45 protein-coding genes and 11 pseudogenes (1 of these 56 cut by a window edge) are annotated in these 57,671 nt (G+C 60.4%); all 56 read right to left on the bottom strand.

The genetic code is table 11. The features are described from left to right. Positions 1–28: 28 nt before the first annotated feature. Positions 29–1,975 (bottom strand): DNA translocase FtsK, encoded by a 1,947-nt coding sequence (locus tag OMP38_RS24295; protein WP_277567356.1) that lies wholly within the window; start codon positions 1,973–1,975, stop codon positions 29–31. Continuing rightward, positions 1,905–2,249, bottom strand: coding sequence for a hypothetical protein (locus OMP38_RS36670; protein WP_277567355.1), 345 nt, complete (start codon positions 2,247–2,249; stop codon positions 1,905–1,907). The genes OMP38_RS24295 and OMP38_RS36670 overlap by 71 nt, the downstream gene beginning before the upstream one ends. Before the next feature lie 405 nt (positions 2,250–2,654). Beyond that, on the bottom strand, positions 2,655–3,059 hold the full coding sequence (locus OMP38_RS24285) for a YlzJ-like family protein (RefSeq protein WP_277567641.1): 405 nt from the start codon (positions 3,057–3,059) through the stop codon (positions 2,655–2,657). 14 nt (positions 3,060–3,073) lie between these two features. After that, positions 3,074–3,827, bottom strand: a pseudogene (locus tag OMP38_RS24280) (ClpP family protease). Between the two features lie 243 nt (positions 3,828–4,070). Then, complete coding sequence (locus OMP38_RS24275) at positions 4,071–5,750, bottom strand: ribonuclease J (RefSeq protein WP_090115774.1); 1,680 nt, start codon at positions 5,748–5,750, stop codon at positions 4,071–4,073. A 235-nt stretch (positions 5,751–5,985) separates the two neighbouring features. Continuing rightward, positions 5,986–6,861, bottom strand: a complete 876-nt coding sequence (gene dapA / locus OMP38_RS24270) for a 4-hydroxy-tetrahydrodipicolinate synthase (protein ID WP_277567354.1) — start codon at positions 6,859–6,861, stop codon at positions 5,986–5,988. 56 nt (positions 6,862–6,917) lie between these two features. Next, a pseudogene (gene dapG, locus OMP38_RS24265) lies at positions 6,918–8,136 on the bottom strand (aspartate kinase). Positions 8,137–8,267: 131 nt separating this feature from the next. Continuing rightward, positions 8,268–9,308 carry an aspartate-semialdehyde dehydrogenase gene (locus OMP38_RS24260; RefSeq protein ID WP_277567353.1) on the bottom strand — a complete coding sequence of 347 codons (1,041 nt, stop codon included), beginning with the start codon at positions 9,306–9,308 and terminating at the stop codon, positions 8,268–8,270. A 49-nt stretch (positions 9,309–9,357) separates the two neighbouring features. Beyond that, positions 9,358–9,954, bottom strand: a complete 597-nt coding sequence (locus OMP38_RS24255) for a dipicolinate synthase subunit B (RefSeq protein WP_277567640.1) — start codon at positions 9,952–9,954, stop codon at positions 9,358–9,360. A gap of 6 nt (positions 9,955–9,960) precedes the next feature. Next, a pseudogene (gene dpsA, locus OMP38_RS24250) lies at positions 9,961–10,849 on the bottom strand (dipicolinate synthase subunit DpsA); the annotation flags it as partial. Positions 10,850–11,244: 395 nt separating this feature from the next. Beyond that, positions 11,245–11,688, bottom strand: a complete 444-nt coding sequence (gene dut, locus OMP38_RS24245) for a dUTP diphosphatase (RefSeq protein WP_277567352.1) — start codon at positions 11,686–11,688, stop codon at positions 11,245–11,247. Beyond that, on the bottom strand, positions 11,670–12,932 hold the full coding sequence (locus tag OMP38_RS24240; RefSeq protein ID WP_277567351.1) for a M16 family metallopeptidase: 1,263 nt from the start codon (positions 12,930–12,932) through the stop codon (positions 11,670–11,672). Before OMP38_RS24240 ends, dut begins: the two co-directional genes overlap by 19 nt. Before the next feature lie 92 nt (positions 12,933–13,024). Further along, positions 13,025–14,080 (bottom strand): polysaccharide deacetylase family protein, encoded by a 1,056-nt coding sequence (locus OMP38_RS24235; protein ID WP_277567350.1) that lies wholly within the window; start codon positions 14,078–14,080, stop codon positions 13,025–13,027. Between the two features lie 201 nt (positions 14,081–14,281). Beyond that, a complete protein-coding gene (gene pnp / locus OMP38_RS24230) occupies positions 14,282–16,387 on the bottom strand; it encodes a polyribonucleotide nucleotidyltransferase (RefSeq protein WP_277567639.1) in 2,106 nt (701 codons plus the stop codon). Between the two features lie 168 nt (positions 16,388–16,555). Then, the gene (rpsO, locus tag OMP38_RS24225) at positions 16,556–16,825 is read right to left on the bottom strand and encodes a 30S ribosomal protein S15 (RefSeq protein WP_090115765.1); all 270 of its coding nucleotides are present in this window, start codon (positions 16,823–16,825) and stop codon (positions 16,556–16,558) included. Between the two features lie 171 nt (positions 16,826–16,996). Beyond that, positions 16,997–17,971 (bottom strand): bifunctional riboflavin kinase/FAD synthetase, encoded by a 975-nt coding sequence (locus OMP38_RS24220; protein WP_277567349.1) that lies wholly within the window; start codon positions 17,969–17,971, stop codon positions 16,997–16,999. A 57-nt stretch (positions 17,972–18,028) separates the two neighbouring features. After that, a pseudogene (gene truB, locus OMP38_RS24215) lies at positions 18,029–18,962 on the bottom strand (tRNA pseudouridine(55) synthase TruB). Further along, complete coding sequence (locus OMP38_RS24210; RefSeq protein WP_277567348.1) at positions 18,940–19,944, bottom strand: DHH family phosphoesterase; 1,005 nt, start codon at positions 19,942–19,944, stop codon at positions 18,940–18,942. The pseudogene truB and the gene OMP38_RS24210 overlap by 23 nt, the downstream one beginning before the upstream one ends. Further along, positions 19,941–20,297 carry a 30S ribosome-binding factor RbfA gene (rbfA, locus tag OMP38_RS24205; RefSeq protein WP_090115762.1) on the bottom strand — a complete coding sequence of 119 codons (357 nt, stop codon included), beginning with the start codon at positions 20,295–20,297 and terminating at the stop codon, positions 19,941–19,943. Before rbfA ends, OMP38_RS24210 begins: the two co-directional genes overlap by 4 nt. A 34-nt stretch (positions 20,298–20,331) precedes the next feature. Beyond that, positions 20,332–23,406 (bottom strand): translation initiation factor IF-2, encoded by a 3,075-nt coding sequence (infB, locus tag OMP38_RS24200; RefSeq protein ID WP_277567347.1) that lies wholly within the window; start codon positions 23,404–23,406, stop codon positions 20,332–20,334. Then, positions 23,399–23,731 carry a L7Ae/L30e/S12e/Gadd45 family ribosomal protein gene (locus OMP38_RS24195; RefSeq protein ID WP_277567346.1) on the bottom strand — a complete coding sequence of 111 codons (333 nt, stop codon included), beginning with the start codon at positions 23,729–23,731 and terminating at the stop codon, positions 23,399–23,401. The genes infB and OMP38_RS24195 overlap by 8 nt, the downstream gene beginning before the upstream one ends. After that, positions 23,715–24,036, bottom strand: a pseudogene (gene rnpM, locus OMP38_RS24190) (RNase P modulator RnpM). The gene OMP38_RS24195 and the pseudogene rnpM overlap by 17 nt, the downstream one beginning before the upstream one ends. A gap of 48 nt (positions 24,037–24,084) precedes the next feature. Next, positions 24,085–25,182 carry a transcription termination factor NusA gene (nusA, locus tag OMP38_RS24185; protein ID WP_277567345.1) on the bottom strand — a complete coding sequence of 366 codons (1,098 nt, stop codon included), beginning with the start codon at positions 25,180–25,182 and terminating at the stop codon, positions 24,085–24,087. 26 nt (positions 25,183–25,208) lie between these two features. Then, positions 25,209–25,671, bottom strand: a pseudogene (gene rimP, locus OMP38_RS24180) (ribosome maturation factor RimP). 226 nt (positions 25,672–25,897) lie between these two features. Next, complete coding sequence (locus OMP38_RS24175) at positions 25,898–30,214, bottom strand: PolC-type DNA polymerase III (RefSeq protein WP_277567344.1); 4,317 nt, start codon at positions 30,212–30,214, stop codon at positions 25,898–25,900. A 190-nt stretch (positions 30,215–30,404) separates the two neighbouring features. Then, the gene (locus OMP38_RS24170) at positions 30,405–30,869 is read right to left on the bottom strand and encodes a Gfo/Idh/MocA family oxidoreductase (RefSeq protein ID WP_277567343.1); all 465 of its coding nucleotides are present in this window, start codon (positions 30,867–30,869) and stop codon (positions 30,405–30,407) included. Continuing rightward, entirely contained in the window at positions 30,832–32,538 is a 1,707-nt protein-coding gene (locus tag OMP38_RS24165) for a M20 metallopeptidase family protein (protein ID WP_338130630.1), read from the bottom strand. Before OMP38_RS24165 ends, OMP38_RS24170 begins: the two co-directional genes overlap by 38 nt. Continuing rightward, the gene (gene sdaAA, locus OMP38_RS24160; RefSeq protein ID WP_277567342.1) at positions 32,535–33,422 is read right to left on the bottom strand and encodes an L-serine ammonia-lyase, iron-sulfur-dependent, subunit alpha; all 888 of its coding nucleotides are present in this window, start codon (positions 33,420–33,422) and stop codon (positions 32,535–32,537) included. The genes OMP38_RS24165 and sdaAA overlap by 4 nt, the downstream gene beginning before the upstream one ends. After that, positions 33,419–34,102, bottom strand: a complete 684-nt coding sequence (sdaAB, locus tag OMP38_RS24155; protein ID WP_277567341.1) for an L-serine ammonia-lyase, iron-sulfur-dependent subunit beta — start codon at positions 34,100–34,102, stop codon at positions 33,419–33,421. The genes sdaAA and sdaAB overlap by 4 nt, the downstream gene beginning before the upstream one ends. A 36-nt stretch (positions 34,103–34,138) precedes the next feature. Then, entirely contained in the window at positions 34,139–35,209 is a 1,071-nt protein-coding gene (locus tag OMP38_RS24150) for a dihydrodipicolinate synthase family protein (protein ID WP_277567340.1), read from the bottom strand. Continuing rightward, on the bottom strand, positions 35,209–36,225 hold the full coding sequence (locus tag OMP38_RS24145) for an NAD-dependent epimerase/dehydratase family protein (RefSeq protein ID WP_277567339.1): 1,017 nt from the start codon (positions 36,223–36,225) through the stop codon (positions 35,209–35,211). Before OMP38_RS24145 ends, OMP38_RS24150 begins: the two co-directional genes overlap by 1 nt. Before the next feature lie 127 nt (positions 36,226–36,352). Continuing rightward, the gene (locus OMP38_RS35060) at positions 36,353–36,694 is read right to left on the bottom strand and encodes a hypothetical protein (RefSeq protein ID WP_338130629.1); all 342 of its coding nucleotides are present in this window, start codon (positions 36,692–36,694) and stop codon (positions 36,353–36,355) included. A gap of 151 nt (positions 36,695–36,845) precedes the next feature. Continuing rightward, on the bottom strand, positions 36,846–37,676 hold the full coding sequence (locus tag OMP38_RS35055; RefSeq protein ID WP_338130628.1) for a hypothetical protein: 831 nt from the start codon (positions 37,674–37,676) through the stop codon (positions 36,846–36,848). Between the two features lie 73 nt (positions 37,677–37,749). Next, positions 37,750–39,199, bottom strand: a pseudogene (gene proS, locus OMP38_RS24135) (proline--tRNA ligase). Between the two features lie 29 nt (positions 39,200–39,228). Continuing rightward, on the bottom strand, positions 39,229–40,491 hold the full coding sequence (gene rseP, locus OMP38_RS24130) for an RIP metalloprotease RseP (RefSeq protein ID WP_277567338.1): 1,263 nt from the start codon (positions 40,489–40,491) through the stop codon (positions 39,229–39,231). A gap of 98 nt (positions 40,492–40,589) precedes the next feature. Then, positions 40,590–41,738, bottom strand: coding sequence for a 1-deoxy-D-xylulose-5-phosphate reductoisomerase (locus OMP38_RS24125; protein ID WP_277567337.1), 1,149 nt, complete (start codon positions 41,736–41,738; stop codon positions 40,590–40,592). Between the two features lie 32 nt (positions 41,739–41,770). Further along, positions 41,771–42,557, bottom strand: a pseudogene (locus OMP38_RS24120) (phosphatidate cytidylyltransferase). Positions 42,558–42,561: 4 nt separating this feature from the next. Further along, entirely contained in the window at positions 42,562–43,365 is an 804-nt protein-coding gene (locus OMP38_RS24115) for an isoprenyl transferase (RefSeq protein ID WP_277567336.1), read from the bottom strand. Positions 43,366–43,500: 135 nt separating this feature from the next. Next, entirely contained in the window at positions 43,501–44,055 is a 555-nt protein-coding gene (gene frr / locus OMP38_RS24110) for a ribosome recycling factor (protein WP_090117355.1), read from the bottom strand. Beyond that, positions 44,056–44,784: a UMP kinase gene (gene pyrH / locus OMP38_RS24105; RefSeq protein WP_217595948.1), complete on the bottom strand. Its 729-nt coding sequence runs from the start codon at positions 44,782–44,784 to the stop codon at positions 44,056–44,058. 115 nt (positions 44,785–44,899) lie between these two features. Beyond that, positions 44,900–45,550 (bottom strand): translation elongation factor Ts, encoded by a 651-nt coding sequence (tsf, locus tag OMP38_RS24100; protein WP_090117357.1) that lies wholly within the window; start codon positions 45,548–45,550, stop codon positions 44,900–44,902. 140 nt (positions 45,551–45,690) lie between these two features. Then, on the bottom strand, positions 45,691–46,389 hold the full coding sequence (gene rpsB, locus OMP38_RS24095) for a 30S ribosomal protein S2 (RefSeq protein WP_090117358.1): 699 nt from the start codon (positions 46,387–46,389) through the stop codon (positions 45,691–45,693). A gap of 211 nt (positions 46,390–46,600) precedes the next feature. Beyond that, complete coding sequence (locus OMP38_RS24090) at positions 46,601–47,179, bottom strand: hypothetical protein (protein ID WP_277567335.1); 579 nt, start codon at positions 47,177–47,179, stop codon at positions 46,601–46,603. Next, on the bottom strand, positions 47,176–47,886 hold the full coding sequence (locus OMP38_RS24085) for a hypothetical protein (RefSeq protein ID WP_277567334.1): 711 nt from the start codon (positions 47,884–47,886) through the stop codon (positions 47,176–47,178). Before OMP38_RS24085 ends, OMP38_RS24090 begins: the two co-directional genes overlap by 4 nt. Positions 47,887–47,913: 27 nt before the next feature. After that, positions 47,914–48,237 (bottom strand): hypothetical protein, encoded by a 324-nt coding sequence (locus tag OMP38_RS24080; protein WP_090117361.1) that lies wholly within the window; start codon positions 48,235–48,237, stop codon positions 47,914–47,916. A 21-nt stretch (positions 48,238–48,258) separates the two neighbouring features. Beyond that, positions 48,259–49,672 (bottom strand): annotated as a pseudogene (locus OMP38_RS24075) (DUF342 domain-containing protein). Positions 49,673–49,694: 22 nt separating this feature from the next. Further along, positions 49,695–50,482 (bottom strand): annotated as a pseudogene (locus OMP38_RS24065) (FliA/WhiG family RNA polymerase sigma factor). 16 nt (positions 50,483–50,498) lie between these two features. Then, the gene (locus OMP38_RS24060; protein WP_277567331.1) at positions 50,499–50,915 is read right to left on the bottom strand and encodes a hypothetical protein; all 417 of its coding nucleotides are present in this window, start codon (positions 50,913–50,915) and stop codon (positions 50,499–50,501) included. A 1-nt stretch (position 50,916) separates the two neighbouring features. Next, positions 50,917–51,411, bottom strand: coding sequence for a chemotaxis protein CheD (locus OMP38_RS24055; RefSeq protein ID WP_277567330.1), 495 nt, complete (start codon positions 51,409–51,411; stop codon positions 50,917–50,919). Further along, complete coding sequence (locus tag OMP38_RS24050; RefSeq protein ID WP_277567329.1) at positions 51,411–52,028, bottom strand: chemotaxis protein CheC; 618 nt, start codon at positions 52,026–52,028, stop codon at positions 51,411–51,413. Before OMP38_RS24050 ends, OMP38_RS24055 begins: the two co-directional genes overlap by 1 nt. 4 nt (positions 52,029–52,032) lie before the next feature. Next, entirely contained in the window at positions 52,033–52,494 is a 462-nt protein-coding gene (locus tag OMP38_RS24045) for a chemotaxis protein CheW (RefSeq protein ID WP_277567328.1), read from the bottom strand. Positions 52,495–52,521: 27 nt separating this feature from the next. Beyond that, a pseudogene (locus tag OMP38_RS24040) lies at positions 52,522–54,607 on the bottom strand (chemotaxis protein CheW). 31 nt (positions 54,608–54,638) lie between these two features. Further along, positions 54,639–55,862: a CheB methylesterase domain-containing protein gene (locus OMP38_RS24035; protein WP_277567327.1), complete on the bottom strand. Its 1,224-nt coding sequence runs from the start codon at positions 55,860–55,862 to the stop codon at positions 54,639–54,641. Positions 55,863–55,879: 17 nt separating this feature from the next. Further along, complete coding sequence (locus OMP38_RS24030; protein ID WP_277567326.1) at positions 55,880–56,215, bottom strand: response regulator; 336 nt, start codon at positions 56,213–56,215, stop codon at positions 55,880–55,882. 134 nt (positions 56,216–56,349) lie between these two features. After that, complete coding sequence (locus tag OMP38_RS24025; protein WP_338130627.1) at positions 56,350–57,120, bottom strand: MinD/ParA family protein; 771 nt, start codon at positions 57,118–57,120, stop codon at positions 56,350–56,352. After that, positions 57,113–57,671: the 3' portion of a flagellar biosynthesis protein FlhF gene (locus OMP38_RS24020; protein ID WP_277567325.1), read on the bottom strand. Its footprint extends 1,034 nt past the window's final position; 559 of the gene's 1,593 nt are visible here — the last part of the coding sequence; its start codon lies beyond the right edge, outside the window — the gene reads right to left on this strand; the stop codon is at positions 57,113–57,115. Before OMP38_RS24020 ends, OMP38_RS24025 begins: the two co-directional genes overlap by 8 nt.

The raw sequence follows: 57,671 nt of genomic DNA, 5'->3' as shown, positions 1-57,671 counted from the left end.
AATACGAAAAAAACGCCCTCCCGACGCGTCAGGAGGAGCGCTGTTGAAATTGTTCGAGCGTGACGAGCACTTCTCTGGGCTTGCTGCCCTCGTAAGGACCGACGACGCCTCTCGCCTCCATCGAGTCGATCAGGCGCGCCGCCCGCGTGTAGCCGATGCGCATGCGGCGCTGCAGCAGCGACACCGATGCCTGCTTGGCCTCGAGCACGATGCCGACCGCCTGATCGAACAGCTCGTCGAGCTGTTCGTTGTCCGCCACATCGTCCGATTCCTCGATCTCCGGCACGAGCTCCTCGTTGTACTCCGCTTCGGCTTGGCCGCGGGAATAAGCGACGACGGCTTCGACCTCGTTGTCCGACAGGAACGCGCCTTGCACGCGAATCGGCTTGGAAGCGCCCATCGGCAGGAACAGCATGTCTCCCCGACCGAGCAGCTTTTCCGCCCCGACCATGTCGAGAATCGTACGGGAGTCCACTTGCGAAGATACGCCGAATGCGATCCGGCTCGGGATGTTCGCCTTGATGACGCCGGTGATGACGTCGACCGAAGGACGCTGCGTCGCGATGATCAGATGGATGCCGGCCGCTCGCGCCATCTGCGCGAGACGGCAGATCGCGTCCTCGACGTCGCCGGCCGCCACCATCATCAGGTCCGCAAGCTCGTCTACGATGACGACGATATACGGCAGTACGCCGTCGGGGTTGTCCCCGCTCAGCATCAGGTTGTTGTAGCCTTCGATATTTCTCGTGCCGGACTTGGAAAATTTCTCGTAGCGCTTTTCCATCTCGACGACGATCTTCTTCAGCGCGAGCGATGCGCGCCGCGGATCCGTCACGACCGGCGCGAGCAGATGCGGGATGCCGTTGTAGACGTTAAGCTCGACCATTTTGGGGTCGATCATCAGAAACTTCACTTCGTCAGGCTTCGCCTTATATAACAAGCTGGTAATGATCCCGTTGATGCACACCGACTTGCCTGATCCCGTCGCGCCCGCCACGAGCATATGGGGCATGCGGGCGAGGTTGCCGACGATCGGCTGACCGGAGATGTCTCTGCCGAAGGCGATCGTCAGCTTGCTCGGCGCCTCCTGAAAGGTCGGCGTCTCCAGCACTTCGCGCAGCGTCACGACGCTGACCTCGTTGTTCGGCACCTCGATGCCGATGGCAGACTTGCCGGGGATCGGCGCTTCCATCCGGATATCCTTCGCGGCTAACGCCAAGGCAATATCGTCCGTCAGGCTGACGATTCGGCTGACCTTGACGCCGACGTCGGGCTGCAGCTCGTAGCGCGTGACCGCGGGGCCTCTCGCCACGTCGAGCACCTTCGCGCGTACGCCGAAGCTCTCGAGCGTCGCCTCCAGCTTGCGAGCCACTTCCCGCCCGCCGTCGCCTGCGCCGCCTTTGCCTCCGCCTTGGGGCTTGCCGAGCAGGTGGATCGGCGGCATCCGGTACACCCGTTTGGGCTTGACCGGCGCCGTCGCCGCCGTCGCTGCAGCACCGTCCGCGACGGCGGCGACCGCTGCTCCTGTCGCGGCTGCCTGCGCAGGAGTGGCTACGCCGTCAGGCATGTCCGGTAATTCAACTGCTCCATGTTCAGCATCGGCGCCAGCCGGACCGTCCAGCTCCAACTCGGATTGGGTCCATGCCGCCTCGTCCGCTTCTTCGAAGGAAGGCACTTGATCGGCGAAATCATGGAAACGCGGACCCGGATCGGGCTGAGCGGGCGCCGGTTCCCAGGCGTCGTCGGGCTCTATGTAAGGCGCTTGAACAACCGGCTCCTCGACCGGAACGAATGCCGGCTCCGCTTCCTTCTTCTTGCTTTTGCCGCGTCCCTCGGGCCGAGCCGCAATGTTGACAGCGGGCGAGGACGGATAAAGCGCGGGTTCGCCGTCCATATCGTCGGGTTCAGCCGACTCCGTGCCAACGGGCTTGCCGTGAAAAAGCTGGAAGAAGTAGGGTTTTTTTCGCGTCGGCATTGCTTGTAACCGGCTCCTCCTGAAAATCGTCGTCGCCGATCGTAGCCATCGCCGCAGCGACCTGGCCTTTTTTCGACCTGGACTTGACCGGCACCGCCTTGGCTTTTGCGAGCTTGCGGCCGCCGGACAGGCGCTGCGCGAGCAACGGCAGCAGGCGCTTGCCGAACGTGCGGATGCCCTTCATCATATCTACGTAGGAACGATTCGTCAGCAGCATGAAGGCGATGACGAACTCGACGATTAAGACGAACTTCGCGCCGTAATAGCCGAACAACCAATAAAAAAATCGAATATTGCATCGCCCCGAGCAGCCCGCCGCCGATATCTTTTCCGGTAATCCGGGCTTCGTTTTCGATCGGCGCGTTCCACAGTTGCTCGTAAAGCTGATGCGTCGTCTGGCTGAAGATCGCCGAGGGGCGAATCGCTTCAAGCGGGCCGAGCCTCGAATCGACGAAGCTCATGGAGCTCAGCAGCGTCAAGCCGCAGCAGACCATGACGAATCCGCTCCGGCGGATCGTCCAGCCGCGCGGCCAGGCTCTGCGGATCATCACGTGAAGTCCGAGCCAGATGCCCGCGATCGGCAGCAAAAAATAAAACTTGCCGAGCAAATATCCGAACAGCTTGGAAAGCGAACGTCCGCCCGCCGCTTCGCCGTACATCGCGATGACGGATATCGTAATCAGCAAAATGCCGTAAATCTCGTATTTGAGGCTTGCGCCCAGCGTATCTTTTTTTCGTTTGCGCTTGGCCAACTCCGCCACCTCCGGTCACCCATTATACCATAGTTTACCGAAGCGTAGCATGAGCCGAACATCGGCCGTTCGGCGGTCTGAAGTCCCCGTTCCCCGTCCTCGATCGCCGGCGTTCCCGCTGCCGCATTCGACGGGGCCGCGCCGAAGTAAATGAGCTTGCCCGGCTCGAATGCCGGAAGCAGGTAAGCGTTCAGCGGCGCGGCGACGAGACGCACGAGCTTCCCCACGCCAGGGGCGACCGGCGTCAAAAGCATGCGCAGCGCGCCATATTCCACCTCGATCATCGGCTCTTGTCCGTCGCTCCACCCCTCGAGCACCAGTTCCAGCGGCATTGGCGTATACAGCGTCATTGCACCTCGCCTCCTTGAGGCGCGGCAAACGCCAGCTTGCGCTCCGCGATCCGCCGGTTGAGCTCGCGCAGCGCCTCGCCGATCCCCCCCGATCGCGTCGATCAAGCCGAACGACACGGCGTCCGGACCGACGACCGTCGTGCCGATATCGCGGGCGAGCTCGCCGGTTTTAAACATCAGTTCTTTAAACTTCGCTTCCCCTACTCGGCTGTGCCTGGTGACGAAGCGGACGACTCGCTCCTGCATTTTGTCCAAATATTCGAACGTCTGCGGAACGCCGATGACGAGGCCGTTCATCCGGATCGGGTGAATCGTCATCGTCGCGCTTTCCGCGATCAACGTATAATCGGCCGCGACGGCGATCGGCACGCCGATCGAGTGGCCGCCGCCCAATACGACCGCCACCTTCGGCTTCGACAGCGACGAGATCATCTCTGCGATCGCAAGACCCGCCTCGACGTCGCCCCCGACCGTGTTCAACACGATCAGCAAGCCTTCGACCTTCGGGCTCTGCTCGGCGGCAACCAGCTGCGGGATGACATGTTCGTACTTGGTGGTTTTATTTTGCGGAGGCAGCATCATATGGCCTTCGACTTGTCCGATGATCGTAAGGCAAAACACGTTCGACTCCGCCTGCGGCAAACTCGTCGTGCCGAGCTGGACGATATTTTCCGCGGCCATCGAGCCTTTGCGCGCTTCGTCGGGCGTCGCGGGCTGCTCCGATACGCGAGGCGCTTCGTTGTTCGTCAAGTTGCCACTTCCTTCCCGAATCCTCCATTGCCGCCACGCTGCGCGAGGCGCAGGCGACGGCGGTCCGACATAGTATGAACGCTAAGACGCACATTATGCGATTCGCGGCTACCAGCCGAACGTCCCTTACGCTGGACTTGCACGATGAATAAATTCGAAGTTAACGCCAAAAAAGGCCGCCTGCCCGGACATGCCCGGGGAAGCGGCCTTTGGTTTGAGTGTAGGGGTTGCTTGGGGTTTCGTTTATACTTCCATGATGATCGGCAGGATCATCGGTCTTCTTCTCGTTTGCTCGTACAGGAAGCGCCCGAGCGCGTCCTTCACGTTCGTCTTCAGCGAAGCCCACTCGTTGACGTTGTCGCTCATCAACTTGTGCAGCGTGCCCGTCACGATCCGGTTCGCCTCTTCAAGCAAGCCTTCGGATTCGCGCACGTAGACGAAGCCGCGGGAAATGATGTCCGGTCCCGACAGAATCGTGCCGTCCTGCTTGGACAGCGTCACGACTACGACCAGTATGCCGTCTTGGGAAAGCAGCTTGCGATCGCGAAGCACGATGTTACCGACGTCGCCAACGCCGAGTCCGTCGATTAGAACGTTGCCGGAAGGGATCTTGCCTGCCTTGCGCGCGGTACCGTTCTGGAATTCGACGACGTCGCCGATGTCGCACAGGAAGATGTTCTCCCGTTCGATGCCGACCGACTCGCCGAGCAGAGCATGATGGCGAAGCATCCGGTATTCGCCGTGAATCGGAATAAAGTACTGCGGACGAATCAGGTTGAGCATGAGCTTCAGCTCTTCCTGGCTGCCGTGACCGGAAACGTGTACGCCCGATACGGAGCCGGGCCCGTAAATGACGTGCGCACCCAAACGCATGAGCTCGTCGACCGTACGGCCGACATATTTCTCGTTGCCAGGAATCGGCGTCGCCGAGATAATGACCGTATCGCCCGCGAGAATATCGACCTTGCGGTGCGTCGAGCGCGCCATGCGCGACAGCGCGGACATCGGCTCGCCCTGGCTGCCCGTCGACAGAATCACGACGCGGTCCGCCGGCAGCTTATTCACTTCTTCGGGCTCGATGATCATGCCCTCGGGAACGTCAAGATACCCCATCTCCGAAGCGATCGTCACGACGTTCACCATGCTGCGGCCCACGACGGCCATCTTGCGGCGCGTCTCGGCGGCTGCGTTGATGACCTGCTGGACCCGATGGACGTTCGAAGCGAACGTAGCCACGACGACGCGTTGCTTCGCCCGGCGGAAGATCTCCTCGAATTCCTTGCCGATATTGCTCTCCGACGGCGTGAATCCGGGGCGCTCCGCGTTGGTGCTGTCCGACAGCAGCGCGAGCACGCCGCGCTTGCCGATCTCGGCCATCCGCTGCAGGTCCGCGTATTGATCGTTGACCGGCGTGTGGTCGAACTTGAAGTCGCCCGTATGCACGACGACGCCTTCAGGCGTCTCGAGGCAAACGCCGACCGAGTCCGGGATGCTGTGGTTCGTGCGGAAAAAGGTCGCCTTGATCGAGCCCATCTGCACTTCCGAATCCGCGGTGATCAAGATGCGCTTCGTATCGCCGAGCAATCCCGCTTCCTTCAGCTTGTTTTCGATCAGCCCGGTCGTCAGCCGCGTAGCGTAGATCGGCACGTTCAGCTGCTTCAATACGTAAGGAAGCCCGCCGATATGGTCCTCGTGACCGTGCGTGACGAGGATGCCGCGAACCTTCTCGCGGTTTTCCAGCAGGTGGGTAATGTCCGGAATGACGACGTCGATGCCGAGCATCTCTTCTTCCGGGAATTTTAGGCCTGCGTCGACGACGACGATATCGTTCCCGTATTGAACGACATACATATTTTTCCCGATCTCGCCGACACCGCCAAGCGCGTAAATCAATAATTTGTCTGTGCTGTTTTTCTTGGACAAGTCTCAGTACCTCCTACGATAATTCGACGATCCCGATCTATGGAATTGTCAAGTTGCAAATTTTGGCCGCACCCATTCACTCCACCCCATTATACATGATGCCAAACCACTCGTACAAGTCAGGCTAACGAATACGGCCGAATACGATTAATTTCTCCATTTAACGCAAAACCGATGCCGGAGGCATCGGTCGCTTGAAACATGTATGGTATAAGACCCATCGATCGACTGACGTTCAGTTGAACAAAGCCGCGACAAAGTCCTTTTCTTCCGGGGTAGCGGGAGCGAGGGGCAGCCTCACGCCGCCGACGTTAAGCCCTTTGACGGCAAGGGCGTGCTTGACGGCGACAGGATTCGGCACGGGATGCGGGCATTGAAACAAGCCTTTGAAAACCGGAAAAAGCTTGGCGTTGAGTTGGGCCGCCTCCGCGAATCGTCCTTCGAGGAAGGTCTCGATCATTTGCTTCATCTCGGCACCGACGACATGGCTGGCCACGCTAATGATGCCATAGCCGCCGACGGCAACCGTCGGGAGCGTAATGCCGTCATCGCCGCTGTAGACGAGGAATCCTTCAGGCGCGCCTGCCACAAGTTCGGTGATTTGCTCTATGGACGCGCATTCCTTGGTCGCCACCACGTTCGGAAGCTGCGCGAGTCTAAGCGTCGTGGACGTACTCAAACTCACGACGGTGCGTCCCGGCACATTGTACAAAATAACCGGAAGCTTCGTCGATTCGGCGATGGCCTTGAAGTGAAGGTATAGGCCCTCTTGATTCGGCTTATTGTAATAAGGAGCGACGAGCAGCAAACCGTCGACGCCAGCTTCTTCGGCAAGCTTGCTCAAATGAATGGAATGCGCCGTGTCGTTGCTCCCCGTACCGGCGATGATCTTGGCGCGTCCGGCGGCGCGGCGCACCGAGAAGCGGAACAGCTCCAGCTTTTCGTCTTCCGTCAGCGTCGGCGACTCGCCCGTCGTGCCGGACACGACCAGACTATCCGACTTTTGAACCTCGATCAGCTCGTCGATCAGCCGACCGGTCGCTTCCCAATCAATTTGCAATTGCTCGTTAAAAGGCGTCACCATCGCTGTAATCAGGCGGCCGAAATCCATACCCGTGTCCTCCTTCGTCTATAAGCCGATCCCTATCGTCAATTCCGTTCTAGCTCTCATGATACCGCATGCAGGGCAAAAGCGGAATGGAGCGCGGTGAGCGCGGCCGCCATATCCTCCTCCTGCACGAGCACCCAAATCGTCGTGTTCGAGTCCGCGGACTGCAAGATCGGGATCTGCCGTTCGGCAAGCGCCTCCACGATCTTCGCCATGACGCCCGGCTCTCCGTTCATGCCGCCGCCGATGACCGACACCTTCGCGCAGCCGGTGCGTACACGCGGTTCGAAGCCCATCTCCGCGAGCAGCTTCTCCGCGAGCGGCGCGTCGAAGTCCGTCACCGTATAGAGAACGCCGGCAGGCATGACATTAATGAAGTCAACGCTGATGCCGTTCCTCGCCATCGCCCGGAACACCTCAAGCTGCGGATTAAGAGAGGCGCCTCCAGCCGAAACGGCGATTTGCGTGACGCCTTTGACATGCGCCAGCCCCGTCACCGTCCGGTCGCTCCAACCGATGTGGCCTTCCGCCGCGTTGGCATGCGTGACGAGCGTCCCCTCTCCGTCTGAAAAGGTAGAGCGGACGCGGACGGGGATGCCCGCCCTCATCGCGATCTCGACGGCTCTCGGATGAATGACCTTCGCCCCGTTATGGGCCATGTTGCAAATCTCGTCGTAGCTGACGACGGCGAGTTGACGGGCTTCGGATACGACGCGCGGATCGGCCGTCAAAATGCCGTCCACGTCCGTATAGATATCGACCACGTCCGCTTGAAGCGCGGCGCCGAGCGCGGTAGCCGAGGTATCGCTTCCGCCGCGCCCGAGCGTGGTGATCTCCCCGTCGGCCGTGGCCCCCCTGAAATCCGGTCACGATGACGATCTTGCCCTCCGCAAGACTTGCGAGGATCCGCTCGGTTTTCACCTCGACGATGCGCGCGGCGCCGAACTTGTCGTCCGTGACGATTCCCGCTTGGGCGCCCGTAAGAACGACGCTCGGCAGGTCATGGGCGCCGAGCAAGCTGCATAAAGTAGCTGCGGAGATTAACTCTCCGCAGCTCATCAGCAAGTCCTTCTCCCTTTCGGCCAAACCGGCGCCGTTCGAGCCGATCCACTCGAGCAGGGTGTCCGTCGCGTAAGGCTCGCCCAAACGCCCCATCGCGGAAACGACGACGACCAAACCGGCACCAGCCTCGTATTCGCGCCGAATATGACGGAGGACGTGCGTCCGAGCGTTAGCGTCGGACAGCGACGTCCCTCCGAATTTTTGAACCGTAACCATCGATGCATCCTTCCTCGCCTCAAAAATGTCGGAACCACGGTGTCTTGGCAGCCGCCCATGAGCGGAAGGGAATGAGACCGCATCCGTCAGACCAGCCCTCCCCGGCTTCGGGAAGGGCTGGGGCTGTCGATTTAGGCGCGTGAAGCTGCGATGTGTTCGGCGATCTGAACCGCGTTCCAGGCGGCACCTTTGAGCAGATTGTCGGATACGATCCACAGATTGAGCGCGCGCGGGTTGGACAGGTCGCGCCGGACGCGTCCGACAAACACCTCGTTTTTGCCCGCCGCGTCGGTCGCGAGCGGATAAAGCTGGCTGTCCGGATCGTCCTGCAGAACGATGCCTGGAGCGCCTGCGAGCAATGTCTTGACTTCGCCGACGTCGAAGTCTTGCTTCAGCTCGACGTAGACCGATTCGGAGTGGCCGTATACGACCGGGATCCGGACGCAAGTCGCGGTGACTTCGAGCGTCTCGTCGTCCATGATCTTTTTCGTTTCCCGGATCATCTTCATCTCTTCGAGCGTGAAGCCGTTATCCTGGAACTTGTCGATCTGCGGAATGGCGTTGAATGCGATCTGGTGCTTGACCGGCAGCGAACCTACCGGCAGAATGTCCGGCTCCGGATCGACGCCGGCGAGCACTTCCTTCGACTGACGCAGCATCTCGTCGATCGCGCGCGCGCCCGCGCCGGACACGGCTTGATACGTCGATACGATGATGCGGGAAATACCGTACCGGTCGTAAAGCGGTTTGAGCGCCGCGACCATCTGGATCGTCGAGCAGTTCGGGTTCGCGATGATGCCCTTGTGCTCCGCGACCTTGCCGATATTGACCTCAGGCACGACGAGCGGCGTCGTCGGGTCCATCCGGTAAGCGTTCGTATTGTCGATGCACACGGCTCCATGCTCCACCGCATGAGGAATAAGCGCCTTGGATACGTCGCCGCCCGCGCTGAACAGCGCGATCTCGACGTCCTTGAAGCTGTCCGGCGTCGCTTCTTCAACCGTATAGGTCCGGCCTTTGAATTCGATCTTCGTTCCGGCGGAGCGCGCCGAAGACAGAAGCTTCAGTTCCTTGATGGGGAAGTTTCGCGCTGCGAGCTGCTTCAAGATTTGTTCCCCAACGGCGCCGGTGGCTCCCACGACGGCGACGTTAAACAACGTAGGCGTAGACATGATGATGACTCTCCCCTCTAATCAAGCGAAAATCTCTATATGGATAAGATCAAGCGTATAAAAACCGTTCGATAATCATCGGCTGCAGCTGCCTGCCTTGAAGGGCGGCTTCGCACGTATCGATCGCCAGATCCATGCGGGCGACGAGCGAGTTGGGCTTCTGCTGCGGATTGTCCTGGCCGAAAGGCACGAAGAAAATGTTCTTCGCGACGAGCAGCCGGGCGATATTCGCGGCGTTCAATCCGAGGCCGTCGTTCGTGGAGATCGCCAGCACGAGCGGCCTGCCGTTGCGCATCTGGGCCTTGGCGGCCATCAGCACCGGTCCGTCCGTCATGGCGTTGGCGAGCTTGCTCGTCGTATTGCCCGTACAGGGAGCGATGATCATGACGTCGAATCGCTTGGAAGGCCCGAGCGGCTCTGCGTCCACGATCGTACTGATGATCTCGTTGCCCGTCATGCGGGTCAACTCTGACTGCCAATGCGCCGACGCCCCGAAGCGGGTGTCCGTCGTCAGTACGCTCTGGCTGACGACCGGCACGACGTTCGCCCCGGCATCTACGAAGCGCTGGATCTGAGGCATAATCTCCGGCAACGTGCAATGCGAGCCGGATAACGCGTACCCGACCGTGATTCCTTGCCAATTCATGGCGCTTCCCCCCTGTTTGTAGTCGTCCAGAATGCTCTGGCACAGACTGTTCGCGATGATGCGTCCTGCCGTCTTGGGGGCGACGATGCCGGGCAATCCGGGTGCCAATAGCGCCTTGATGCCGCGCTTCTCCGCGAACCGGAAATCGGTGCCGCCGGGCTTGGATGCAAGGTCGATAATGACCGCGCGAAGGGGGAAGTTTGGAGATCACTTGTGCTGTGACTATCATATTCGGTATCGTATTAAAAATCAAGTCAATATTCCCCGCCAGACGCGCCAAATCAGCGATGTAGAAGGGTTCGAAGCCCATCTCGTACGCCCTCGCGAATGCGTCTTCCCGACGCACGCCAGCCATCACGGACGCCCCCAGCCCCTGCAGCGTGCGGGCCATCGTCATCCCCGTTCGGCCCAGTCCGAGCACCATGCATCTCGAACCGTGAATCGTAATGTCCGTATGCTGAATCGCCATCATCAAGGCGCCTTCCGCCGTCGGAATCGAATTGTAAATGGCCACGTCGTCCCGTTCGAAGAGCTCCACGACCGTCAGCCGGTGCTTCTCTCCGAGCTTGCGCAAATGGCTCCTTGCGAGCCCGGTGTAAACCTTGCAGGTTTTCGGCAAAGCGGCCGCGTGATCGTCCGTCAACTTCAATTCTCGATCCGTGAAAATCGCCGAAATCGCACCGTCCTCTTCCGTGCCGGCCACCGGCAGCAGCAGCGCGTCGGCGCTTCTAAGCGCATCCGGCGTCCACTCCGCCTTGGTCACGCCGGAAAAAGGCGTGTCGAGACGCTCGAATCCCATCAGCGTTACCGTCGCATCCAGCTCGGTAAGCCTTCGAATGACTTCGAGCTGCCGCGCGTCGCCTCCGGCGACGATAATATGCACGCCCGTAAGCATGGCTTCTCCCTCCTTTGACCTTGGCGCCTAGCGGCTTCCTCAGCGCAGACGGCCCAGATCGATGCCTCCCGGGCGATGGCGTCGCGGCTCGGGCGGCACGCATCGCGACTTGCATAGATCATCGTATGCAGACGCCCCCCGGCAGGTGCGGAGCAAGGCGTTGCCGCAATGGGCGACAAAAAAGCGCGAAGCGGTTTTTCGCCTCGCGCCGTACGATCTTATTCAACGGCCGGCCGGCCGTCCATTGCCAACGGGCCGATCGGCCTCGTTCCTCCTTACTTCGTCACGCGACCCGGCCTCCATTCGCAACATTAGACCGCCGAGGGACGCTAACGCTTTCACAGGCCATGAAAAAACGTCTTGCAGGGCATGCATACCCTGCAAGACGTTTACGTTCAAACGCCCGTATGTCCGAAGCCGCCTGCGCCGCGTACCGTATCCGGCAGCTCGTCGGTCTCCTCGATCGCGACCTGCGGCACCCGCTGGAATACCATCTGCGCGATGCGCTCGCCGCGCTCGATCGCGAAAGGCTGCTGTCCCAAATTCACGAGCAGCACCTTCACTTCGCCGCGGTAATCCGCATCGATCGTTCCCGGCGAGTTCAGGCAGGTAATGCCGTGCTTGTAGGCCAGACCGCTGCGCGGCCTGATCTGCGCCTCGAGTTCGGCGGGCATCGCCATCGCGAAGCCCGCCGGGATCAAAGCCCGCTCGCCCGGCGCGAGCACGACCGGTTCGGCGACCGCGGCGTGCAGATCGAATCCCGCCGCCCATTCGGACATGCGGCGAGGCAGCGGAACGTCCTCATTCCCCGGCAGCCGCTTCAACTGGATTGGATACAACGAACTCCCTCCCCTATTCCCGACAACACCTTTTCTTGCGAGCCGACGAGCGCCAAAGCCGCCGGCTGACTCATAATACGGTTCATTATGTGCGCGACGTCGTCCATCGTGACGGCATCGATCCGTTCGATCATCTCGTCGAGCGACAGATGCCGTCCGAGCATCAGCTCGTTTTTGCCGAGCCGGTTCATGCGGCTGCTCGTGCTCTCGAGGCTTAAGATAAGGTTGCCCTTGAGCTGCTCCTTGCCGCGGCTCACTTCGGCTTCGCTCAGTCCTTTGGCATGCACTTCGGCGAGCATCTCCATCGTCAGATCGTATACGTCCCGCGTCTGCTTCGGCGCCGTGCCCGCGTAAACGGTGAACAGCCCGCTGTCCGCATAGCTCGTATGGTACGAATAGACCGAATAAGCCAACCCGCGTTTTTCCCGAATTTCCTGAAACAGACGCGAGCTCATGCCGCCGCCGATCGCATTGTTGAGCAGCGTCATCGCATACATCTTCGGATCGTCGATCGGACAGCCCGGGAAGGTAAGGCACAAATGGTTCTGCTCCGTCTTTTTGGCATGGAACAGCGCATCCGGCCTGAATGCGGGCGCGGACAACGTAGGCGCTTTCGAGTGAATCGCAAAATCGCCGAAGTGTTTTTCGAGCAAATTCAACACGCTCTCGTCCACATTGCCCGCGAGGCTGACGACCGTATTTTCGATCGTATACCTGCGCGACATGTAGCCTCGCAAATCGTCCGGTCCCATCGCGTGGAGGCGCTCTGCGGTTCCCAGGATCGAGTAAGCCAGCGGGTGATCGCCGAACGCCGCCGTCGAAGCCAGGTCGTGAACCGTGTCGTCCGGCGTATCGTCATACATGGCGATTTCTTCGAGGATCACGTTCTTTTCCTTCGCCAGCTCTTCTTCGGCGAGTTGGGATTCGAAGAACATGTCCGACAAAATATCCACGGCGATCGGCAAATGCTGATCGAGAACCTTGGCGTAATAGCAGGTGTACTCCTTGGCGGTGAAGGCGTTGACGTTGCCGCCGATCCCGTCGAAGCGGTCGGCGATATCCTTCGCCGAATGGCGGCGCGTGCCCTTGAACAGCATATGTTCGACGAAATGCGAGATTCCGTTGTCCGCCGTCGTCTCGTATCGGGACCCCGTCTTCACCCAAATGCCGAACGCGACCGACCTGCTGGTCGGGATATTCTCGATCATCACGCGCAAGCCGTTCTTCAGCGTGTACTTGTTCAACCGTTCTCCCCCCTTGCCATGAATGATAACATGATATCAAAAATCGACATCCCTCACAACCGAAGATGCGCCCAAAGCGACTCCATGAACAATTAATTACCCGGCGCCGCGGCATCCAACCGGCGTTCGGACAGCACCTCGGATACCGTTCCCGGTACGAGCCCCTTCGCCCTGGACTGACGGATGATTCCCTTCAGCGCTTGCTCCGTCGTCGATGTCGGATGCATGAGAATAAGCGTGCCCGGACCTACGCCGGCCGCGATCTTGGCGACGACGCCCGCAGCGGGCGGACGCTTCCAGTCCACGGTATCCAACGTCCACAGGACGGTGGTCAGACCGAGGCCGGCGGCGATCCGTACCGTTCTGGCGTCAAAATCGCCGGAGGGAGGCGCGAATAAGCGATTGTCGATATCCAGCGTCTTTTTCAGCAGCGTTTGCGTCTTTGCGATCTCTTCGAGCTGCTTGGCGTCCGTAATCGTACTCATGTTTTTGTGGGAGTACGCGTGATTGGATACCTCGTGACCGCGCCTTTTAATCTCTTCCGCCGCATCCTTGTTTTTGCTTAGCCAGCTTCCGTCGAGGAAAAACGTCGCTTTCACATGCTCTTCGTCCAACGTATTTAATATAGAAGATAAATATTCATTGCCCCATGCGACATTGATCATCAGACCGACCGCAGGCTTGGCCGAATTGCCGCGATAGACCGGCGAAGGCGGCAGATCCCGCAGCGATACTTTTGGCGCGATCTCCTTGAACACCCATGGCACCTTATCAGGCGCAGCCGATGCGGACTCGGCCGTCCAACCCGCGGCGACTGCTTTGGCATATGTCGCTTCCACGTCCACCGTTCTGCCGTTATACCCCGGTATTGCTTTCCACACGCGGTCGAGAACGGCGTCCCTCGGCGGAATCGCGCGCTTTTGCGCTTCCGCCTTCAACCACGCTTTCAGTGGTTTTCCCCCAACCGCTTGCTCTTCCGCCGCCTGCCGCCCCCTATTGCCGAGGAATCCCGTCTCCGCGTACGTCGCCTTTCCGCTCGCGGACTTGGCGGATTCCACGAAGGCGTGCAGCGGACCGTACCGCCCCGCCCCGAGCAATAGGACGAGCAGCGCCAGCATAACTGCAGATGGCCAACGCGTTTTGCTCATGGCTGATTCCCAGCCTCCCATCCGGGCGCGGACGCGCCCATCGCTTGTCTACATCCTATGCAAATAAGGCGAATAATATGAAACGGGACCGCGAGCGGAGATCACCCGACTGCGGCAAGCGATTTATAACCAAATAAAAAAAGAGACTGAAAAAACCGGTCTCTTTTGCTTGTGGTATTCGGTTGGATGGGCTGGCGGCCATTACTGGCCGCTCTGTACCTGCTCGGCCGTGAGCATCGCCTTGCGGGACAAGTTGACGCGGCCCATGTTGTCGATCTCGGTGACCTTGACCATGATCTTGTCTCCGATGGCGACGGCGTCTTCGACCTTGGCTACGCGCTCGGTCGACAGCTGGGAGATGTGAACCAGGCCGTCCTTGCCCGGCAGGATCTCGACGAATGCGCCGAACTTCTCGATGCGCTTGACCGTGCCTAGATACGTCTCGCCGACGATGGCTTCGCGGACGATGCCTTCGATGATCGAGCGCGCTTTGTCGTTGGCAGCCGCATCCGAGGAAGCGATGTAGACGGTGCCGTCCTGCTCGATATCGATCTTGACGCCGGTATCCTCGATGATTTTGTTGATGATCTTGCCGCCGGAGCCGATGACGTCGCGGATTTTGTCCGGATTGATGTGCATCGTAATGATCTTCGGCGCGTATTTGCTCAGTTCCTTGCGCGGCTCGGTCATGACTTCCATCATCTTGCCGAGGATGAACATACGGCCTTCCTTCGCCTGCTCGAGCGACTGGGTCAGGATGGAACGGTCGATGCCGTCGATCTTGATATCCATCTGGATCGCGGTGACGCCCTTCGCCGTGCCTGCCACCTTGAAGTCCATGTCGCCAAGATGGTCTTCCATTCCTTGAATGTCCGTCAGGATCGTGAAGTGATCGCCGTCCTTGATGAGACCCATCGCTACGCCCGCGACAGGCGCCTTGATCGGCACGCCTGCGTCCATCATCGCCAGCGTGCTGGCGCAGATGCTCGCCTGGGAAGTCGACCCGTTGGATTCGAGCACTTCGGAAACGAGGCGGATCGTATACGGGAACTCGGCTTCGGACGGGATAACTTTCAGCAGCGCGCGCTCGCCGAGTGCGCCATGACCGATCTCGCGGCGTCCCGGCGCGCGGAGCGGACGGGCTTCGCCGACCGAAAACGGCGGGAAGTTGTAGTGGTGCATGAAGCGCTTGGATTCTTCGAGGCCGATGCCGTCGAGAATTTGCACTTCGCCGAGCGGACCGAGCGTACAGATGCTGAGCGCTTGGGTCTGCCCGCGGGTGAAGAGGCCGGAGCCGTGCGTGCGCGGCAGCAGCGATACGTCGCCGGAGATCGGACGGATCTCTTCCGGCTTGCGGCCGTCTGGGCGTACCTTGTCGTGCGTGATCAGGCGGCGCACTTCGTTTTTGACGATGTCGTAGAGCACTTCCTTGACGTCGCCGAGCTTGCCTGGCTCGTCCGCGTAGACTGCGGAGAAATGCTCGACCGTCTCGGCGTTGATCGTGTCGATCGCTTCTTGGCGGGCATGCTTTTCTTCGATGCGGACAGCTTCGACGAGCCTCGCTTGGGCAAACGCATTGACGTCGCTCTCGACGGCGGCGTCCACGGCATGCAGCTTGACCTCCATCTTCGGCTGGCCTGCGACGGCGACGAGCTCATTAATCGTGTCCACGATCTTCTTGATCTCTTCGTGGCCGAACATGATCGCTTCGAGCACGTCGGCTTCCGGCACTTCGTCGGCTTCGGCTTCGACCATCATGATCGCGTCCTTCGTGCCTGCCACGACGACGTGCATGTCGCTTTTTTCTTCCTCGGCGACGGTCGGGTTAATGATGAACTTGCCGCCGACTCGGCCGACGATGACGCCGCCGATCGGGCCGTCGAACGGAACGTTGGAGATGGCGAGCGCCGCGGACGTGCCGATCATCGCCGCGATCTCCGGCGGGCAGTCCTGGTCCACGCTCATGACGAGGCTGACGATTTGCACGTCGTTGCGGAAGCCCTCGGGGAACAGCGGGCGGATCGGGCGGTCGGTCAAGCGGGAAGCCAGGATGGCTTTTTCGCTGGGACGGCCTTCGCGCTTGATGAAGCCTCCCGGAATTTTGCCGACGGCGTACAATTTTTCTTCATAGTTGACGGTGAGCGGGAAAAAATCCAGGTCCTTCGGTCCGGAAGAAGCCGTGACCGTAGATAAAACGACCGTATCTCCGTAGCGGACGACAACGGCGCCGTTCGCCTGCTTCGCCAGACGTCCCGTCTCCAATGATAACGGGCGGCCGCCGAGCGACATCTCTACTTGGTGTGCCAGTGCAATCCCTCCTCTAAATTAGACATATGTAAATTCGACATACGCTCTATTATTTCCTGCCGGACGATTCTTAGGCGCCGGTAACAACCCCTAAGCTTGAAAAAAGCAACCCGCCGCCCCGGGCCGATGCCCGACTGGCTAAGCAGGTTGCTTGTGTCGCGAAGCGAATTAACGGCGCAGGCCGAGCTTCTCGATCAGCGCGCTGTAACGCTTGACGTCCTTGTTCTTCAGGTATGCCAGCAGCTTGCGACGTTGGCCGACCATCTTAAGCAGGCCGCGGCGCGAGTGGTGGTCCTTTTTGTGGGACCTGAAGTGGGTCGTCAGATTGTTGATGTTTTCCGTCAGGATCGCGATTTGAACTTCCGGGGATCCGGTGTCCGAAGCGTGCGTCTTGTGCAGCTCGATCAGTTCTTGTTTGCGCTCTTGCGTCAATGCCATCCCAATCACCTCCGTGTTCGATTTGTCTAATCGCCTGTGGCCGAGCTGGCGCCGGTGAGAGCGTCCGGCCAAGCCAAGGTTCATGTGAAGCCGGCACTGCCGACAACGTTCAATAGTATAGCACAATGTCTATAATCATAGCAACAAGCGTCTCAATCCGATGCGGCTGCCTCAGCGCAAACCGAGCAAACGCAGCTCCTCGCGGGCCTGCTCGGCGTCTCTGCCGATCTGCGACTTGAGCTCGTCGAAGGAAGCGAACTTCGTCTCCGGTCGCAAAAAGCGGTGGAACCGCACGGTCAGCGTACGCCCGTACAGATCGCCTTCGAAATCGAACAGATTGGTCTCGAGCCTCGGCGCGCCGCCCGGCGCGTCGAACGTCGGTCGAACGCCGACGTTGATGACGCCGCCCAACACGCGCGCCTCATCGTCCGCGCCGCCAACGGTTACCGCGTAGACGCCATGCCGCGGAATGACGTACTGCACGGCCGGCTGCATATTGGCCGTCGGAAAGCCGAGCAAGCGGCCGCGCGCGTCGCCGTGGACGATCTCGCCCGAAATCGCGTAAGGTCGTCCGAGCAGCAAGGCTGCCGCTTCGCAATCGCCGGCCGCCAGACATGCGCGAATCCGGGTGCTGCTGATCTTGGCGTCGCCTTCGAAGACCGGCTCGACGACGCGAACCGAGATGGCGCCTTCGCTAAGTCGCCGGAGCGCTTCCGCGTCGCCTTGACCGCGGTGGCCGAACCTGAAGTCGAAACCGACGACGGCGCTTCGGACCCCCAGCGGCAGCAGCAGGCGCCTAACGAAGCTCTCCGCAGACACTTCCGCAAAGCCGTGATCGAACGCCACGACATAAGCCAACTCGACGCCCAGCTCCGCGAACAGCGCCAGCTTGTCCTCAAGCGGCGTCAGAACGGTATGGTAGCCGTCCTTGCCGAGCACGGTTCGCGGATGCGGGCTGAACGTCAGCACGGCAGGCGCGAAGCCCTGCTCTCTCGCGGACGCCACCGCCTGGCGGATCACCTCGGCGTGCCCTCTGTGCACGCCGTCGAAAAAACCGATCGCCAGCGTGATGCGGTCCCGGCAGGCGCCGGGCGGCAGCCCGCCGTCCACCGTCAACATCGTATGAGTCAAATCGTAACGTTCCACCCTGCCGTCCTCCCGCATCTTCGAAAGAGCGCGGACCGCCGTCAGGCGGTCCGTAAGTCACTCTTCCGGATGAAATACTTTGACAGCCTTGAGCCGTCGGCCCGGCATATCCGACTCGAACAGGCCCAGAAAAGCGCCGTCATCGCGATAGAGGCGCCACAAACCGGCCTGGTCGGGCACCGGGGCGAGCAGCTCGAACGGAATCGGCTTTCCCTGCCGCGCGTTCGATGCCGCCGCCGATCCGCCGGTCGCGCGCGGAAACGGAACGAGGCTGTCAGCCGGAACGAGCCGGTTTCCCAGTTCTCCGCTCTCCCGCAAGCGCGCGATCTCCTCGAGCGTCAAGCTGTCGTCTGGCGCGAGCCCCGCGCTTTCCGTCCGCTTCAGAACGGCCATCGCGGCAGGTACGCCAAGTTTGCGGCCGATATCGACACAAAGCGTGCGGATGTAAGTGCCCTTCGAGCAGCGAACCGAAAACGACGCCTCGGGCTGCGGCACGCCGGTCTTGATCTCCCCCGATCCGGATCTCGTGAATCGTCACCGGGCGCGCCGGGCGTTCGATCGTCACGCCTTCTCTCGCCAGCTCGTATAGCCGCTTGCCGTCGATCTTCAAAGCGGAAACCATCGGCGGCACCTGCATAATGTCGCCGACAAAAGAGAGAATCGTCTCCCTGATCGCGGCTTCCGTCAATTCGCCGGCGTCGCGCGTTTCCAGCACCTCGCCGGTCAAGTCCTCGGTATCGGTGGCGATGCCGAACCGGATCGTCGCCTCGTACGTCTTGGGGAGCTCCTGCAAGTACTCCACCATTCGCGTCGCCCTGCCGATGCAAATCGGCAGCACGCCGGTCACGGCCGGGTCCAGCGTGCCGGTATGGCCGATCCGCTTGACGCCGAGAATGCGCCGGGCTTTGGCCACGACGTCGTGGGACGTCCAGCCGGCGGGCTTCCATACCGCCAGCACGCCTTCGAAGCTATGCGTTTTGGCTTGCGTCATGCGATTCCAACGCCTTTCTTACGGCTGCCGTCAATTGACCGACCGCATCCTCGAGCGGCGCGGACAATTTGCAACCCGCAGCGCGCACATGACCGCCGCCGCCGAATTGCTGGGAGACGGCCGCGACGTCGACCTTCCCCGCCGATCGAAGGCTGACTTTCACCGAAGTTTCCGCGTTTTGCTTGAACAGGATGCCGACTTCGACGCCCTCGACGTTGCGAGGAAAGTTTACGATCCCTTCCAAATCCTCGTTTTTGGCCCCGGTCTCCGTCATATCCTCGGGCGTCACCCAAAGCCAGGCGATTCGCTTGTCTTCGCTGAAAGACAGACGGGACAGCGCCCGTTGAAGGACGAGCATCTGCTGCAGCGTCATCCGCTCCAGCAGCAGTTCGGCCAACATCGGGCCGTCCACGCCGAGATCGATCAGGCGCGAAGCGATCGCCAGCACGTTCGGCGTCGTATTGCTGTATCGGAATCCGCCGGTATCGGTGAGCATGCCCGTATAGATCGCCGTCGCTGCATCCTTGTCCAGCGCCGCGCCCGTACGCTCGATCAATTCGTACAAGATCTCGGCCGTCGCGGCGGCATCCGGGCGCAGCAAGTTAACGAGGCCAAAGCCGTTGTTGGTCGGATGATGATCGATGTTCAGCATCTCGAAGTTCTCGTCGAACCGCTCCGTCGCGTTGCCGACGCGGCTAAAATCCGCGCAATCGACCGCGATGACATGACGATAGGCGCGCCCGGCTTCGCCGGACGCGTTCGTCTGGATCTGGTCGCTCCCGATCAAGTAATGCAGGCGTTCGGGAACGGGGCCTTCATTGTACATGGCGTAGCTTTTGCCCAACTTGCCCAGCAGCCAGGCGACTGCCACCGTGGAGCTGATGGCGTCGCCGTCGGGCTGAACGTGCGAGACGACGAGAAAGTCGTCCCGCTTCCGGATAAAGTCGATCGCGGCGTCGAGCTGTTCTATCCAGGCGTTCATGAAGGCTGATTTCCTTTGTTGATATCGGCCAGAAGCGCTTCGATCCTGCTGCCGTACGCGATCGAGCTGTCGAACCGGAATTCGATCTCGGGCGTATGCCGCAGGCGCATGCGGTTGCCGAGCTCCGAACGAAGGAACCCTTTGGCCTTGGCCAACGCATGCAGCGTCGCCTCTTTTTGTTCGTCGCTGCCCAATATGCTTAGATATACGCGAGCCTGGGACAGATCTCCCGTCACGTCGACTCCCGTCACCGTAATAAAGCCGATGCGCGGATCCTTCAGTTCGGTCTGGATCAGCGAGCTGATCTCTTTCTTGATCTGTTCGCCGACACGGCCGACGCGGAATTTAGCCACTGTCCATCCCCCTCTTCCCTGCTTCATGCGCGGATTAACGCTCGACGGACTCCATGATGAACGCTTCGAGAACGTCGCCGATCTGAAGATCGTTGAACTTGTCGAGCGTAATGCCGCATTCATAGCCTTCCGAAACTTCCTTCGCGTCATCCTTGAACCGCTTGAGGGAATCGATCTTGCCTTCGAAGGCGACGACGCCGCTGCGCACGAGGCGCACTTCGGCGTTGCGGGCGACCTTGCCGTCCGTGACCATGCAGCCGGCGATCGTGCCGACCTTGCTGACCTTGAACGTCTCGCGGACCTCGGCGTGGCCGATGACCTTCTCCTTGAATACCGGATCGAGCATGCCCTTCATCGCCTGTTCGATCTCCTCGATCACCTTGTAGATGATGCGGTGGAGACGCAGGTCGACCTTTTCCTGCTCCGCTGCCTGCGCGGCGCGCGGCTCCGGACGAACGTTGAAGCCGATGATGATCGCGGCCGACGCGAGCGCAAGCGATACGTCCGACTCGGTAATCGCGCCGACGCCGCTGTGGATCGTTTTGACGCGCACGCCTTCGACTTCGATCTTCTCGAGGGAGCCCTTGAGCGCTTCGAGCGAGCCTTGAACGTCCGCCTTCAGGATGACGTTCAGATCCTTGATCTCGCCTTCCTTGATCTTGCTGAACAGATCTTCGAGCGTGACCTTCTGATTGGAACGCATCGATTCCTGACGCGTCTTGATCGACCGCTTGTCGGCGATCTCGCGCGCCTTGCGCTCGTCCTCGAACACCATGAACGGATCGCCCGCTTGCGGCACTTCCGTTAAGCCGGTGATCTCGACCGGCGTGGAAGGTCCGGCTTCCTTGACCCGGCGTCCGCGGTCGTTGGTCATGGCGCGGATCCGTCCGAAGCAGTCGCCCGCGACGAACGCGTCGCCGACCTTAAGCGTGCCGTTCTGAACGAGGATACGTGCGATCGGCCCCTTGCCCTTGTCGAGCTCGGCTTCGATGACCGTGCCGCGCGCGCGCTTGTCGGGATTGGCCTTGTAGTCGTTCACTTCGGACACGAGAAGGATCATCTCGAGCAAGCCGTCGAGGTTCAGGCGCTGCTTGGCGGACAGTTCGACGAAGATCGTGTCGCCGCCCCAAGCTTCTTGAACGAGACCGTATTCGGTCAGCTCCTGCTTCACCTTGTCGGGATTCGCGCCCGGCTTGTCGATCTTGTTGACCGCCACGATGATCGGCACGTTCGCCGCCTTCGCGTGGTTGATCGCTTCGACCGTCTGCGGCATGACGCCGTCGTCGGCCGCGACGACCAGAATCGTAATATCGGTAACCTGGGCGCCGCGCGCACGCATCGTCGTGAACGCTTCGTGGCCCGGCGTATCCAGGAACGTAATTTTTTTGCCGTGCACTTCGACCTGATAAGCGCCGATGTGCTGGGTGATGCCGCCGGCTTCGCCGCTCGCGACCTGCGTCTCGCGGATCGCGTCCAGCAGCGTGGTCTTGCCGTGGTCGACGTGGCCCATGATCGTAACGACAGCAGGACGGGTAATCAGATCGGCCTCTTCGTCCGTTTCCTCGATCGTCTCGAAGTTCGTGTCTTCGACCGCGATCTTGACTTCGACTTCGACGCCGAATTCGCCGGCGATGAGCAGGATGGTGTCCATGTCGAGATCCTGGTTGATCGTCGCCATGACGCCCATCATGAACAGCTTCTTGATGACCTCGGAAGCGTCCTTGTGAAGCAGCTTGGCCAGATCCCCTACGGTCATCTCGCCGCGGACGATGATCTTCTTCGGCGTGTTGTCGATCTTCTCGCGCGGAGGCAGGTTGCGGCCCTTGGCGTTCTTGCCGCCTTTGCCCTTGCGCGGCCCGCCGCGTCCGGTCTCCTCGAAGCGCCTGTTGAAGTCGTTGTCCTTGCGCTTCGCGCCGCCATCTCGGTTAAAGCCGCCGCCGCGATTGTCCCCGCCGCGGTTGTCGCTGCGCTGGCCGCCCGGACGGCTGCCGAAGCCGCCGCCTTGACCGCCGCGTCCTGCCGCTGCCGCCGGAGCCGGTGCCGGACCTCTGCCCGCGCCGCCGCCGCCGAAACCGCCGCCGCCCGCAGGACGGTTGCCTTGGTAGCCGCCGCCGCCTTGACCGCCCGCAGGACGGCTGCCTTGATAACCGCCGCCGCCTTGACCGCCCGCAGGACGATTGCCTTGATAGCCGCCGCCTTGACCGCCCGCAGGACGATTGCCTTGGTAGCCGCCGCCGCCTTGGCCGCTCGATGGACGGTTGCCTTGGTAGCCGCCGCCTTGACCGCCCGCAGGACGGTTGCCTTGGTAGCCGCCGCCGCCTTGGCCGCCCGACGGACGATTGCCTTGATAGCCGCCGCCGCCTTGGCCGCCCGATGGACGGCTGCCTTGGTAGCCGCCGCCGCCTTGGCCGCCCGATGGACGATTGCCTTGGTAACCGCCGCCGCCTTGGCCGCCCGATGGACGGTTGCCCTGATAGCCGCCGCCGCCCTGGCCGCCCGATGGACGATTGCCTTGGTAACCGCCGCCGCCTTGGCCGCCCGATGGACGGTTGCCCTGATAGCCGCCGCCGCCCTGGCCGCCGCCTTGACGGTTGCCTTGATAGCCGCCGCCTTGGCCGCTTCCTTGACTGCCGCTCTGCGGACGATCCGAGGCAGGCGCCGAAGAAGCGGTGCCGCTAGCGTTGCTAGGCTGCGAAGGCGCAGCAGCTTGCGGGGCCGGCTCCGATGCTTGCTGAGCTGCGGGAGCGGGAGCAGGCGATGGCGCCGTCGGCGCAGGTTGAGCCGGGCGGGAAGCCACAGAAGCAGCTTCCTCGGAGCGGCGCGCCGGCTGCTGGCCGCTGCCTTGACGGTTCTGCCCGCCTTGCTCGCCTGCCGGGCGGTTGCCCGCAGGCTTGTTCTGCGCCATCTTGGCCGCGGCATTCGCCTTGACGTCGCGGAAAAACTTCTCCACGGACGCGACCATGCCGTCTTCCATGACGCTCATATGGTTGTTGACCGGCTTGCCTACCCGCTCGAGAATCTTCTGCACTTCTTTGCTGCTCATATTCAGCTGCTTGGCGTATTCGTACACCCGCAGCTTATCTTTGTTATCCGATTGTTTATTACTCAATATTCTCCACCTCCGAATGTTGAACGAAGCCCTCGCGAACGAGATTCGCGAAGCCTTGGTCCGTGACGGCGAACAGCACGCGTTCGGGCTTGCCGACGGCGCCTCCCAGGTCGTACCGGGAGTAGCCCGTCATTAGCTCTACGCCATAGCTTGCGCATTTGTCCGCCACTTTCTTGCGCGTATTGTCGGAAGCGTCCCGGGCGATCACCACCAGCTTCGCTTCGCCCGCGCGGATGCTCTTGAGCACCGTCTCGTCGCCCGAGACGAGCTTGCCCGCCCGCATGGCGAGCCCCAGGCGCGACAGCGTCTTATCGTTCGTCGTCATCGCCGTTATCCAACTCCTTCGCGGCAATGAATTCGCCTTCCAGCTTTAAAAATTCTTCCTCCAGCCTGTCGTAAACCTCGGGCGGCACGGGCGCCTTCAGCGCACGCTCCAGCGCCTTCGTCTTCTTGGCCAGCTTGAAGTAGGACAGCTTGCCGCACAGATAGGCGCCCCTTCCGGGCTTTTTGCCCGTCAGATCGAGGGAGATCTCCCCCGTCGGCGACCGGACGATGCGGATGAGCTCTTTTTTTAGGCATCATTTCCTGGCTCGCGATGCATTTGCGCTGCGGTATCTTCCTCGGTCTCAAGGTTCCTCGCCTCCCATGCGGACCGTCTATATGATTGCCGCTTGAAAATTAATCGATCGTCACGCTGTCCTGGTGCATCGCGTCGCCTTCGGTCCGCGGCCGTCCGTATTCCTGCTCCGCCTGCGTCTCGCTCTTGATATCGATCTTCCACCCGGTCAGCTTCGCCGCGAGCCGCGCGTTCTGTCCCTTGATGCCGATCGCCAGCGACAGCTGGTAGTCCGGCACGATGACGCGCGCCATCTTTTCGGCCTCGAACACGATGACTTCGAGCACCTTGGACGGGCTGAGCGCGTTGGCGACGTATTCCTCGACGGAATCGGACCAGCGGACGATGTCGATCTTCTCGCCCTTAAGTTCGTTCACGATCGTCTGTACCCGCACGCCCTTCTGTCCGACGCAGGAGCCGATCGGATCGACCTCGTCCGCGCGCGAGTGGACCGCGATCTTGGAGCGGAAGCCCGCTTCGCGCGCGACCGAACGGATCTCGACCGTGCCGTCGAAAATCTCGGGCACCTCGAGCTCGAACAAGCGCTTGAGCAGTCCGGGATGCGTCCGCGAGAGGATGATCTGCGGCCCTTTGCTCGTATTCTCGACCTTCGTGATATAAGACTTCACCCGGTCGCCCTGCTTGAACTTGTCGGTCGGCATGAGCTCGGTGAGCGGCAGCGCCGCCTCGACCTTGCCTAGGTCGACGTAAAGGTTGCGCATGTCGATTCGCTGGATGATGCCGGTCACGATGTCTTGCTCTTTGTCCACGTACGCGTGGTAGATCAGGCCGCGCTCCGCCTCGCGGATGCGCTGGGTCACGACCTGCTTGGCCGTCTGCGCCGCGATCCGTCCGAAATCCCGCGGCGTCACCTCGATCTCGGCGATATCCTCGATCTGATAGTGCGGATTGATGGAACGGGCCGCGTCGATCGCGATCTCGAGGCGCGGGTCGAGCACCTCGTCGACGACGGTCTTGCGCGCGTACACTTTGATCAGGCCGGTATTGCGGTTGATATCGACGCGAACGTTTTGCGCCGTATTGAAATTGCGTTTATAGCTGGAGATAAGTGCCGCTTCGATGGCCTCGATGAGGACATCCTTGGCGATGCCTTTGTCGCGCTCGATCTCGCCTAAGGCTTCAATAAACTCCATGCTCATGGCTGCTACTCTCCTCCTCTCGCATTTTAAAAGACGATGGCCAGCCTCGCGGAAGCCACTTTATCGTAAGGAATCTCATGGCGCTTGCGTCCGACGGTCACGGTCAGCACGCTGCCGTCGAACCCGTCCAGGCTGCCTTCGAATTCCTTGGCGCCGTCCACCGGCTCATAGGTCGTAACGAATACATGTTTGCCGACAGCAGAAGCGACGTCCTCCGCTTTCTTCAGGGGACGTTCGGCGCCCGGTGAGCTCACTTCGAGGAAGTAAGCTTCGGGGATCGGGTCGGCTTCGTCGAGCTTCCCGCTTAAATATTCGGACACCCGGCCGCAGTCGTCGATATCGATGCCGCCCGCCTTGTCCACGAATACGCGCAGAAAGTAATTGCTGCCTTCCTTGACGTATTCTACATCCACCAGTTCGAAGCCGTTCTCCTCCACGAAGGGGGGCGACCAGCTGCTCGACCGCGGATTTGATCTTTGAAACGCTCAAATGACCAGACCTCCCGATTGCTTCAAATGGATATCTGCGGAATCGCACATGCAAAAGTGCCTATGCAAAACGTAAAGAGTGGGTTTCCCCACTCTTCTGCAGACAGTGATATCCACATGATTACCAGAAATAATATACCATAACCGCCAGGCCCCTTGCAATGCAATATTCAGGAAGCCCGGGGTGCGGAGGACGGCCGGCTTCATCGCATCCGAATGCGCAAGCCTTAGAACAACGCCAGCTGGTTGGATTCGGGCAAGCCGCGGAAGCAGCCCATCGTCGTCAGCAGCTCGATGATCGTCTTCGACGCCTTGGAGCGTTGCTGGAAGTCCTCGATCGACAGGAAGTCACCGTCGGCGCGCGAAGCGGCAATGTTGCGCGCCGCGTTTTCGCCGATGCCGGCGACCGCCGAGAACGGCGGGATGAGCGCGTCGCCGTCTACGATGAAGCGGGTGGCGTCGGACCGGTACAGGTCCAGCGGCTTCACCTTGAAGCCTCTCGCGGTCATTTCCAGCCCCATCTCGAGGATCGGAATCATGTTCTTTTCCTTCGGCAGCGCCTGGAACCCCTTGGCCTCGATCTCCGTCATTCCCTTCAGGATCGCGTCGTATCCTTGGCAGAACAACTCGACGTCGAAATCGGCCGCCCGAACCGAAAAGTACGTCGCATAATAATGAATCGGATAATACAGCTTGAAATAGGCGGTCCGCACGGCCGAGATGACGTAAGCGGCGGCGTGGGCCTTCGGAAACATGTACTCGATCCGCAGGCAGGAGTCGATATACCACTGCGGCACGCCGCAGCGCTTCATCTCTTCGATCCATTCGGGCGTAAGCCCCTTGCCCTTCCGCACGCTCTCCGTAATCTTGAAGGCGAGCGACGCGTCCATGCCCGCCTTGTAGATGAGAAACAGCATGATGTCGTCGCGGCAGCCGATAACGGTCTTGATCGTGCAGGTGCCGTTTTTGATGAGCTCCTGGGCATTGCCCAGCCATACGCCCGTGCCGTGCGACAGTCCCGATATTTGCAGCAAGTCGGCAAACGACGAAGGCTTCGTCTCCTCCAGCATCTGGCGAACGAACCGGGTGCCCATCTCCGGCACGCCGAAGGTGGCGACCTGGGATTTGATCTGGCTCGGCTGGATGCCGAGCGCCTCGACCGAGTTGAACAGGCTCATGACCTTCGGATCGTTCATCGGAATCGTCGTCGGATCGACGCCGGTCAAGTCCTGGAGCATCCGCATCATCGTCGGGTCGTCGTGCCCCAGAATATCGAGCTTGAGCAGGTTGGCGTCGAAGGCGTGGTAGTCGAAATGGGTCGTTTTCCACTCCGCGCTCGTATCGTCCGCCGGATACTGGACCGGCGTGATATCTTCGACTTCCATATAATCCGGTACGACGACGATGCCCCCGGGATGCTGGCCCGTGCTCCGCTTTACGCCCGTCACGCCCTGCGCAAGACGGTTCAGCTCGGCGCCGCGCCAGCTTTTGCCGTGCTCCTCCTGATACTTCTTCGCGAAGCCGAAGCCGGTCTTCTCCGCGACCGTGCCGATCGTGCCCGCCCGGAATACGCCTTTCTCCCCGAACATCTCTTTGGTGAAGTTATGCGCGTGCGGCTGGTATTCGCCGGAAAAGTTCAAGTCGATATCGGGAACCTTGTCCCCCTTGAAGCCGAGGAACGTCTCGAACGGAATGTCCTGTCCTTCGCCGCGCATCATCGTGCCGCAGTCCGGGCAGGCTTTGTCAGGCAAGTCGAACCCGCTCGGCACGCTGCCGTCGAGGAACCATTCCTGGTGCTTGCACGCGGCGTTGCGGCAAAGGTAGTGCGCGGGCAGCGGGTTGACCTCGGAAATGCCGAGGAACGTCGCGACGACGCTCGAGCCGACCGATCCCCGCGAGCCGACGAGATAGCCGTCCCGGTTGGATTTTTTGACGAGCCGCTCGGAAATCAGGTAGTTCGCCGAGAAGCCGTATTTGATGATCGGCACGAGCTCCTTTTCCAGCCGGTCGATGACCACCTGCGGCAGATCCTCGCCGTACAGGCTGCGCGCGGTCGCGTAGCACGTATTGCGGATCTCTTCGTCGGCGCCCTCGATGTTCGGCGTGAACAGCTCGTCGGGGAACAGCTTGATGTCCTCGAAGCGGTCCGCCAGTTCGTTCGTGTTGGTCACGACGACCTCGAACGCTTTGTCCTTGCCGAGAAAAGCGAAGGCGTCCAGCATCTCCGGCGTCGTCCGGAAATGCGCGTCCGGCTTGCGCTGGTCCTTCAGCGGGCTGAAGCCCGTAATGCCATGAATCGTGATGTCGCGGTACAGCTTGTCCCTCGGCTCCAGGTAATGCGCGTTGCCTGTCGCGACGACCGGCTTGCCGAGCCGTTCGCCGATGGCGACGATCTTGCGCAGCGACTGCTCGAGCTCGGCCCTGCTCCCCACGAGCCCCTTGTCCAGCAGGTGCATATAAAAATCGAGCGGCTGAATCTCGAGAATGTCGTAGAACTCGGCGACCTCGGCAGCCTCTTCCTCCGACTTGTTCAGCACCGCTTCGTAAAATTCGCCCTTTTCGCAGCCCGAGACGATAAGCAGACCTTCCCGATGCTCGATGAGCTTGCTTCGGGGAATGCAGGCGACGCGGTGGAAATAGTCCGTATGCGACAGCGAGATCAGCTTGTACAAGTTCTTTTTGCCGGTCGCGTTCAGCATGTAAATGCAGCAATGAAACGGACGCGTCGTTTTCCAGCTGTTCTCGTTCACTTCGTTGAGCCGCGCCATCCGGGTGATGCCTCGGGTCTGCGCGTCCTTGAGCAGCCCCTCGAGCACGCCGGCCAGGGCGATCGTATCGTCGATGGCGCGGTGATGGTTCTCAAGGCTGACTTTATATAGATTAGACAGCGTATTTAACCGATGGTTTTTCATCGTCGGATGCAAATACCGCGCCAACTCCAGCGTATCGAGCACGGGGTTGCCCGGCTGCGGCAGTCCGAGCTGCTTGCAGTTGTGCTGGATGAAGCCGATATCGAATCGGGCATTGTGCGCGACCAGCACGGCGTCGCCGACGAATTCGAGGAATTCGGTCAGCTTCGGCTCAAGCTCCGGCGCGCCGGCGACCATCTCGTCCGTAATGCTCGTAAGCTGCTGGATGTTGTACGGAATCGGCTCGTGCGGGTCGATGAACGTGGAGAAGCGGCCGATCTCCCGGCCTTCCTTCACTTTGACGCCCGCGAGCTCGATGATTTTGTTCGCCGTGACCGACAGGCCCGTCGTCTCGATATCGAATACGACGAACGTCTCGTCCGCGAGCACCGTGTCGCGGGCGTTCAGCACGATGTCTACCGCGTCGTTCACGACGTTGGCCTCTACGCCGTAGATCATCTTGATCCCGTTTTTCTTCGCGGCCTTAGCGGCTTCGGGGAAGCACTGCACGTTCGCATGGTCGGTGACGGCGATCGCCTTGTGCCCCCACTTGGCGGCCGTCTTGATATAAGCGTCGACCGGCGCGATCGCGTCCATCGTGCTCATGGACGTGTGCAAGTGAAACTCGACGCGCTTGTCGGTCGACTCGTCCCTGCGCGGCTTCGGTCCGTTGATCTCCTTCAAATCGCTCGGCATCATGACGAGCTCCGGCGGATTGAGGAACCGGTCGTATTCGACGCGCCCGCGCAGCTTCACCCATTTGCCGTTCGCAAGAAGGTTCAGCATTTTGACGTCTTCCTTCGTTTTGCCGAACATCTTGACGGTGAGCGAATCGGTATAGTCGGTCACATGGAATTGGTAGAGCGTATTGCCGTTGCGGAGCTCCTTGACCTCCAGGCCGAACACCGTGCCCTGCACGGTCGCTTTCTTTTCTTCCTCTTGAATGTTCTGGATCGGCACCGCGTCGTCCTTGATCTCGTAGCCATGCTGCAGCGATTGGGGCGCTTCTCCGCCGGTGTCCTCCGGCGGCGTCTCGTCGGGCATGCTCTCCATAAGCTTGCGGACGTGCAGCCGCTCTTCTTCGAGCTGCCGCTGCATGAACGCCTCGACGGCTTCCTGCTGCTTTTCGCCCACGGCCAGCTTGATCCGGCAGGCGCGGCCGAAGCGCTCCTCGAAAAACTTGGCCGCATACGTATCGACGGTCTTCTTGCGCGCCATCTCCAGGCTCGCCTCGTTCAGCATGAACAAGGTCAACAGTTCGCCTTCCGTCTCGGGCCTTGCTTTGCCCAGCCAGCCGTTGACCGATGCGAACTCGCCTTGCATCCATTCGACGAACAGCGGCCAGTAATGCAGCAGCAGTTCGCTCGTAGCGACGGCTTCACTATGGCGCAGGCACATCTGGATCTGCGCAAGATGACCGAGCTTGTCCCGTACGCGGCTGTGGAATCCGGCGTAAACGGGCGGAGGCAGCAGCGATTCCATCACGAAGTGAAACCGCCAACTGCGGCTTGCCTTGCTCACTTCTACTCTTTCTATGTAACCGTCGCGGAAATGAGCGTCGATCCAATCGCCCGGAATCTCCGCTTGCGCCAGCAGCAGTTCGAATCTTTTCCTCTGATCGGGCTTCGGCAACATAATCGGAGTCTTCATCCCTTTCAACAACAAAAGCCCCCGACTTCGCTCCCGCAAGGCGATCCTGCGGCAGGTTAAAGTCGGGAAGCTTTCTGTTCTCGTACTTGTTCTATTATTCTAACTGATAGACTTTGCGTCAGCAATAGTCAAAGAACGACAATCCGGGGACGATCAGGAACGTCTCGCGTACGCTTCAAGCGACACCGGCTCGCCCCCCCGCGTTAAGGCTAATCTCCGCGGCGTCCAGGAAGCGAACGATCGCCAGCGTCTCTTCGACGGGGACCGGCGCGATGCCCGTGTCGAAAAAAGAGGCCGCGTCGGCGATGAGCCGTGCATAATGGTCTTTGAAGTCCGGATCGAGCGCAAGCGCCATAGCTTCGTCCCCGATCCGGACTTCAGCCTCATAGATATAACCTGCCTCGGGGCGCTTGCAGATGGCCGTGCCTGTCCGGCCGTCCGCCCACTCGCCCACGATGCGGTCGAATTCGTCGCAGCGCTCGGCCCGGACGGTCAGACAGTCCGGGCCGAGAAGCGCGAACAGCATTTCCGCGAGATGAATGCCGTACCAATAATAGATCGATTGCGTAGGTTCGATCTGCAGCGGACCGCTAACGGTCGCTTCAAGTATCGGCGCCTCTCCTAACGAAGCCTGCCCCATGGCGCCTTGCACGGCATACCGAAGGGCCGATACGCTGAATATCGGCACGCCATGTTCCCGCGAAAGGACCTCGATCTCGGCGGCATCGCGTCCGGATATGGCCAGCGGCTTGTCTATAAAGACAGTCTTGCCGTATGGCGCGATGCGTGCGAACAGCTCCTTGCGCACCCTGCCGTCGATGGACAGCAGCATGAGCGCATCGCAGGATGCGGCAACCTCTTCGGGTGTGTCCGCCCGGCGAATGCCGTGCTCGGTCTCGAGCCGACCCATGATCGTTCCGACGCGCGACGCGCTGAGCGGAAAATCCGGCGACCCGCCCGGCCAAGCCATCGTGACGCGGTAACCGGGCACGTGCAGCGGGTCGTTCGGATCGTTCAGCAGCTGGGTGAACGTATTCGCATGGGAGGAGTCGGTGCCGATGAGTCCGATCGTCCGGAACTTCAAGCGTGCCGCCCCCTTCCGCATGCGCGCCCGACGACAGCGGACCTTCTGCCAGCCTTCGCGAGGCGATGACCGCGAGCAGCGCCGCTCCTAGCGGAAGGCAGGCCTCGTTCAGCTCGAAGCGGGGATGGTGCAGGCCGTATGCGCGTTCCGCGCCTTCGACCGGACCCGAGCCAAGCCAGAAGAAGCATCCGGGAACATGCTTCAAATACTCGGAAAAATCCTCGCCGGCAAGCGTCGGGGCGGCTTCGAGCCTCTTGCCTGGCCCCGCAACCGCGTCGATCGCCTCCCCGACCTTCCGGGCCGCTTCGGAATGGTTCACCAATACCTGCGTCTGGCGAATATACGTCAGGCTCGCGCGGCAGCGATATCCGTCCGCGATCCGGTTCACGATCCGTTCGATGCCTTCGGGCAAGCGCTCCCGAACTTCTGGAGCGAACGCCCGGACGGTGCCCGTCATGCGGCAGGCCGAGGGAATCACATTGTTCGCGTCTCCCGCATGGATGCTGCCGATCGTCACGACGACCGGATCGAACGGCGACGTCTCGCGAGAAACCAAGCTCTGCAGCGACATGACGATCGCGCTGGCGCAGACGATCGGATCGATGCCCTGATCGGGGATGGCGCCGTGCGCGCCCTTGCCCTCGACCAGGATCTCGATGCGGTCGACCGAGCCCATTAACGGTCCTGGCCGGACGGACGTCAAGCCGGCGGACAGCGTAGGCAGGTTGTGCAGGCCGTAAATCTCGTCGACGCCTTCCAACACCCCTTCGGCAATCATCGCTTTGGCGCCTTCGTTGATCTCTTCAGCCGACTGGAAGATGAGCCTGACCGTGCCCTTCAGCGTCGACCGCGCCTGGACCAGCAGCTCGGCCGCCCCGAGCAGCATCGCGGTGTGCGCGTCGTGCCCGCAGGCATGCATCGCGCCGGGCCGCTCGCTGGCGAACGGCAGTCCGGTCTCCTCGGCGATCGGGAGGGCGTCCATGTCGGCGCGGAGCGCGACGACAGGACCCGCGGCATCGCCGACGATATCGGCTACGACCCCGTATCCGCCGAATTCCGTACGGCACGCCAATCCGAGCGCTGTCAGCCGCTGCGCGACGAGACGCGCCGTTTCGCGTTCCTCGAAGCTGAGCTCGGGAAAACGGTGCAGTTGCCGTCTTACGGCGATCAAGTCATCCGTCAGCGGCGCCGCCGCGCCGTTCCAATCGATCGGGTTCGCGCTCATGACCGGCCGCCTTTCTTGCGAAGGTCGCTTAAGATCGCTTTGCCCGTAGGCGTCTGGGCAAGTCCGCCCTTCGCCGTCTCCCGGTGCGCCTCTGGCATGGCCGCGCCGATATCCTTCATGACGCCGATGACTTCGTCCGACGGAATGACGCTGCGCACGCCGGCCAGCGCCATATCGGCCGCCGCGAGCGCCGTCACCGCGCCGAAGCCGTTCCGTACGATGCACGGGATCTCGACGAGTCCGCCGACAGGATCGCAGATCAGGCCGAGCGAATTTTTGAGCGCGAGCCCGACCGCATGGACGGCATGCTCCGGCGTGCCGCCGCGCAGCTCCGTCAGCGCGCCTGCAGCCATGCCGACCGCCGATCCGACTTCGGCTTGACAGCCGCCCTCCGCGCCGGATATGAACGATTGATTGGCAATGACATAGCCGATGGCGCCTGCCGCGAACAACGCTTCGACCATCTTGTCGTCGCTCCAGCCGAATCGTTCCTGCGTGCTCACGAATACGCCCGGAATGATCCCGCACGATCCGGCGGTCGGCGTGGCGATGATGCGGCCCATCGAGGCGTTGACCTCGGAGACGCCGAGCGCATAGGCGAGCGCCGCGCTCGCTTCGCCGCCGAGCGCCGTCCCGCCTAGCGCCCGGTACTCCATCACCCGCTTCGCGTCACCGCCCGTAAGTCCGCTGCGCGACTTCGTCTCCTCCGTCGTGCCCTTGCGCACCGCTTCCTTCATGATCTGATAGTAGCTGGCCATCTGACCGACGACCGTTTCCTCCGTTTGATCCGATTCCCGGACCTGTTCCTCGATCATATAGCGGCCGATCGTCATATCCGCTTCCCGGCATTGCGCCGACAGCTCCGCTAGCGTGGCGAATCTCATTCTTGCCCCTCCTCCTCGTTCAGATGGATCAAGCGGACCCGCTCGACTTGCGGCAGCGCCTGCAGCTCGCGCCTCACCTCGGCAGACACCGCCTGATCCATCTCCATGACGGTGAGCGCGCGGCCGCTTCTGCTCTGGCGATCGACGTCCATCGCCCGGATATTCAGATTGGCACGCCCGACGATCAGCGCCATCGCGGCGACGGTCCCCGCCATGTCCTGATGATTGACGAGCAGCGTCGGACAGTCCGCGCCGAACTTCACGTCGAATCCGTCTACGCCGACGATCTCGACGTTGCCGCCGCCGATCGAGCAGCCGACCATCGTCAGTGCTTGTTCTCCCTTGCGCAGCTCGAATCGAACCGTATTGGGATGGCCGCCGGGCCGGAGCTCGGTGCCGAATCGCAGCTCCATGCCGGCCGCTTCGGCCAGCGCGATCGAGTCCCGGATTCGTTCGTCGTCGGGCGCGCAGCCGAGCAATCCGGCCGTCACGGCCAGGTCGGTGCCGTGACCCATGTACGTTTCCGCGAACGAACCCGAGAAGATGATGTCCGCTTCGTCCGGCTGCCCGCCGAGCGCCTGGCGCGCCGTCAGCCCAAGTCTTGCGGCGCCCGCCGTATGCGAGCTGGAGGGGCCGATCATGCTGGGTCCCATGATGGAAAATACGTCTTTAAATCGCATGTCCGCCCCTCTCCCTTCGCTTTATCGATCGACCGGTTAACGCTCCTGCAGCCATTCTTCGAGATGCGCCGCGACGAACGCGTCGTCGTTGAGATCCGGATATTGCGCGTACACGCGGTCGATCTCCTCGGATTGTCCCGTCGACAGCTCCTCGTGCGGATTAAGGCACCAGGTTCCCTGGAGCAAGCCTTGGCGGCGCAGCACCTCGTGGATGCCCGGGATGCAGCCTGCGAACTGGTGAGAGGGATCGAAAAAAGCGGCGTTGGAATCGGTCACCTGAACGTTGCGGACAAGCCATTCCTTTGCGATCGCCGGCTCCTTTCTGGCCGTCTTGATCTCTTCGAGAAGCGCGACCGCCTTCTGCGTCCAAACCGCCCAGTGGCCCAGCAGGCCGCCGACGACCTGCTTTTCGACGGTCCTGCCGTCGATCGTGAAGCGATACGTCGTGAACAGGTCCGCGACGATATTGTCGTCGTTGCCGGTGTATAGCGCGATCTCGTCCTTGCGGACAGAATGGCAGACGGCACGGGCCACGTCAAGCGTCTGGTAGCGGTTGAACGGCGCCATCTTGATCGCGACGACGTTCGGGATGTCGGCGAAGGCGCGCCAGAAATCGTAGGTAAAAATTCGGCCGCCGACCGAAGGCTGCAGGTAGAAGCCGATAACCGGCATGACAGCGGCAACTTGCCTCGTCCGATCGAGCAGCGCTTCCTCGGTCAGCTGCCCAAGACCGCCCATGCTGAGGAGTACCGCATCGTAACCCAGCTTAAGCGCGGTCGCCGTCTCGCTTAGCGCCTGCTCGAGCGGTCCGCATACGCCCGCGACCTTCACGAAAGGACGGGAAGGCGCAGCCTTGTCGACTTCCTCCGCGGCCATGCGCAGCACGGTTTCGTACAGATCGTGCTCCGGATCGCGAATCTCGAACTGGGTCGAATGGACGCCGACGGCCACGCCGCCGGCACCCGAAGCGACGTAGTAGCGCGTGAGCGCCCGTTGACGTCGTTCGTCGAGCTTGCGATCCGCATCCAGCGCGAGCGGGTGCGCCGGTATAACCAATCCGTCTTGCAGCGCCGCGTTCAGCGCCTCCGATAAATATACGGTCGCCATCAGAATTTCCCCTTTCGTTCTTGGAAATGGGTCGGTTTGTTCCATGTCGCGCCGCCTTGCAGCACCCACTCTGCGGTCCAATCGATCATCTGCAGCAGCGAGACGCTCGGATAGCCGAACAGCTGGTGGGACTTCGAGGCGTTATTCAGCAGCGCGGTCTCGGATTCCTTGCCCTCGAACGTCGCTTCCTTGCCAAGCCGTTGGGACATTTGGCCTGCGGCCCATCTGACGGACATCGTCTCCGGTCCCGTCACGTTCAGGATAGCCGGAGGGCTCGAAGCGATCGCCAGGCTGCGCAGCGCCATCGCGTTGGCGTCGCCTTGCCAGATGACGTTCGCATACCCCGTCGTCAGATCGATCGGACGCCCTTCGTTGATCGCACGCGCCAGTTCCAGCAGTACGCCGTAACGCATATCGATCGCGTAGTTCAGCCTGAACATCGTCATCGGCGTGCCGTATTTGTGCGAGTGGTACTCGAAGATCCGTTCTCTGCCCAGCGTCGATTGGGCATATTCGCCGAGCGGTTCAGGCGCAATCGATTCGTCGGCGCCGCCGCCGCCCACCGGCATGAACGGATAAATGTTGCCCGAGGAAAAGACGACGATCCGCGAATCCTTATACTTTTCGGCTACGCGTCCCGGCAAGTACGTGTTCATCGCCCACGTAAAATGCTCGCGGCCCGTCGTACCGAACTTATTGCCTGCCATATAGATGACGTTCGCGGCGTTCGGCAGCGCCTTCAGCGCTTCGTCGTCGAGCAGCTCGCACGAGATCGTCTCGACACCGGCGGCTTCAAGCTCCTGCCGCGTCTCGCTGCTGCTAAAGCGCGATACCCCGATAACTCGCTTGCCGAGTCCGCCTGCGCGCACGGCGTTGGCCGCCAGCCTGGCCAGGCTCGGGCCCATTTTTCCGCCGACGCCGAGCACCACGATATCCCCGTCGATCGCGGACAGCTGCTTGACGAGCGCCTCCGACGGTTCCGCTAGCTTTGCTTCCAATTGTTCTATCGTATGCATGTGATCAGTCTCCTCTCGACTTTTACCTGATCTCATCATACGTGCGTTCGTTATATAAAGACAGGTCCATTTATCGTCTTTAAATTTACGGAAAATGACAGTGCTCTCTAAGCGATCGAAGGCAGGATTATAAATGGTGGTCCGCCAAAAAGGAAAAACGATAAACCTGGCGCGGCCTTCCCTTAGGCATCTTCTCCATGCCGGCAATGCCGACCAATCCCGCATCCGCCCATTGAAGCAGCAGTCGATGCGCGCTGCGCACCGTCACATTGAGCATCGATGCGAGCTCATGAACCTGGTAGTCGTATTTGCCGTGGCGGGACATGTAGGCGAGCAGCTTGCTCAAATAAGCGCCAGTCATCCCTGCCTCCTCCGCCCGCCGCAGCAGCTCCGGATCGAGCGGCGCCATAATCGACGCTACCGGGTCCGCCATTTCCAGCGGTCCGATGAGCGTGCGATCCTCCCGCACGATAAAGCAGGCATTGCCCCCCGCGGCGACCGATTTGCGAAGCGCGCTCCGCGCGTTCGATCCGGCCTCGCTGGCCGTCGCGCCGAAGCCGATGCCGATGCTGAGCGAGATGCCGTAAGACAGATTGGCATCCTTGGCAAGCGGGATCGTCTTATAACCGCCCGTTTCGCGCTCGAAGATTCCCCCGGGTCGTAAAAAACAAATATTCGTCGCCGCCGACTGGCGTCAAATATCCGTCAAGCGATTCGACGTAATCGAGTACCATCCGGTGAATGTCCAGCTTGAGCTTTTGGATCTCGTGCTCGCTCGCGCTCCGCTGCACAAGCTTGCCGAATTCGTCGACCGTCACCATGCCGACGACGATCTGCGATTCCTTGCCTTTGCGGGATTCGGTCGACAGCAGCGCGCGTTCCAGCGTGACGATGATATCCTCGTCCGAGGGCAGCAGAAGCGCATGCGGAATATTCAGCCGCGATAGCTCTTCCGCGACCCGCTCCACCCCGGTGAAGGCGAACACGCAATCCTGCGATTCGGCGATTTTGCGATGATGCGCGACGAGCTTGTCCGGCGAAGCATAGGACGGACCCTCATAGACGGCGATCTTCAGTCCTTCGAGCGCCAGGTCCCGGAGCGTCCGCATCACCATCGTCTTGGTCAGCGAATCGACGGATAGAACCGCCTCCGGACCGAGCCGCCCCGCCCGCTGCGCTTCGAACAAAGCTTTATACAAGCCCGCCCCTGTCAGCGGAACATGATGAACCGGCACGGCAACCGGCTTTTTCTCCTTCAGCAGTCGCTGCGGCGCAGGCCCGGACAGCAGAAGCGCCTCCACCTCGTCTTCGAGAGCGGCCGCCGTATCTGGCGCTTCCAGCTCCTGTCCGACGACCCGGACGACGGGCTCGAACGACGGAAACGCATTCAAAACTCTTAATACGCGCGAAACGACGGCCTCTGTCCCGACGACGCCTATTTTAATATGCATTAGGTATTCCTCCTGTGAAAAAGACCCCCCGAAGCCGGCGCTGTCGGGAGTCTTTTGTTTAAGGCGTCCTGCTCTAATACGCTCTCGCGAATACGACCGTATGCGCGGCCGGCTTGCCGCAGCAAAGGCACGCGGACTTCGTCGTCTGCGGCTCGAAAGGAATGTTGCGGCTTGTAGCGCCGGTCTCTTCCTTCACCTTGCTCTCGCAAGCGTCGTCCCCGCACCAGCCGGCATAGGCGAAGCCGCGCTTCTCTTCGAAAGCGGCTTTGAGCTGGTCCAGCGTCTCGACGTCGAACAGATGCGATTCGCGGAATTCAAGCGCGCGTTCGTACATCTGCGCATGTACCTCTTCGAGCATTTCGGCTACGGATGCCGCCAGATTGTCGAGCGGCACCTGCTTCTTCTCGCCCGTTACGCGGGACACGAGAACGCAGACGCCGTTTTCCAGGTCGCGCGGCCCGAGCTCGAGGCGAATCGGGATGCCTCGCATCTCGTATTCGTTGAACTTCCAGCCCGGCGACACGTCGGAGCGATCGTCCACGCGAACGCGAATGCCTGCGTTTTTAAGCTCGGCGAACAGCTCGTCCGTCTTCGCGATGACCGTCTCGCGCGTCTTGGGGGGGCCGATCGGAATCATGATCACCTGCGTCGGCGCCACCTTCGGCGGCAGCACGAGGCCGCGGTCGTCGCCATGCACCATGATCAGCGCGCCGATCAATCGCGTGCTCACGCCCCAGGAGGTCGTGTGGCAATACTCCTGCGTGTTTTCCCGGCTCAAATACTTGATATCGAACGCTACGGCGAATTTGGTGCCGAGATAGTGCGAGGTGCCGGCTTGCACGGCGCGCCCGTCCTTCATCATCGCCTCGATCGAGTACGTGTCGACGGCGCCCGCGAAGCGCTCCGAAGGCGTCTTCTGGCCCTTGATGACCGGAATCGCTAGCACGCTTTCCACGAAGTCCGTGTAGACGTCCAGCATCTGCATCGTCTCGCGGCGGGCGTCGGCCTCGTCCTCGTGCGCCGTATGCCCTTCCTGCCACAGAAACTCGCTCGTACGCAGGAACGGCATCGTCCGCTTTTCCCAGCGGAAAACGTTCGCCCACTGGTTGATGAGCAGGGGCAAATCGCGGTACGAGTTGATCCACTTGGCGTACATATGCCCGAACATCGTCTCCGACGTCGGACGTACGGCCAGCCGCTCCTCCAATATCTCGCCGCCAGCCTCCGTCACCATCGGCAGCTCCGGATTAAAGCCCTCGACATGCTCTTTTTCCTTTTGGAAAAAGCTCTCGGGGATGAGCAGCGGGAAATACGCGTTGCGGTGACCGGTCTCCTTGAAGCGACGGTCCAGATCGCGCTGGATATTCTCCCACAGCTCGTAGCCCTCGGGCCGGAATACGATACAGCCGCGCACCGGCGAATAGTCCATGAGCTCGGCCTTTTTTGATGACGTCGATATACCACCGGCTGAAGTCCTCGGCCTGCGGCGTTATTTCCGTTACGAATCCTTTATCCTTGGACATAAGCTCCCCTACCCCTGACAACCTGGAATTTAGCCTTTAACCAACCTAAGTATATCGTTATACGTGACGACGACCATCAGCAGCATCAGTGCCGCGAATCCGATAAAGTGAACGAGGCTCTCGCGGTTCGGATCGACCGGACGGCCGCGGATTGCCTCGATGCCGATGAACAGCAGGCGGCTGCCGTCGAGCGCCGGGATCGGCAAGAGGTTGAAGATCCCGAGATAAAGGCTAAGAATCGCGCCCCACCAGGTCAGCTGCGTCACGCCCTGCTTGGCGATCTCCACGGTCACCTGCGCCGTGCCGACCGGTCCGTTGAGCTCTTCGAGCTTGACCTCGCCGAAAATAATTTTGCGGAAGCCGTCGAAAATTTTCTTCGTGCTGTCCACCATCGCGTGGCCTGCCAGCGAAAATGTCTCTCCGAAGCCGGGATGACGCATCTCAGGCGCCATGACGATACCAACCTTACCCGTGTCCGCATTCGGCGTCACCGTTAATTTCAGCTCTTGCCCGTCCCGGTTCACGATCCAGTTCATCGGCTTGCCGGCGCTGCCCGTGATTGCCTGCGACAGCTTTTGGCTGTCTCCTGCGACAGGGACGCCATTGACGGAGACGACCAGGTCGCCCTTCTGCAGGCCGGCAGCCTTCGCCGCGCCGTCCGACGTTACTTCATTAATAAAAATTTTCGTATTGGGCTCGACCGCTACGCCGTACGATTGGAAAAAGACGGCGAAAAGCACAAACGCCAAAATAAAGTTCATGAGCGGACCGGCGAAAATGGTCATCGCCTTCTTGCCTGCCGAAGCGCTGCCGAATTGGCGGTCCAGCGGCGCGATCTGCGTGTCTCTGCCCTTCGCAACGATGAGCGCCTGCGGGTGCACGTCATACCGCTGTACGTCGCCGTCCACGTCCAGCGTTAAATAGAGATGCCGCTCGAGATCCAGCGCCGTCACTTCGCCCCGCAAAATCTGGGTGCGTTCGTCAAGCCGATCCAGGTAGATGCGGGTCACCTTGTCGTCCTTGATCCGAACGCCTACCGTATGCCCCGCTTGCACCTCGACGACCTCGGGATCTTCGCCCGCCATCCGCACGAAGCCGCCGATCGGCAGCAGCCGCAGCGTGAATCGGCTCTCCCCACGCTTGATCGAGAACAGCTTCGGGCCGAACCCGATCGCAAACTCCCGCACGAGCACCCCGGCCCGCTTGGCAAAATAAAAGTGTCCGAACTCGTGTATCGAGACGAGCACGAAAAAGACGAGAACCGTTAGAAAAACAACCTGTACCATATCCATGCAAGTTACCCTCCGTTCGCCCTAACGGCTGTCCTTAGATTAACATTATTCGCCGAGGCGATACAAGAGAATACGGGCCTTGCAAAAAAGGTCGGTTGCTATTTGCGCCACCCCGCCGCCGCCTCTCGCGCCAGCCCGTCCGCGAAGGCGATCTCTTCGAGATCGGGCTCGGCGGTCGTCGCATGCGCCGCGAGCGCCGATTCGACGATCTCCTCGATGGCCAGGAACGAAATCTCGCGGTTCAGAAAACGCGCCACGGCGACTTCGTTCGCCGCGTTGAACACGGTCGGCGCGGTTCCGCCGGCTCTCCCCGCCTCAAACGCCATCCTCAGGCAAGGATACCGCTCGAAATCCATCTCCTTGAAGCGCAGCGTGCCCGAACGCAGCAGATCGAGCGGGGTTGCCGGCGACGGGCGGCGCTCCGGGTAGGTGAGCGCGTACTGGATCGGCACGCGCATGTCCGGATTGCCGAGCTGCGCCATGACGCTCGTGTCGACGAATTCGACCATCGAGTGCACGATGCTCTCCGGATGCAGCACGACGTCGATCCGGTCGTACGGAAGATCGAACAGCCAGTGCGCCTCGATCACCTCGAGCCCTTTGTTCGCCATCGTCGCCGAATCGATCGTAATCTTGGCGCCCATCGACCAGTTGGGATGCTTAAGCGCGTCTTCGACCGTCACGCCGGCAAGCTCGCTGCGAGCGCGGTCGCGGAAGCTCCCGCCGGAAGCGGTAATGACAAGGCGCCGTATCGTGCCGCGATCTTCGCCGTTCAGGCATTGGAAGATCGCGGAATGCTCGCTGTCGATCGGCAGCAGCGGCACGCCGCGGTCCGCGGCGCGGCGCGTTACGATATGTCCGGCCGTTACCAGCGTCTCTTTGTTCGCCAGCCCGATCGTAGCGCCGGCATCGATCGCGGCAAGCGTAGACTTCAAGCCGAGACTTCCCATCAGGGCGCATACGACGTAGCCGGCGCCGGCACCGGCAGCGGCTTCGATCAAGCCTTCATTGCCCCAGACAAGCTTCGTGCCTGCCGGCAGGTCCGACCTGATCTTGTCGGCCAGCGTCTTCGAACCGATCGAGACGAGTTTGGGCCTGAAGCGATGGGCTTGTTCGAGCAATTGCTCGTGCCGCGTTCCGGCCGCCAGGCTAACGACCTCATAGGCGTCCGGGTCCCGCGAGACGACGTCCAGCGTCTGAGTTCCTATCGAACCGGTACTACCGAGCACCGCCACCTTCTTTTTCAAGCCATTCCCTCCGTTATGTACGGCTAAGATGTTCAGATCAATCCGAGTAAATGGACAAGCGGAAAAACGATCAGCCAGCTGTCCGTACGGTCAAGCACGCCGCCATGTCCGGGAAGCAGGTTGCCCGAGTCCTTTACGCCGCGAAGCCGCTTGTAGGCGGATTGGATCAAATCGCCGAGCTGACCGGCGACGGCGGCGGCGAGCGCGACCGAGAGCGCTGTTCCGTAACCGATCCAGTCCGGCCATATAATGGCGAATATGAGCGCTACGAGCAGCGCGATGACGAGACCTCCGAGCGCGCCTTCGACCGTCTTGTTCGGGCTGATCGACGGCCACAGCTTCGTCCTGCCGATCGCTTTTCCGACAAAGTAAGCGCCTGCGTCCGAAGCCCAGATGCAAAAAAAGACGAGCAGCGGCCAGAACATGCCATGCGGCATCTCGCGGGTTAGCGCCATGTAGCGGAAGCCGAGTCCGATATAAAAAAGCGCCGACGAACAGCAGCGCCGATTGATCGAGCGTAATCTTGTTTTTGCTGAAAACGGTCGCCGACAACAACGCGAACATCAGCACCCACGATACCGCCTCTGCGCTCGGCGTCGTCCAACCAAACGGCAGCCGCGGCATGGCGAGCACGAGCGTTGCAGCAAAGCCGCAAAGCACGTCCATTCGGCTAGCCGGCAACTGGTTTAGCTTGACGAATTCATGATATCCGATAAGCGCTAGCGCCGCGAGCATGAGTGAATAGTACCAACCGCCCAGCCATAACAACGCTAAAAACGCGGCGCCGGCGACGACGCCCGTCACGATCCGTTGCCCCATCGCCTTAGATCCCTCCGTAGCGGCGCGCGCGCCTTTGGTACTCGCGAATCGCATCGTGAAAATGCGCTTCGGAAAATTCCGGCCAATACACATCCGTAAACCAAAACTCGCTGTAAGCCAGCTGCCACAGCATAAAATTGCTAAGTCGCAGCTCGCCGCTGGTGCGAATGAGCAGATCCGGATCCGGAAGGTCTCCGCTCAGGAGCGACTGCTGGAACGTTTGCTCGTCGATATCGTCGGGCGACAGCTCGCCCGACGCCGCGCGCTTCGCGATCGTTTTGGCCGCCTCCACGATTTCCATCCGGCTCCCGTAGTTAAGCGCAAAGTTCAGAACGAGTCCCGTGTTGTTCGCCGTACGGCGCACCGCCTCTTCGATCGCGTCAAGCGTAAAGTCGGGCAGCAGGTCCCGCACGCCCATCATTTTCACCTGCACGTTGTTGCGGATCAAGTCTTCGAGCTCGATCGACAGAAACTCCTGCGGCAGTTTCATCAGAAAATCGACTTCGGCTTTGGGCCGCTTCCAGTTTTCAGTCGAAAACGCGTACATCGTCAAAAACTCCACGCCGAGACGATCCGCTGCTTGGGTAATGCGCTTGACGGCCTTCATGCCGCTATGGTGTCCCGCCACCCGCGGCAGTCCGCGGGCTTTGGCCCAGCGTCCGTTGCCGTCCATGATGATGGCCACGTGCCGGGGAATTCGGCCTTCCTTCAGCAAATCCTCGGACGTCTTGGACTGCGAGCTTCCCGCTCGCCCTTGCCCGCCGTCCTCCCGTTTGCCGAACAGACCGCCTAAGAATCGATTGCTCATGGCTGTTCCCCCTGGATTTAGCGACCATTAAATAGCCCCACCGAGTGGGGCTTGCGCTGGAGCAAAACTGAAGTTCACTGCGGGGATCCCCGAAAATTCAAACGAACCCCACCTTTCGGAGGGGCCGGTCGAAACTTAAACTTCCATAATTTCTTTTTCTTTGGCGGACAAGATCTTGTCCACCTCTGCGACGAAGCGATCCGTCGACTTTTGAATATCGTCCTGATGGCGGCGGGATTCGTCTTCCGAAATCTCGCCCTTTTCTTTTTTCTTGATGTCGTCGTTGGCGTCGCGGCGAATGTTGCGGATGGCGACCTTCGCTTCTTCGCCGAACTTTTTGGTCGACTTGACCAGATCGGCGCGGCGCTCTTCCGTCAGCGGCGGGATGTTCAGCCGAATGATCGTGCCGTCGTTCGCCGGGGTGAGCCCTACGTCCGACTTGAGGATCGCTTTTTCGATTGCGGCCAGAGCCGATTTGTCCCACGGCTGTATGATCAGCGTACGGGAATCCGGCGTATTGATCGTGCCGAGTTGGTTGACCGGCGTAAGCGCGCCGTAATATTCGGCTTGGACGCGGTCGAGCATTGCGGCGGATGCGCGTCCCGCACGCAGCGTAGACAAGTCGCGGCGCAGTGCGGCCAGCGCTTTTTCCATCCGTTCTTCTGCGTTTTTCTTGATCGTTTGAGGCACTTAGTTCACGCTCCCCTTGACGATTGTTCCGATTTTCTCGCCCAGTACCGCGCGCTTGATGTTGCCCGGCTCGGTAATCGCGAAGACGAGAAGCGGGATGTTGTTGTCCATGCACAGCGAGGATGCCGTCGAATCCATGACGCCCAGATTCTTGTTCAGTACGTCGAGGTACGTCAACTGCTCGTACTTCTCCGCCGTCGGATCCTTGAACGGATCGGCGCTGTATACGCCGTCGACCTTGTTCTTGGCCATCAGGATCACTTCGGCTTCGATCTCGGCGGCCCTGAGCGCGGCCGTCGTATCGGTCGAGAAGAACGGGTTGCCCGTTCCGGATGCGAAAATGACGACGCGTCCCTTTTCAAGGTGGCGAATCGCCCGGCGCCGAATGTAAGGCTCCGCGATTTGCTGCATGGCAATGGAGGATTGCACGCGAGTCGGCACATCGATCTGTTCCAGCGCGTCCTGCAAGGCAAGCGAATTCATCACCGTCGCCAGCATCCCCATGTAGTCGGCCGTCGCGCGGTCAATGCCCTTCTGGCTGCCCGAGATGCCGCGCCAGATGTTGCCGCCTCCGCATACGATGGCGACTTCTACGCCAAGCGCTACGACTTCCTTGATTTGTTCGGCGATCGAGACGATCGTCGTTGCGTCGATCCCGTAACCGGTCGATCCTGACAACGACTCTCCGCTTACCTTCAACACCACGCGTTTGTAGACGGGTCGATTCAACGTTAGTACCTCCACCATGGTCGATTTCTGTGCGGGAAGCGGACTTCCCGGCGAACCTGATCTTTAAGCGCTCTTTAAAAAAAGGGAACACCGCGTGTCCCCCCTGGCATTCCGATTAAACTTTGACTTGCGCCATAACTTCTTCGACGAAGTTGTCTTGCTTCTTTTCGAGTCCTTCGCCCAGTTCGAAGCGAACGAAGCGACGGATGGAGATTTGCTCTCCGATCGTGGAGATCTTCTCGTTAAGCAGCGTTTGAATCGTCTTGTCCGGATCTTTGACGAACGATTGCTCGAGCAGTACGTTTTCTTCGTAGTACTTGTTCAGACGGCCTTCGACGATCTTTTCGACGATTTTCTCCGGCTTGCCTTCGTTCAGCGCCTGGTTGCGAAGAATTTCGGCTTCTTTGTCCAGGTCTGCTTGTTGAACTTCTTCGCGGCGAACGACCAGCGGATTGGCTGCTGCGATATGCATCGCGATGTCGCGTACCAGTTCTTTGAATTGATCCGTCATGGCGACGAAGTCGGTCTCGCAGTTGACTTCGACGAGCACGCCGATGCGGCCTGCGCCGTGGATGTAAGATTCTACGCGGCCTTCGGTAGCGATACGGTCGCCCTTCTTCGCCGCAGCGGCAAGACCCTTCTCGCGAAGCAGGTCGGCTGCCTTCGTGATGTCGCCGCCGGCTTCTTCAAGCGCCTTTTTGCAATCCAACATGCCCGCTCCCGTTCTTTCGCGAAGCGCTTTTACGTCTGCTGCGTTAACTGCCATGGGATTCCCTCCTGGTATGTGGCCGCCGGACGCCTCTTGCGCGGACGGCTTTCGATTGGTTTATGTTTTCAAAAAAAGGGCGGTGAGAAGGTTCTCTTCTGACCACCCTTGACCTCGCAATGCTGTAAGAACCGGCTGGCTTAGGCGGTCGTTTCTTCGCCTTGGCGGGATTCGACGATGGCGTCGGCCATCTTGCTCGTCAGCAGCTTAACGGCGCGGATCGCGTCGTCGTTGCCTGGAATGACGTAGTCGATCTCGTCCGGATCGCAGTTCGTGTCGACGATGCCGACGATCGGGATACCCAGCTTGCGGGCTTCTGCGACGGCGATGCGCTCCTTGCGCGGATCGATGATGAACAGCGCGTCAGGCAGTCTGCGCATGTGCTTGATGCCGCCGAGGAACTTCTCGAGACGCTCTTTTTCCTTGCGAAGGATGATGACTTCCTTCTTAGGCAACACTTCGAACGTGCCGTCCTGCTCCCACTTGTCCAGCTGGTGCAGACGATCCGTACGCTTTTGAATCGTGGAGAAGTTGGTCAGCGTGCCGCCGAGCCAACGTTGGTTGATGTAGAACTGGCCGCTGCGCTCCGCTTCTTCCTTCACGGAATCCTGCGCTTGCTTCTTCGTGCCGACGAACAGCATCGTGCCGCCTTGCTCGCCGAGCTGGCGAACGAAGTTGTACGCTTCGTCGACTTTCTTGACCGTCTTTTGCAGGTCGATGATGTAGATGCCGTTCCGTTCGGTAAAGATGTACTTGTCCATCTTCGGGTTCCAGCGACGCGTTTGGTGACCGAAGTGTACGCCAGCTTCGAGAAGCTGCTTCATCGAAATAACTGCCATTTAAACTTGCACCTCCGTATGGTTTTGGATCGTGAATCTCCTCCGCCGGTTCGCGCTTCCCGCCAGAACTTCGCTTCTGCGAAGCACCGCTGACGGAATTGAACGGCGTGCGTTTTTTCACACCGTTTAACAATATAACATATGGGTGGCCGGCTTGCAACACAAGCCGGCCACCCGATCGGCCCCGCGCTTATAGACGAATGGGCCTTTTTTATTTATTTTTGTCGCGGAGCAGCTCGGCGATAATCTCGTCGTACGTCATTTGACCTTCGAATACGCTGAGTCCGACCCGCATTTTGCCGCTGTAAGGCTTGGCCGCCTTGACGAAGGCCGCCTTGTCCTGAATGACGCCGAGCGCCTTCAGGCCGGTCGCGACCTTGTCCAGCGAATCGCCGGCCGCGACGTAAAGTCCTAGCCTCGATTCAGGGCCGGATTCCGCCGCCTGCGTAGGCGATGGCGTTGCTGAAGCGCTGGGCGCGGGCGTGCTTGCGGGGGCCGCCGTCCCATCGGCAGCTTGCCCGGACTTTTCTTCCTCGGCCGCCAGTGCGTCAGCTTTGGCCTTTGCGGCAGCCTCGTCAAGCTGGGCTTGCGTGTACATCGGCTCGCTCAGCTTGTACATGGCGTATCCTTTCCCTTCGGCTTGCTCCTGAAGCTGGGCGACGCTAAGCGGCTCGGGCGGCAATGCCGTGCCCGCGCTTAAATCCTCGCCGAAGGTCATGAGCTGCAGCAGGGCGGCGCCGGCCATCAGGCCGACGCCGAAGCCGACCAGCAGCGCGCGGCGCTTGTTCATGGCCGGTTCACCTCCCGCTTGGCGAGCTGCAAAATTAGCTGCACTTCGCCTTTGTTCATATTCATCGCCTTGGCCACCTGTTCCACCGAACGCCCCCGCTCGTACAGCTCCAGCAGTTCCGCGTAGCGTTCGCGAATCGCCGCCGGGCGCTCGGGCGTTCCGCCGTTATTGCCGATATCCGGCGCGCCGTCATCGGCTGCTCCGCCCAGCTGAAGGCGATTCCGGCCATTCTCGGAACTCGGCGAAGGCCGATCCGCTTCGTGCGTAAGACCGGACTGTGCCGGCGCTTTTCGTTCAGCGGCGTTCGTAGATCCGCTCGCCGGCGGACCGGCTTCCGGCAGGCTGCCCCCCGTCGCCGATTGAAGGTCGGCGCCGACAGGCAGCGCCGGCGACGCCGCGCGCACTTTCGTCGCCACGGACGGTTCTCGGCCAATCGTTTCCGACTTCCTGTATGCGGCGGCTTCCTCCATCTGACGCTCCAGCTCGCGAATGCGCCGGCCGAGACGGCTCACCGTATCGTCCTGCTCTCGCTTGAAGGCCGCCACCGCGTCCACGAGTTCGCGGTTTTCCGTCTCCAAATCTTCGAGCAGCCTATCGTAGGCTTCTTCATTAACGACTGCGGCAGCTTGCTCCTTCGGCTCGGGCTTCAGCCAGCCGTAACCCGCGATGGCGGCCCCGGCGATCACGAGCGTAACCCACGGATCCATGTCCAAAACACTCTCACTTTCCCGATGCTATAGCGACAGGTCGATATGATGCCCTTTATACGGATGTTCGGCCGCGTGCGTCTCCGTCTGCTCGTGCTCGCCTGCCCGCTTCTTTTTCGCGAAAGGTCTCTTCTGACGGCTTTCCTTCGGATCGTCCTCGTCCGAGATCGATTTATGTCCGGTGCCTTCCGACTTGGCGTTCCGCTTGGCGTCCCTTTCGGCCAGCTTCTGGGCTTGCGCGCCAAGCGCAGCTTGGTCGATAGCCTGGCGAAGCTGCTGGGAAGCCTGCAGAGGCGTCAATTCGATCGAGCGAGGAATCGAGGTTTGCACGTCGATCGGCTTGTAGCTCATGGCCGTTTGCCTCCTGTCGCGTTATAAAAGCGTTGCCATGGCGATCTCGCCTTCGTCGTAACGGAAGGTTACCCGTTTGGCGCTGTCTTTGACGAAACGCGTGTAACGCCCGATGACGATTTTCGTGCCTCCGAAAACGGTATGTAATACGTTAACCTTAGCCTGATCCGTATCTTCGAGGGTGCGTTCAATCTCGAGGATGTTCGCCTTGGCGACCTTCAGCTCTTCAGTCACCAGCCTGCGCGTCGAATTCAACTTGATCCGCATGGTCAACCGGTCGGCGGACAACTGCCCTGCCGCGGCCAGCTGGTCAAGCAATACGAGCGCTTTTTCCGTCTTGTCCAGACTTTCGGACAATTGCCGAACTTGCTGGCGGAGATCGGCAAGCTCCTGCCGCAGCTCCGGTTTAAGCCCGACCTCGATGGAGGTTACCGTAGACATCGAATTGCCGATCGTGCGGGCCACGACCAGGTCTCCCGCCTGCAGCAAGCCGCCCACGATCAAGCCCTTGGCGCCTTCGCAGCGGATGCTCCGAACGGCCCGGATGTTCGAATGCATGATGCTCTGCGAAACGATAACGTCCTGACCCGCCGTCACGTTGCTCTCTTGAACGAACGAACACTTGACGTCGACGCCTGCTTTGACATGGCCTTTGCCCGAACCGATGATGCCGCCGGATATCTCGATCGAACCGTCCGACTCCAGATCCGCTCCCTCCACGCCGCCGGTGACCCGGATATCCCCGGACGCTCGAATGCGGAAGCCGGTCAGCACGTTGCCGCGAATGACGACGGTACCCACGAAATCGATGTTGCCCGTATGATAATCGACGTCGCCGTTGATCTCGTAGACGGGAAATACGTTCAGCTTGTCTTTGTCCGTCCATGTGACGAGTCCGTCCATCGCGGCGTACATGGCCGTTTTGTCCGGATTGACGACGACGTTTTTGCCGACTTTAAAGCTCGCCTCTTTGCCTTCTTTGGGGGCGACGGGGTCGCCCGTCACCGCTATGCCCGCCGTGCCGGGGAGCGGAGGCACCCGCGTTGCGATCAGCTGGCCCGTCTTGACGTTGGCCAGCTGCTTCATCTCCCTATAATCGACGCTGCCGTCTTCTCGCTCCGCCGGCCTTTTCGACTGGCTCTGATCCTCGAACAAAACTTTGACGTAGCCGTTGACGCCCGGGTTCGGTTGAAGACCGATCGCCACGACATTATCGGTGTAAAAAAAACGCTTGCGGATTTTCGGCAATCTGAGCGAGCAGCTCCTGCTGAATGCCGTAACGAACGCCGGCTGACGCAAGGAGCGCCTCGAGTTGCCGGACGTTCGCCTCTTTCGTTTCTTCGATCGGCTTGATCAACAGACGGGCCGCCATGCGGTCTTCCGAAATTTTGACTTGAAAGACTTGGCCGGTCGCAAACGCCTCTTCCCCTCGCATTATAAATCCCCCCTTTCCGGTTCTATTTCTGAAGCAACTGGTCCTTATGCTTGCCGAGCGCGCCGCGCAGACGCAATATGGCCTTGGAATGAAGCTGCGAGATGCGGGAAGGCGACAACGACATCACCTCGGCAATCTCGCTCAAAGACAGATCCTCGTAATAAAAAAAGAGAGACAACCGTTCGCTCTTTCAGGCGTGAGCTTGTCGATGCCGGCCGCCAGCGAGTCTCGCAAATAGGTCTCGTGCACCTTCGACTCGGGGCTTTGCGCCTTGTCGTCCACGAGCAGCGACATCCGCGTCTCGGCATCCTCCTCGCGGATGGGCTCCTCGAGCGATCCGACCGTCGCGACGGCGACCTCCTGGAGCATTTGCTGGAATTCTTTGTCCGTTATATTTAAGTAGCTGCATATCTCTTCGTCTGTAGCGGAGCGAAGGTTCCGCTGCTCCAGGACGGCGTATGCATCTTCCATTTTTTTCGCTTTGTCCCGAACGGACCGCGGCACCCAATCGCCCTGGCGCAGCCCGTCGATGATCGATCCGCGAATACGCCAGGAAGCGTACGTTTCGAACTGCAGCCCCCGCAGATGATCGAATTTTTCGATGGCGTCGATCAGGCCCATCGAACCGTTGCTGACCAGATCGTCTTTGGAGACGTTTTTCGGCAAACCTGCAGCCATGCGGCTGGATACGTAATCGACGAGCGGAATGTACTTTTCGATCAAGCCTTTTTTTGCTTCGGTGTCGCCTTCTTCCTTCCAGCGGCACCACAGGTCGTAATGGGACAGCTTGGAACTCTTGGGTTCTGCCATCGCTGCATCACCTTCCTTAATCGTCGTTCAGGCGCCGGATCGCCTGTGCGACTTGTTCCGGATTCTGGTCGATCGAGACGAGCCTTGGGGGCTTGAGCGGCTCGAAGCCGGCGGATTGCGACTCTTCGTTGCCCGTCCATTGTTCCCGCATAAGGCGGGAAAGAGATTCGTCGTCTTCGGCCGGCGTCGTCATATCCAGAACGATCCCTCGCTCCTCTTCCGCTCGCTCTTTGTCTCCGCCAAGCGTTTTGGCGGGCTGCAGCAGCTGCTGCAGGACGATGCGGGCGAACAGGCCGAGCAAGCCGAACGCAAGGAAGGCGTACAGGCCTCGCACAAGCGAAGTGAGCGGCGGATTGCTGGACGAGGAGATCAAAAAAACCAAAACGGCCCCGAATATCGCGAATCCTAAATTCCATCGCCATGGCACGCTCATTTCAAATCTCCTTTACCCCGTTCTGCACGCTGCGGATCGTCAAAATGCCGCTCGCGCTGCTAAATTCGATCGTCCTGCCGAAATTGCCTCCCGTATCCTCGGCGATGACGGGAATATCGTACGCGGCGAGCGCCAGCTTCGTGGACTCCACGTTGCGAGGACCGATGCGCATGCTGTCGCTGCCGCTCGCGAACGCGAACATTTGCGCGCCCCCCGCCAGCTTCGCGACGAGCCGCCTCACATTGGCTCCGCCGGCCTTCAACCTGGACAGCAGCTCGGGAACGGCAGTATCCGCGTACTTCGCGATGTTCAGCTGTCCCTCCCGCGCGATATCCGAGCTCGGAAGCATAATGTGCGCCATGCCGGCGATGCCGATATTCGCGTCGTGAAGCGTCAGCCCGACGCAGGAGCCGAGCCCGGTCGTCTTGAGCGAGTCTCCGCCCGAGGCGACATTCAAGTCCGCCATTCCGATTTTCACGATAATGACTTCTTTCATTAGATAGGCACTCCTAGCGCGCGGAACAAGCGCTCGAACGACTCGGGATCGGGAATAAAGAAAAAGTGCCCCTCCGCCCGCCGGTCGTCCTCCAAAAATGTCGTATCGATGAGCAGCGCCTCGTCGCCCATCGTGCCGAATTGTACCAGTCCGTAACTCAGGATCGCGCCGGCCATATCGACAGCGATCGCAGGCACGGTCGGCGACAGCGGCAAGCCGGTCAGATCGGCCAGAGACGACAGATACGAGCCGGCAAGAATATTGCCGATCTCGCTAAGCGCGGACAGCTCCATCTCCGTATATTGCGGTCCATCCGAGAGCTCGAACGAGAGCAGGCCTTGAAGCAGCGCGCGCGCCTGGTTCTGGCTCATCAGGAAAAACATGTTGCCTGGCGCCTCGCCCTCCACGCGAAGGAAGATGGCGACCACGACCTCCTCGGCGCCGCCGACGCGGTCGGCGATGTCCTCGAAAGGAATAAAGCTTACTTTTGGGACGGCCATGTCGATCGGCTTGTCGAGCAGGCGGGAGAGCGCGGTCGCCGCATGTCCCGCACCGATGTTTCCGACCTCGCGCAGCACGTCCATTTTGAATTCTGCGTTATGGCTGAACAGTTCCATGCCGTCAAGCTCCGAACTGTTCGAGCTGGATGATCTCCGAGCGGTTGAGGACCTCGGACAGATTCAGCAGGATGAGCAGGCGGTTTTCGCCGAATTTGGCCACGCCGCTCAAATATTTGGCTTTGATGCCGCCGACGACTTCGGGCGGGTTTTCGACCATGTCCGTGTTCAGGTCGATGACGTCGTTCGCCGAATCGACGATAAAACCGACTTCAAGCTCGTTGGCCGCTACGATGATGATCCGCGAGTTTTCCGTCGGTTCGGATTCGGGAAGTCCGAAGCGGCTGCGCAGGTCGATGACCGGTACGACGATGCCGCGTAGGTTGATGACGCCTTTTACGAAAACCGGCGTCTTCGGCACGCGCGTCACCGGCGTCATTCGTTCGATCGTCCGCACCTTGTCAACCTCGATGCCGTATTCCTCGTGTGCGAGCGTAAAAACGATAACCTTGAAATCTTCTGCCATGACAGCTTCCTCCTCGGATAGGAACGATTATTTGATAAGCGCGTTCGGATCTACGATCAGCGCGACTTGCCCGTCTCCCAAAATCGTCGCGCCGGAGATGACGTCCAGATTCGTCAAATACTTGCCGAGCGTCTTCAATACGATCTCGCTCTGTCCGATCAATTCATCCACCAGCACGGCCGCGAGCTTCTCGCCCTTGCGGATGACCAACATCTCGGTCTCCTGCTCGTTTTCCTCCGAATAATCCGGCGAATCCAGCACCGCCGCGAGCGACAACACCGGAATGATCGACTTGCGGTATTCGATGACTTTGGCGCCGTGCAAGTCGCGAATCGCGCTCCGCTGAACGATCCCCGTCTCGACGATGGAGGACAGCGGGATAGCGAACTTTTCCGAACCGAGCTTGACCAGCATCGCCGTGATGATCGACAGCGTGAGCGGCAGCTGAATCGACCACTTGGAGCCCTGTCCGGCCTTGGAGGTGACCGATACGACGCCGCCGAGCGATTCGATCTTCGACCTGACGACATCGAGGCCGACGCCGCGTCCCGATATGTCAGAGATCTTGTCCGCCGTGCTGAAGCCTGGGGCGAAAAGCAGCATGTTGATCTCGTCGTCGCTCAGCTTTTTGGCTTCGTCCGGAGAGACGATGCCCTTCTTGACGGCGATGTCGAGTACTTTAGGCTGGTTGATGCCGCGCCCGTCGTCTTCGATCTCGATGAAAACATGGTTGCCGCTGTGGAACGCCCTCAGGTTGACGACGCCCGTCTCCGGCTTGCCCGCCTCGCGGCGGCCTTCGATCGTCTCTACGCCATGGTCGACCGAGTTGCGGATCAAGTGCACGAGCGGATCCCCGATCTCGTCGATGACCGTCCGGTCGAGCTCCGTCTCGGCGCCGGTGATGACCAGGTCGAGCTTTTTGCCGAGCGACTTGGCGAGGTCCCGCACCATCCGCGGGAAACGGTTGAACACGCTGTCCACCGGCACCATTCGCAGCTTCAGGACAATGTTTTGCAGGTCGCTGCTCACGCGCGCCATATGCTCGACCGTCTCGGTCAAGTCGTTGCGGCGGACTTCGCTCGCAAGCTGTTCGAGCCTGACGCGGTCGATGAGCAGCTCGCTGAACAGATTCATGAGCGAGTCAAGCCGTTCGATATCGACCCGGATCGTCTTGTTCGCCACGGGCGCTGCTGCAGGCGCCCTCGCAGGCGCTTCGGATGCGGCGGGCTTGACGGTGGCAGCTGCCGCAGGGGAAGGCGCCGTCGCCGTCGCGGCCGCTTGCTGCACGGCCTCTTGCATTTGCTGCTGCGCGCTGCGCGACTCGTCGAGCTCGCTTAAGCTCTCCAGATCGAGCGGGACGACACTTACCGATTCGAGCTCGGAGATTTTGTCGAGCGTGTCTTGCAGTTCTTGTTGCGGAATGCGGGAAATGTAATCAGACCGAAAACTGATGGCCGAATTGTTCTTGCTCGATATCCTGCACCGAAGGATGCGACTTGACGAGCTCGCCGTTGCGCTCGAGCGCATCGAATACCATGTAAGCCCGGACGCCCTTCAGCAGGCAATCCTCGCGTATGGTTACTTCGATATGAAAGGCGGGGCTCCCGTTTTCGATCGACTGCCTGAGCACCGACAGCTGGTACTGGTCGAGCAGTAGATGCGTAGCCACCATGGCGAGCTCAGACGAACCGCTTACGGCGGCAGCTTGTCCGGCGGCTGCCGGCGCGGCCGGCTCGCCCTTGACGATCTGCTTGAGCTGCGACACGAGCTCCTTGACGTCCGCGCTGCCCGTTCCGCCGCCAACGACGTCCTGGACCATGCCTTCAAGCGAATCGAGACATTTGAAAAGCGTATCGAAAATGTGACCGTTCATTTTCAGCTTGTCGTTGCGCACCAAGTCGAGAACGTTCTCCATCTCGTGCGTCAGCGAGGCCAGATCCTCGAACCCCATCGAAGCCGACATGCCCTTAAGCGTATGGGCAGATCGGAAGATGACCTGAACGATGCTGATATCCTCGGGCTGCTGCTCGAGACGCAGCATGTTTTCGTTAAGCGACTGCAGATGCTCGTTCGCTTCGTCGATAAAAATGGACAAGTACTGATTCATTTCCACTGGGCGTCACCTCCTGAATGGCTCATCTGCATTAAAGCTGCTTCGCTTTTGGCTTTTCGACCGATTTGACCAGCTCGGGGGCGATGCGATGCAACGGTACGGCGGTCTGCGCCGCGCCGCACTCCATCGCCGATCGCGGCATGCCGTATACGACGCAGGTTTCCTCCGCTTCGGCGATCAGCGTCGCCGCCCCGTCTTCCCGCAGCGCCTTCATCGCCTTGGCCCCGTCGCTGCCCATGCCCGTCATGAGGACCGCGTGTCGTCTTAGCTCCCGACGTCCGACCAGCGAACCGAACATGACATCGACCGATGGCCGGTGGCCGCTGACCGGGTCTTCTTCGGTAAGTCCGATCCTGTAACCGCCGCCGGCTTCCTTGATCAGCTTAAGATGCTTGCCTCCCGGCGCCAGGTAAGCTTGTCCAGGGAGCACCCGGTCGCCGTCCGCCGCCTCGCGCACCTCGATCGCAGAGCAAGAATCGAGCCGCTGCGCAAGCGAATGCGTGAACTTTGGCGGCATGTGCTGCACGATCAGGATCGGCGCCGGAAACGAGGCCGGTATTGCCGACAATACTTCATGCAGAGCCCGAGGCCCGCCAGTCGACGTTCCGATCGCCACGATATCGGTGAAGGCGTCCGTTTGACGACTTGACGGGGGCAAAAGCGTCTTAGACGGCTTGTCCGGCGGCGGCCCTTTAATCGCCGGATCGGGCGGGATCGGCTTCGGCGGTTTGAGCGAATTCGCGACCGGCGCGCGCTGTTCCGCAGGCGTTTTTCCGGTTAGTCCCGCTTTCTCGGGCAGCCGGCTTTTCGGATCGAATTTGCCGCTTTCCGCAGCAACCGGCGGCGGCTTCGGCGTCGTTCGCCGTGCCGAAGGCAGCTCTGACAGAGGCTTGCCGGGAATTGCAGGACGTTCGATGGATGCAGCCGTTTCTTCATGGGCTGCGGCTCCGTTCGCGAGACGCCCAACCGTATCCATGCCGCCACGTTCTGCCGAAGGCTCATGCGTCTGAAGATCCAGGACGCTAGACGCAGAATGTTCTGGCGCATCGTTTTCAATGTACGAAGAAACCGATGCTTCGTCTGCTTCTCCGTCCGGCGCCTTCACTTCCTTAACCGTTCGGTCCGGCGCGAGCTCTGCATCGGCTTGAATGACCATCGCTTCCGCGCCTTCCTCCGTCATCCGCCTAAGTCTCAACTCGCCGGAAGCCAGTAGTTCTCTTGCTATATGCAATTTTTCGATCAACATCTCGCCCATGTGCGAAACATCGAGCTTCAAAGCGCCGTCGGGCTTGCGGACGAAGTCGAAAGCGCCAAACTGAAGGGCACGGATCGTATCCCGCGTCCCCGGTCCGTCACCGCCGACATCATGATGACCGGCGTCGGGCATTCGGCCATAATTCGCTGGAGCGCCTCGAGCCCGTTGATTTCGGGCATTTCCAGATCCATGACCGCGATATCCGGCTTCAGCTCGCGCACTTGTCGAACGGCGTCCGCCCCATTGGCAGCCGTCCCTACGACTTCGAACGCGGCGTCGCCGGCGACCAGGTCTCCGACCAGTTTCCTCATGAAAGGGGAATCGTCAACGACCAGCACCGTAAATGCTTTCATGCTTTCTCCTCCCCTTTCGCTTTTGACGTTCGGTCCGTCAGCTCCACAGCTTGCGAACGCGCTGGAGGAAGCCTTTGATGTTCGTCTGCACGGAAGTTTTTCGGCTTTCGTTTAAATATTCGGCGGCGATGTCGTCAATTCCTTTGGACGCAGGACAATCGGGGTATAAATATGACAATGCCGTCTGTTTTTTTGACGGCTTTCGACACATGGGCGTCGTCCGGAACGAATCCAAGCAACGGAATTTCGAGCGACAAGTAGGTTCTGGCCACCTGCCGAATATTATCGGAGGTCTGAAGTCCCTCCCGGTTGTCGCCGACCCGATTGACAACCAGCCGAAATTCGGCCTCTTGCCCCATCGTTTTCACCATTTTCATAAGCGCGTATGCATCGGTGATGGAAGTCGGCTCCGGCGTCGTCACGACGATCGTCTCGTCCGCAGCCTGAATGAAGCGAAGCGTTTCCTTGGACAATCCGGCGCCCGTATCGAATAAGACATAATCGACCTCGCCGTAAAGCTTGGCGATCTCCGAAGCGAAATACTCGAGCTCTTCGTCGCTCAGCCGGATCAAATCTTTGAACCCGGAGCCGCCCGCGATAAACCGCAGTCCGCCGGGACCCTCCTGGATGATTTCCCAGATCGATTTGTCCCGCTTCAACAGATGGAAGAGATTGTAGGCTGCAGGCGTACCTAGAAGCACGTCGATGTTCCCCATGCCGATGTCGGCATCGAACAACAGTACGCTATGGCCCCTTTTTTGCAGCGCCAGCGCAAAGTTCAGGCTGAAGTTGGATTTTCCGACGCCCCCTTTGCCGCTCGTGACCGTCAAAATTCGCGTTTGCTTGGCGTCGTCCAGGTCGCGTGCCGATACCATGTGCCGCAGCGCTTCCGCTTGGTCACGCATGGGCCGGCGCCCCTTCCAGCAGCTTGTCCGCGAGCCAGGCCGGGTCGAATGCACGAATGTCGTCTGGAACCGTCTGTCCGAAAGTTACGTATGGAATGCTGAATCCGAACTCGCGCACCAGATTCAGGATCGCGCCGTATGAATCGGTCTCGTCCATTTTCGTAAGCAGCAAGCGATTGACGCCGTACTTGACGAATTGGGCGGACACTTGCCGCATGTCTTGATATTTGTGGGTCAGGCTAAGTACGAGGATCTTCTCCGCTTCTTGGCCCGGCGCCAGCAAGCTGTTCACTTCGGAAACGTAAAGTTCGTTGCGGTAATTCCTGCCCGCCGTGTCCATCAGCAGCAAATCGCGGTCCTCAAGCTTTTTGTAGGCCCTGGCGAGCTCCGATGGAGAAAAGACGACCTCAAGCGGCACGTTCAGAATGTCGGCGTACGTCCGCAGTTGATCGACCGCAGCGATTCTGTAGGTATCGGCCGTGATGAATCCGACGGAACGCCTGCGGGACAAGGCTTGCTCGGCTCCCAGCTTGGCGATAGTCGTCGTCTTG

Origin of the sequence: Cohnella ginsengisoli (genome assembly GCF_029525555.1) — a bacterium.
In the GTDB taxonomy this organism is placed as follows: Bacteria; Bacillota; Bacilli; order Paenibacillales; family Paenibacillaceae; genus Cohnella; species Cohnella ginsengisoli.
The sequence above is the reverse complement of the archived record's forward strand: the minus strand, read 5'-3'. Positions and strand labels throughout refer to the sequence as shown.

What these genes read in the sequence shown, in the direction of transcription:
- OMP38_RS24210 (WP_277567348.1), bottom strand. Translation starts at nt 19,944, where the DNA reads ATGAACGCCTGGATAGAACAGCTCGACGCCGCGATCGACTTTATCCGG.
- OMP38_RS24115 (WP_277567336.1), bottom strand. Translation starts at nt 43,365, where the DNA reads ATGAGCAATCGATTCTTAGGCGGTCTGTTCGGCAAACGGGAGGACGGC.
- OMP38_RS24090 (WP_277567335.1), bottom strand. Translation starts at nt 47,179, where the DNA reads ATGAACAAGCGCCGCGCGCTGCTGGTCGGCTTCGGCGTCGGCCTGATG.
- OMP38_RS24050 (WP_277567329.1), bottom strand. Translation starts at nt 52,028, where the DNA reads ATGGAACTGTTCAGCCATAACGCAGAATTCAAAATGGACGTGCTGCGC.
- rpsO (WP_090115765.1), bottom strand. Translation starts at nt 16,825, where the DNA reads ATGGCATTGACGCAAGAGCGCAAACAAGAACTGATCGAGCTGCACAAG.
- OMP38_RS24235 (WP_277567350.1), bottom strand. Translation starts at nt 14,080, where the DNA reads ATGAGCAAAACGCGTTGGCCATCTGCAGTTATGCTGGCGCTGCTCGTC.
- nusA (WP_277567345.1), bottom strand. Translation starts at nt 25,182, where the DNA reads ATGAGCATGGAGTTTATTGAAGCCTTAGGCGAGATCGAGCGCGACAAA.
- OMP38_RS24045 (WP_277567328.1), bottom strand. Translation starts at nt 52,494, where the DNA reads ATGGCAGAAGATTTCAAGGTTATCGTTTTTACGCTCGCACACGAGGAA.
- dapA (WP_277567354.1), bottom strand. Translation starts at nt 6,861, where the DNA reads ATGGATTTCGGCCGCCTGATTACAGCGATGGTGACGCCTTTTAACGAG.
- OMP38_RS24035 (WP_277567327.1), bottom strand. Translation starts at nt 55,862, where the DNA reads ATGGGCGAGATGTTGATCGAAAAATTGCATATAGCAAGAGAACTACTG.
- OMP38_RS24080 (WP_090117361.1), bottom strand. Translation starts at nt 48,237, where the DNA reads ATGAGCTACAAGCCGATCGACGTGCAAACCTCGATTCCTCGCTCGATC.
- OMP38_RS35055 (WP_338130628.1), bottom strand. Translation starts at nt 37,676, where the DNA reads ATGCATATTAAAATAGGCGTCGTCGGGACAGAGGCCGTCGTTTCGCGC.
- OMP38_RS24025 (WP_338130627.1), bottom strand. Translation starts at nt 57,120, where the DNA reads ATGCGTGACCAAGCGGAAGCGCTGCGGCACATGGTATCGGCACGCGAC.
- OMP38_RS24285 (WP_277567641.1), bottom strand. Translation starts at nt 3,059, where the DNA reads ATGCCGCTGGAACTGGTGCTCGAGGGGTGGAGCGACGGACAAGAGCCG.
- OMP38_RS24195 (WP_277567346.1), bottom strand. Translation starts at nt 23,731, where the DNA reads ATGACGACGAACGATAAGACGCTGTCGCGCCTGGGGCTCGCCATGCGG.
- OMP38_RS24055 (WP_277567330.1), bottom strand. Translation starts at nt 51,411, where the DNA reads ATGAAAGAAGTCATTATCGTGAAAATCGGAATGGCGGACTTGAATGTC.
- OMP38_RS24165 (WP_338130630.1), bottom strand. Translation starts at nt 32,538, where the DNA reads ATGAGCGCGAACCCGATCGATTGGAACGGCGCGGCGGCGCCGCTGACG.
- tsf (WP_090117357.1), bottom strand. Translation starts at nt 45,550, where the DNA reads ATGGCAGTTAACGCAGCAGACGTAAAAGCGCTTCGCGAAAGAACGGGA.
- OMP38_RS24170 (WP_277567343.1), bottom strand. Translation starts at nt 30,869, where the DNA reads ATGGGGCAGGCTTCGTTAGGAGAGGCGCCGATACTTGAAGCGACCGTT.
- OMP38_RS24150 (WP_277567340.1), bottom strand. Translation starts at nt 35,209, where the DNA reads ATGGCGACCGTATATTTATCGGAGGCGCTGAACGCGGCGCTGCAAGAC.
- OMP38_RS24295 (WP_277567356.1), bottom strand. Translation starts at nt 1,975, where the DNA reads ATGCCGACGCGAAAAAAACCCTACTTCTTCCAGCTTTTTCACGGCAAG.
- OMP38_RS24030 (WP_277567326.1), bottom strand. Translation starts at nt 56,215, where the DNA reads ATGAAAGCATTTACGGTGCTGGTCGTTGACGATTCCCCTTTCATGAGG.
- rseP (WP_277567338.1), bottom strand. Translation starts at nt 40,491, where the DNA reads ATGGATATGGTACAGGTTGTTTTTCTAACGGTTCTCGTCTTTTTCGTG.
- OMP38_RS24255 (WP_277567640.1), bottom strand. Translation starts at nt 9,954, where the DNA reads ATGAATTGGCAAGGAATCACGGTCGGGTACGCGTTATCCGGCTCGCAT.
- OMP38_RS24260 (WP_277567353.1), bottom strand. Translation starts at nt 9,308, where the DNA reads ATGTCTACGCCTACGTTGTTTAACGTCGCCGTCGTGGGAGCCACCGGC.
- OMP38_RS24060 (WP_277567331.1), bottom strand. Translation starts at nt 50,915, where the DNA reads ATGAGCGTGCCATGGCGATGGAATTTAGGATTCGCGATATTCGGGGCC.
- sdaAA (WP_277567342.1), bottom strand. Translation starts at nt 33,422, where the DNA reads ATGAGATTCGCCACGCTAGCGGAGCTGTCGGCGCAATGCCGGGAAGCG.
- OMP38_RS24085 (WP_277567334.1), bottom strand. Translation starts at nt 47,886, where the DNA reads ATGGATCCGTGGGTTACGCTCGTGATCGCCGGGGCCGCCATCGCGGGT.
- OMP38_RS24175 (WP_277567344.1), bottom strand. Translation starts at nt 30,214, where the DNA reads ATGTTGCCGAAGCCCGATCAGAGGAAAAGATTCGAACTGCTGCTGGCG.
- sdaAB (WP_277567341.1), bottom strand. Translation starts at nt 34,102, where the DNA reads ATGCGATTTAAAGACGTATTTTCCATCATGGGACCCAGCATGATCGGC.
- rpsB (WP_090117358.1), bottom strand. Translation starts at nt 46,389, where the DNA reads ATGGCAGTTATTTCGATGAAGCAGCTTCTCGAAGCTGGCGTACACTTC.
- OMP38_RS24145 (WP_277567339.1), bottom strand. Translation starts at nt 36,225, where the DNA reads ATGCATACGATAGAACAATTGGAAGCAAAGCTAGCGGAACCGTCGGAG.